The organism is Pseudomonadota bacterium (genome assembly GCA_027620075.1).
Lineage (GTDB): Bacteria > Pseudomonadota > Alphaproteobacteria > Rickettsiales > UBA6187 > 1-14-0-20-39-49.
The window spans coordinates 1-57,671 of record JAQCEY010000009.1 but is presented as its reverse complement, the minus strand read 5'-3'; the positions used below and the strand labels follow the sequence as shown (position 1 = coordinate 57,671).

57 protein-coding genes and 2 pseudogenes (1 of these 59 running past the window's edge) are annotated in these 57,671 nt (G+C 39.8%); 41 read left to right on the top strand and 18 right to left on the bottom strand.

Translation table 11 applies throughout. The annotated features are described in order from the left end of the window. From tgt to O2942_10445, 11 genes are all read left to right on the top strand, one after another. A protein-coding gene (gene tgt / locus O2942_10495) for a tRNA guanosine(34) transglycosylase Tgt (protein MDA0782678.1) crosses the window boundary here: on the top strand, positions 1-380 show its end. 730 nt of this gene lie to the left of the window's left edge; the window shows 380 of its 1,110 coding nt (coding positions 731-1,110); the start codon falls outside the window, past its left edge; its stop codon occupies positions 378-380. Positions 381-625: 245 nt separating this feature from the next. Continuing rightward, positions 626-1,102 (top strand): Na+/H+ antiporter subunit E, encoded by a 477-nt coding sequence (locus O2942_10490; GenBank protein MDA0782677.1) that lies wholly within the window; start codon positions 626-628, stop codon positions 1,100-1,102. A gap of 4 nt (positions 1,103-1,106) precedes the next feature. Further along, positions 1,107-1,364, top strand: a complete 258-nt coding sequence (locus tag O2942_10485; GenBank protein MDA0782676.1) for a monovalent cation/H+ antiporter complex subunit F — start codon at positions 1,107-1,109, stop codon at positions 1,362-1,364. A gap of 3 nt (positions 1,365-1,367) precedes the next feature. Continuing rightward, complete coding sequence (mnhG, locus tag O2942_10480) at positions 1,368-1,685, top strand: monovalent cation/H(+) antiporter subunit G (protein MDA0782675.1); 318 nt, start codon at positions 1,368-1,370, stop codon at positions 1,683-1,685. Then, positions 1,682-2,236, top strand: coding sequence for a DUF4040 domain-containing protein (locus tag O2942_10475; protein MDA0782674.1), 555 nt, complete (start codon positions 1,682-1,684; stop codon positions 2,234-2,236). The genes mnhG and O2942_10475 overlap by 4 nt, the downstream gene beginning before the upstream one ends. Before the next feature lies 1 nt (position 2,237). Continuing rightward, the gene (locus O2942_10470; protein MDA0782673.1) at positions 2,238-2,867 is read left to right on the top strand and encodes a Na(+)/H(+) antiporter subunit B; all 630 of its coding nucleotides are present in this window, start codon (positions 2,238-2,240) and stop codon (positions 2,865-2,867) included. 4 nt (positions 2,868-2,871) lie between these two features. Beyond that, the gene (locus O2942_10465) at positions 2,872-3,279 is read left to right on the top strand and encodes a cation:proton antiporter subunit C (protein ID MDA0782672.1); all 408 of its coding nucleotides are present in this window, start codon (positions 2,872-2,874) and stop codon (positions 3,277-3,279) included. Continuing rightward, positions 3,276-4,760, top strand: coding sequence for a monovalent cation/H+ antiporter subunit D family protein (locus O2942_10460; protein MDA0782671.1), 1,485 nt, complete (start codon positions 3,276-3,278; stop codon positions 4,758-4,760). The genes O2942_10465 and O2942_10460 overlap by 4 nt, the downstream gene beginning before the upstream one ends. 2 nt (positions 4,761-4,762) lie before the next feature. Further along, positions 4,763-6,253, top strand: a complete 1,491-nt coding sequence (locus O2942_10455) for a monovalent cation/H+ antiporter subunit D family protein (protein ID MDA0782670.1) — start codon at positions 4,763-4,765, stop codon at positions 6,251-6,253. After that, a complete protein-coding gene (locus O2942_10450) occupies positions 6,254-6,478 on the top strand; it encodes a hypothetical protein (GenBank protein ID MDA0782669.1) in 225 nt (74 codons plus the stop codon). Then, positions 6,471-8,222: a Na(+)/H(+) antiporter subunit D gene (locus O2942_10445; GenBank protein ID MDA0782668.1), complete on the top strand. Its 1,752-nt coding sequence runs from the start codon at positions 6,471-6,473 to the stop codon at positions 8,220-8,222. Before O2942_10450 ends, O2942_10445 begins: the two co-directional genes overlap by 8 nt. A 604-nt stretch (positions 8,223-8,826) precedes the next feature. Here the strand turns inward: O2942_10445 and O2942_10440 are convergent. Next, complete coding sequence (locus O2942_10440) at positions 8,827-9,525, bottom strand: type II secretion system protein (protein MDA0782667.1); 699 nt, start codon at positions 9,523-9,525, stop codon at positions 8,827-8,829. A gap of 123 nt (positions 9,526-9,648) precedes the next feature. On the opposite strand from O2942_10440, the gene ffh reads away from it, so the two are divergent. The 4 genes from ffh to O2942_10420 all read left to right on the top strand — a co-directional run bounded on the left by ffh (position 9,649) and on the right by O2942_10420 (position 13,282). Then, positions 9,649-11,016, top strand: coding sequence for a signal recognition particle protein (gene ffh / locus O2942_10435; protein ID MDA0782666.1), 1,368 nt, complete (start codon positions 9,649-9,651; stop codon positions 11,014-11,016). A gap of 29 nt (positions 11,017-11,045) precedes the next feature. Next, positions 11,046-12,644: a hypothetical protein gene (locus O2942_10430; GenBank protein MDA0782665.1), complete on the top strand. Its 1,599-nt coding sequence runs from the start codon at positions 11,046-11,048 to the stop codon at positions 12,642-12,644. Next, complete coding sequence (locus O2942_10425; GenBank protein MDA0782664.1) at positions 12,644-13,018, top strand: DCC1-like thiol-disulfide oxidoreductase family protein; 375 nt, start codon at positions 12,644-12,646, stop codon at positions 13,016-13,018. Before O2942_10430 ends, O2942_10425 begins: the two co-directional genes overlap by 1 nt. 78 nt (positions 13,019-13,096) lie before the next feature. After that, positions 13,097-13,282 (top strand): hypothetical protein, encoded by a 186-nt coding sequence (locus O2942_10420; GenBank protein MDA0782663.1) that lies wholly within the window; start codon positions 13,097-13,099, stop codon positions 13,280-13,282. A gap of 6 nt (positions 13,283-13,288) precedes the next feature. Here O2942_10420 and O2942_10415 read toward each other — a convergent pair whose 3' ends face one another. Further along, the gene (locus tag O2942_10415; GenBank protein MDA0782662.1) at positions 13,289-14,893 is read right to left on the bottom strand and encodes an electron transfer flavoprotein-ubiquinone oxidoreductase; all 1,605 of its coding nucleotides are present in this window, start codon (positions 14,891-14,893) and stop codon (positions 13,289-13,291) included. A gap of 405 nt (positions 14,894-15,298) precedes the next feature. Between O2942_10415 and O2942_10410 the strand changes: the two genes are divergently transcribed. Further along, complete coding sequence (locus O2942_10410) at positions 15,299-19,543, top strand: class I tRNA ligase family protein (GenBank protein ID MDA0782661.1); 4,245 nt, start codon at positions 15,299-15,301, stop codon at positions 19,541-19,543. Positions 19,544-19,558: 15 nt separating this feature from the next. Here O2942_10410 and O2942_10405 read toward each other — a convergent pair whose 3' ends face one another. Next, the gene (locus O2942_10405; GenBank protein ID MDA0782660.1) at positions 19,559-20,032 is read right to left on the bottom strand and encodes an SH3 domain-containing protein; all 474 of its coding nucleotides are present in this window, start codon (positions 20,030-20,032) and stop codon (positions 19,559-19,561) included. Positions 20,033-20,142: 110 nt separating this feature from the next. On the opposite strand from O2942_10405, the gene hemB reads away from it, so the two are divergent. From hemB to tatA, 4 genes are read left to right on the top strand one after another with little or no spacing between them, the layout of a single operon-like run. Then, the gene (hemB, locus tag O2942_10400) at positions 20,143-21,156 is read left to right on the top strand and encodes a porphobilinogen synthase (GenBank protein MDA0782659.1); all 1,014 of its coding nucleotides are present in this window, start codon (positions 20,143-20,145) and stop codon (positions 21,154-21,156) included. Between the two features lie 2 nt (positions 21,157-21,158). Then, positions 21,159-21,773 carry an SCO family protein gene (locus tag O2942_10395; GenBank protein ID MDA0782658.1) on the top strand — a complete coding sequence of 205 codons (615 nt, stop codon included), beginning with the start codon at positions 21,159-21,161 and terminating at the stop codon, positions 21,771-21,773. Positions 21,774-21,782: 9 nt separating this feature from the next. Continuing rightward, positions 21,783-23,045 (top strand): tyrosine--tRNA ligase, encoded by a 1,263-nt coding sequence (gene tyrS, locus O2942_10390; GenBank protein ID MDA0782657.1) that lies wholly within the window; start codon positions 21,783-21,785, stop codon positions 23,043-23,045. Positions 23,046-23,063: 18 nt separating this feature from the next. Beyond that, positions 23,064-23,261, top strand: a complete 198-nt coding sequence (gene tatA, locus O2942_10385) for a twin-arginine translocase TatA/TatE family subunit (protein MDA0782656.1) — start codon at positions 23,064-23,066, stop codon at positions 23,259-23,261. Positions 23,262-23,294: 33 nt separating this feature from the next. Here the strand turns inward: tatA and O2942_10380 are convergent, their stop codons facing one another. Then, complete coding sequence (locus O2942_10380; protein MDA0782655.1) at positions 23,295-23,930, bottom strand: RDD family protein; 636 nt, start codon at positions 23,928-23,930, stop codon at positions 23,295-23,297. A 223-nt stretch (positions 23,931-24,153) separates the two neighbouring features. Here O2942_10380 and O2942_10375 point away from each other — a divergent pair, with 223 nt between their 5' ends. Next, positions 24,154-24,399, top strand: coding sequence for a hypothetical protein (locus O2942_10375; protein MDA0782654.1), 246 nt, complete (start codon positions 24,154-24,156; stop codon positions 24,397-24,399). On the opposite strand, the gene O2942_10370 is transcribed toward O2942_10375, so the two are convergent. From O2942_10370 to rpmG, 7 genes are all read right to left on the bottom strand, one after another. Continuing rightward, positions 24,400-26,034: an NAD+ synthase gene (locus tag O2942_10370; protein MDA0782653.1), complete on the bottom strand. Its 1,635-nt coding sequence runs from the start codon at positions 26,032-26,034 to the stop codon at positions 24,400-24,402. It abuts the gene before it with no gap. Beyond that, on the bottom strand, positions 26,027-26,290 hold the full coding sequence (locus O2942_10365) for an RNA-binding protein (protein MDA0782652.1): 264 nt from the start codon (positions 26,288-26,290) through the stop codon (positions 26,027-26,029). The genes O2942_10370 and O2942_10365 overlap by 8 nt, the downstream gene beginning before the upstream one ends. 18 nt (positions 26,291-26,308) lie before the next feature. Continuing rightward, the gene (locus tag O2942_10360) at positions 26,309-26,641 is read right to left on the bottom strand and encodes a helix-turn-helix transcriptional regulator (protein ID MDA0782651.1); all 333 of its coding nucleotides are present in this window, start codon (positions 26,639-26,641) and stop codon (positions 26,309-26,311) included. Position 26,642: 1 nt separating this feature from the next. After that, the gene (locus tag O2942_10355; GenBank protein MDA0782650.1) at positions 26,643-27,569 is read right to left on the bottom strand and encodes an FAD-binding protein; all 927 of its coding nucleotides are present in this window, start codon (positions 27,567-27,569) and stop codon (positions 26,643-26,645) included. After that, positions 27,569-28,315: an electron transfer flavoprotein subunit beta/FixA family protein gene (locus O2942_10350; protein ID MDA0782649.1), complete on the bottom strand. Its 747-nt coding sequence runs from the start codon at positions 28,313-28,315 to the stop codon at positions 27,569-27,571. Before O2942_10350 ends, O2942_10355 begins: the two co-directional genes overlap by 1 nt. Before the next feature lie 70 nt (positions 28,316-28,385). Beyond that, positions 28,386-28,577, bottom strand: a complete 192-nt coding sequence (locus O2942_10345; GenBank protein MDA0782648.1) for an HIG1 domain-containing protein — start codon at positions 28,575-28,577, stop codon at positions 28,386-28,388. Between the two features lie 92 nt (positions 28,578-28,669). Then, on the bottom strand, positions 28,670-28,912 hold the full coding sequence (rpmG, locus tag O2942_10340) for a 50S ribosomal protein L33 (GenBank protein MDA0782647.1): 243 nt from the start codon (positions 28,910-28,912) through the stop codon (positions 28,670-28,672). 143 nt (positions 28,913-29,055) lie between these two features. Between rpmG and galU the strand changes: the two genes are divergently transcribed. Continuing rightward, positions 29,056-29,934, top strand: coding sequence for a UTP--glucose-1-phosphate uridylyltransferase GalU (galU, locus tag O2942_10335; GenBank protein ID MDA0782646.1), 879 nt, complete (start codon positions 29,056-29,058; stop codon positions 29,932-29,934). Positions 29,935-29,942: 8 nt separating this feature from the next. After that, positions 29,943-31,250: a UDP-glucose/GDP-mannose dehydrogenase family protein gene (locus O2942_10330; GenBank protein MDA0782645.1), complete on the top strand. Its 1,308-nt coding sequence runs from the start codon at positions 29,943-29,945 to the stop codon at positions 31,248-31,250. Between the two features lie 252 nt (positions 31,251-31,502). Here O2942_10330 and O2942_10325 read toward each other — a convergent pair whose 3' ends face one another. Next, positions 31,503-31,979, bottom strand: a complete 477-nt coding sequence (locus O2942_10325) for a hypothetical protein (protein ID MDA0782644.1) — start codon at positions 31,977-31,979, stop codon at positions 31,503-31,505. 194 nt (positions 31,980-32,173) lie between these two features. Between O2942_10325 and O2942_10320 the strand changes: the two genes are divergently transcribed. Then, entirely contained in the window at positions 32,174-32,788 is a 615-nt protein-coding gene (locus O2942_10320) for a ribonuclease H-like domain-containing protein (protein ID MDA0782643.1), read from the top strand. A 2-nt stretch (positions 32,789-32,790) separates the two neighbouring features. On the opposite strand, the gene lptC is transcribed toward O2942_10320, so the two are convergent. After that, on the bottom strand, positions 32,791-33,468 hold the full coding sequence (gene lptC / locus O2942_10315; protein MDA0782642.1) for an LPS export ABC transporter periplasmic protein LptC: 678 nt from the start codon (positions 33,466-33,468) through the stop codon (positions 32,791-32,793). A gap of 181 nt (positions 33,469-33,649) precedes the next feature. On the opposite strand from lptC, the gene raiA reads away from it, so the two are divergent. Both raiA and glmS read left to right on the top strand, forming a co-directional pair. Continuing rightward, complete coding sequence (gene raiA, locus O2942_10310) at positions 33,650-34,258, top strand: ribosome-associated translation inhibitor RaiA (protein MDA0782641.1); 609 nt, start codon at positions 33,650-33,652, stop codon at positions 34,256-34,258. Between the two features lie 139 nt (positions 34,259-34,397). Further along, complete coding sequence (glmS, locus tag O2942_10305) at positions 34,398-36,230, top strand: glutamine--fructose-6-phosphate transaminase (isomerizing) (GenBank protein MDA0782640.1); 1,833 nt, start codon at positions 34,398-34,400, stop codon at positions 36,228-36,230. A 23-nt stretch (positions 36,231-36,253) separates the two neighbouring features. On the opposite strand, the gene O2942_10300 is transcribed toward glmS, so the two are convergent. From O2942_10300 to O2942_10290, 3 genes are all read right to left on the bottom strand, one after another. After that, positions 36,254-37,804: a hypothetical protein gene (locus O2942_10300; protein MDA0782639.1), complete on the bottom strand. Its 1,551-nt coding sequence runs from the start codon at positions 37,802-37,804 to the stop codon at positions 36,254-36,256. 100 nt (positions 37,805-37,904) lie between these two features. Beyond that, positions 37,905-38,336 carry a hypothetical protein gene (locus O2942_10295; protein MDA0782638.1) on the bottom strand — a complete coding sequence of 144 codons (432 nt, stop codon included), beginning with the start codon at positions 38,334-38,336 and terminating at the stop codon, positions 37,905-37,907. A 163-nt stretch (positions 38,337-38,499) separates the two neighbouring features. Continuing rightward, positions 38,500-38,850: a hypothetical protein gene (locus O2942_10290; GenBank protein ID MDA0782637.1), complete on the bottom strand. Its 351-nt coding sequence runs from the start codon at positions 38,848-38,850 to the stop codon at positions 38,500-38,502. 207 nt (positions 38,851-39,057) lie between these two features. On the opposite strand from O2942_10290, the gene O2942_10285 reads away from it, so the two are divergent. Beyond that, on the top strand, positions 39,058-39,783 hold the full coding sequence (locus O2942_10285) for a response regulator transcription factor (protein MDA0782636.1): 726 nt from the start codon (positions 39,058-39,060) through the stop codon (positions 39,781-39,783). A gap of 5 nt (positions 39,784-39,788) precedes the next feature. Here the strand turns inward: O2942_10285 and O2942_10280 are convergent, their stop codons facing one another. Beyond that, positions 39,789-41,786 (bottom strand): ATP-binding protein, encoded by a 1,998-nt coding sequence (locus O2942_10280; protein MDA0782635.1) that lies wholly within the window; start codon positions 41,784-41,786, stop codon positions 39,789-39,791. A 217-nt stretch (positions 41,787-42,003) separates the two neighbouring features. Between O2942_10280 and O2942_10275 the strand changes: the two genes are divergently transcribed. The 13 genes and pseudogenes from O2942_10275 to recQ all read left to right on the top strand — a co-directional run bounded on the left by O2942_10275 (position 42,004) and on the right by recQ (position 56,155). Next, complete coding sequence (locus O2942_10275; protein MDA0782634.1) at positions 42,004-42,219, top strand: hypothetical protein; 216 nt, start codon at positions 42,004-42,006, stop codon at positions 42,217-42,219. 247 nt (positions 42,220-42,466) lie between these two features. After that, the gene (locus O2942_10270) at positions 42,467-43,372 is read left to right on the top strand and encodes a hypothetical protein (GenBank protein MDA0782633.1); all 906 of its coding nucleotides are present in this window, start codon (positions 42,467-42,469) and stop codon (positions 43,370-43,372) included. A 301-nt stretch (positions 43,373-43,673) separates the two neighbouring features. Next, positions 43,674-44,789: a hypothetical protein gene (locus O2942_10265; GenBank protein MDA0782632.1), complete on the top strand. Its 1,116-nt coding sequence runs from the start codon at positions 43,674-43,676 to the stop codon at positions 44,787-44,789. Between the two features lie 520 nt (positions 44,790-45,309). Beyond that, positions 45,310-47,406 (top strand): hypothetical protein, encoded by a 2,097-nt coding sequence (locus O2942_10260; protein MDA0782631.1) that lies wholly within the window; start codon positions 45,310-45,312, stop codon positions 47,404-47,406. Between the two features lie 307 nt (positions 47,407-47,713). Further along, positions 47,714-48,028, top strand: a complete 315-nt coding sequence (locus tag O2942_10255; GenBank protein MDA0782630.1) for a DUF1360 domain-containing protein — start codon at positions 47,714-47,716, stop codon at positions 48,026-48,028. After that, a complete protein-coding gene (locus O2942_10250) occupies positions 48,028-48,276 on the top strand; it encodes a hypothetical protein (GenBank protein ID MDA0782629.1) in 249 nt (82 codons plus the stop codon). Before O2942_10255 ends, O2942_10250 begins: the two co-directional genes overlap by 1 nt. A 243-nt stretch (positions 48,277-48,519) precedes the next feature. Next, positions 48,520-48,852 (top strand): metalloregulator ArsR/SmtB family transcription factor, encoded by a 333-nt coding sequence (locus O2942_10245; GenBank protein MDA0782628.1) that lies wholly within the window; start codon positions 48,520-48,522, stop codon positions 48,850-48,852. Continuing rightward, positions 48,852-49,247 (top strand): annotated as a pseudogene (locus O2942_10240) (arsenate reductase ArsC). The gene O2942_10245 and the pseudogene O2942_10240 overlap by 1 nt, the downstream one beginning before the upstream one ends. A gap of 177 nt (positions 49,248-49,424) precedes the next feature. After that, positions 49,425-50,003 (top strand): DUF5677 domain-containing protein, encoded by a 579-nt coding sequence (locus tag O2942_10235; GenBank protein ID MDA0782627.1) that lies wholly within the window; start codon positions 49,425-49,427, stop codon positions 50,001-50,003. Then, positions 49,996-51,033 carry an ACR3 family arsenite efflux transporter gene (gene arsB, locus O2942_10230; protein MDA0782626.1) on the top strand — a complete coding sequence of 346 codons (1,038 nt, stop codon included), beginning with the start codon at positions 49,996-49,998 and terminating at the stop codon, positions 51,031-51,033. The genes O2942_10235 and arsB overlap by 8 nt, the downstream gene beginning before the upstream one ends. Before the next feature lie 139 nt (positions 51,034-51,172). Further along, positions 51,173-53,308: pseudogene (gene lpdA, locus O2942_10225) on the top strand (dihydrolipoyl dehydrogenase). Then, complete coding sequence (gene arsS, locus O2942_10220) at positions 53,309-54,262, top strand: arsenosugar biosynthesis radical SAM protein ArsS (protein ID MDA0782625.1); 954 nt, start codon at positions 53,309-53,311, stop codon at positions 54,260-54,262. Between the two features lie 75 nt (positions 54,263-54,337). Continuing rightward, the gene (gene recQ, locus O2942_10215; protein ID MDA0782624.1) at positions 54,338-56,155 is read left to right on the top strand and encodes a DNA helicase RecQ; all 1,818 of its coding nucleotides are present in this window, start codon (positions 54,338-54,340) and stop codon (positions 56,153-56,155) included. 65 nt (positions 56,156-56,220) lie between these two features. Here the strand turns inward: recQ and O2942_10210 are convergent, their stop codons facing one another. Continuing rightward, entirely contained in the window at positions 56,221-56,826 is a 606-nt protein-coding gene (locus tag O2942_10210; GenBank protein MDA0782623.1) for a hypothetical protein, read from the bottom strand. Positions 56,827-56,942: 116 nt separating this feature from the next. On the opposite strand from O2942_10210, the gene O2942_10205 reads away from it, so the two are divergent. Then, positions 56,943-57,179 carry a hypothetical protein gene (locus O2942_10205; protein ID MDA0782622.1) on the top strand — a complete coding sequence of 79 codons (237 nt, stop codon included), beginning with the start codon at positions 56,943-56,945 and terminating at the stop codon, positions 57,177-57,179. Positions 57,180-57,671 lie beyond the last annotated feature (492 nt).

Genomic DNA, 57,671 nt, shown 5'->3' with positions numbered 1-57,671 from the left:
ACCTTATGGGAGTCGGCAAGCCTGATGATCTGGTCGGAGCTGTAAAACGAGGTGTTGATATGTTTGATTGTGTGTTGCCGACAAGGTCGGGCAGAAACGGTCAGGCATTTACATCAAAGGGGGCGATAAATATATTAAACGCAAAATATAAGGACGATACCGCAGCATTGGACGAAAATTGTTACTGTCCGGCATGTAAAAATTATAGCAGGGCATATATACATCATCTGGTAAAATCAAAGGAAATACTGGGTGCAATGCTGATGACGTGGCATAATTTACAATATTATCAAAATCTTATGGCGGCTATGCGAGATGCCGTTGATAAGGGACGTTTTGAAGAGTTTGAGAACTCCTTTAAAGAAGCGTATGAGAATTAGTCTTTTTTCTTTGCATCGAAACTAGATTTGTGCATAATGCTTATGCCAATTTTTGGCATTGCTAACTAATATAGTTAACACTTCTTAAGTTGCGTCATTCCCCGAATTTACGTAAGTAAATTATAGGGGAATCTCTAGCAATTTGACAGATTACCCTATAATTTTGTTACACAAAATTCGGGTAATGACGTAAAACTATATTAGTTAGCAATGTCTGATTTTTTAACAATAAAAGGTTTGTAATCTTGCTTAATAAAATAGTACTTTTTCTTATTTTGTTTGCAACTTGGCTTGTTATGTCAGGCATGTTCAAGCCTTTCTTTATAATCCTCGGAGCTTTAAGCTGTCTGCTTGCCGTGATTTTCTATAGTTTGTTGGATAAGAACAAAACCGAGGGGTTTTCAGCGATAGGTTTGTTGTTTAGGGGAACGCTCTACTCCGTGTGGCTTATTAAAGAAATAATACTGGCGGCATGGGACGTTACGGCGAAGATATGGCAGCTTGAGCCTGATATTTCTCCTGAAATGGCGTGGGTTAATACTTCTTTGAAAAATGATATTTCAATGACTATTCTGGGCAATTCGATAACTTTAACTCCCGGTACGGTAACGGTTGATATTAATGAAGAAGGAATGTTTCAGGTGCATGCCCTGACGAAGGCGGGTCTTGATGATGTGCGTTCGGGGCGTATGTTAGAAAAAGTCATAAAGGTTATGAAGTAAGGCTATGATAGAAGGAGTTATTATTGCAGTCTTAGTAAGTATGGTAATGGTCGTAATACGAGGAATATTAGGATCTACGGTTTTTGACCGCATATTAGCCGCTAACCTTTTCGGTACGAAGATAGTGGTATTTATTGTGCTGATAGGTCATTTTATGGAAACAGAGTTTTTCTTAGATGTGGCGTTAACATATGCATTAATAAATTTTATAACGACAATAGCATTGCTTCGCTATTTTAAATTTGAAGATAGTAGGGAATAGTTTGTGGAAGATCTGCCGAATATTATAGGTATGTTTTTTGTTATCAGCGGAGCATTTTTTATGTTTTCCGCTGCCGTGGGCGTTTTGCGTATGCCTGATTTTTACACAAGGCTGCATCCGGCAGGCGTTGCCGACTCATTAGGCGCACCGTTTGTTTTGGTAGGTATTGCTATACTAAACGGAGCTACATTGTTCTCAGGTAAGATAATATTTTTAATATTGTTTATGCTGATTACAAGCCCTACCGCATGTCATGCACTTGCAAAAGCGGCGGTGTATAGCGGACTAAAGCCTTATAAAAGTAAAAGGAGGAAAAAATGAGCCTTTTACAGGATATGCCGATGGTAATGGATACCGTGTTGCTGTTTTTACTGCTGTTGAACGCAATAGCCGTTATCTATGCCAAAGACTTGATGACCGCTACTATATTGCTGGGTATTTTCAGCCTATTGATGGCTGCTCTTTATCTTGTTATGGGAGCCCCTGACGTGGCTATAACGGAAGCTGCGGTCGGAGCCGGTATAAGTACCATACTTATATTACTGGTACTTTCTTTGGTGGGGCATAAAGAGAAAAAGGTGGAAGGCAGCCTTTTAGTGCCTGCGGCTGTAATAGTTTTTGTTTCACTCGGGCTTTTATATGCAACATATGATATGCCTGAATACGGCAGTAGATATACCCCTGCACAGATACATGTTTCCCCTTATTATCTGGAGAACGGTCCTGTTGAAACCGGCATACCCAATGTTGTTACGTCCGTGTTGGCAAGTTACAGGGGCTTCGATACGCTCGGTGAAGTGGTGGTTGTGTTGACGGCGGTATTGGCGATTACCCTTCTTTTAGGGCGTTTTACCGGCAAGGAGGATAAGTAATATGGAAGACGATATATTACTTAGAACCGTTGTAAAAGTTCTTACTCCGTTTATTTTTATGTTCGGTCTGTACGTACAGTTCCATGGTGAATATAGTCCGGGCGGAGGGTTTCAGGCAGGAGTTATATGTGCTGCCGCGTTCATATCTCATGCACTTATTAACGGACTTGGTGAACTAAACAGGATAATTTCTGAAAAAACTGCTTTGGCATTGGCGTGTCTGGGAGTTCTTATTTATGGCGGAACAGGCGTTGTTGCAATGACTAAATGCGGTAATTTTCTGGATTATTCCGTTCTGACAGAGGGGAAGTGCGTAGTGTCCCCGATAAAAGGAGACAACGTTTACGATCTTGTTGAAATTGAGGGTGAATATCAAGGTGTAAAGGAAGATTACGGTAGCGGTTCTAATAATGAAAAATGTCAGGGTGTGTCGAAAAGTGATAAAGTCGCCTATGATGCTTTTGAAAGTGATGTTGTAGGTGCTGAAAAATGTGTAAAGAATAAGGTGCGTATAGATAGTGCGATAAAAGGTCAGCATTTGGGAATCATTGCAATTGAAGCGGGGGTCGGGTTGACCGTATTTTCCGTAATGATGCTTATATTTTTCATTTTTGCAAAAAGGGACTCATAAAATAATGTTTGAAAGCTATAATTATTGGATAAGCATATTTATTATGATGGTCGGATTGTTCGGGGTGATTACTCGTGGGAATCTGGTCAAAAAAATGATGTCCCTTGCCATATTTCAGGTGTCGGTTCTGCTTTTCTATATTTCTGTAGGCAGTATAGAAGGTGGATTGCCTCCGATAAGGGTTGATATGGTAATGGGAGAAAAAAATATTTATCTATTAGATGGTGAGCATTTTTATACCAACCCCCTTCCGCATGTACTTATGCTTACCGCTATTGTGGTAGGTGTGGCGGTGATAGCCGTAGGTTTGGCTATCATTGTGCGTATAAAAGAAGAATACGGAACTATTGAGGAGGACGAGATATTAAAGTTAGATAACGAGTTTAGCAAAAATGAAAGGGAGAATTCATGATAATTGCTAACTTACCTGCTTTACAAGTTGTTATTCCGTTGCTGGCAGCACCTATATGTGCATTTATGCCGACAAAGCGTGTTGCGTGGATTCTTACCGTCGTAGTTTCCTTTTTATGCCTGATAATATCACTTAACCTTGCCTATATGGTGTTTAACGGTTCTCCTATATCCTATTATATGGGCGGGTGGAAGCCTCCTTTTGGAATAGAGTACAGGGTTGACATGCTGAACTCGTTTATTGCGGTTATAGTATCCGGCGTTGCGTCGGTAACGTCTATATACGCTTATAACAGCATTGATGATGAGGTGGAAAGGTCTAAGCAGCCTATATTCTTTGCCACGTTCATGTTGTGTCTTGCAGGGCTTTTGGGAATGTGCTTTACCAATGACGCATTCAACATATATGTGTTTTTGGAAATATCGTCACTTGCTACATACGCATTAATCGCTATGGGTAAGGACAGGAGGGCGTTAATAGCGTCATTTGAATATCTGGTGTTGGGAACTATCGGTGCTACGTTCTTCCTGATAGGGATAGGGTTGTTATATATGATGACAGGAACATTGAATATTTCAGACTTGTCTTTGAGAATATCGCAATCACCTTTGATGCTGGATAAGACCCCGATAAAGGCTGCGTTAGCGTTCCTGACCGTGGGACTGGCTTTGAAAATAGCTATATTTCCCCTGCATTTATGGCTTGCTAATGCTTATACGAACGCCCCTTCGTTTATTTCTGCGTTCTTATCGGCAACGGCTACCAAGGTAAGTATATATATTTTAATAAGGATAATATTTTCAATATTCGGTTATGAGTTTGCCTTCACCGATATGGATTTGAGCAAAATATTCATGACATTGTCCGTTGTTGCTATATTTGTAGGGTCGTTAGTGGCTATATATCAGAGGAATATTAAGCGTATGCTTGCATATTCTTCAGTAGCACAGATAGGTTATATTATTTTGGGCATAAGTTTAAAAAATGAGCTTGGGAACTCGGCGGCAATAATTCACCTGTTTAATCATGCGCTTGCAAAGGCAACTTTATTCATGGCGGTAGGTTGTGTGGTTTATAGGCTTGGTAACGCACGTCTTGAAAATTTTAGCGGTATTGCTAAAAAAATGCCTATAACCGTAGGGGCTTTTGTAGTGGCGGGCTTGAGTCTGGTCGGAGTGCCTTTTACAGGAGGCTTTATAAGCAAGTGGTTCTTGCTGAATGCGTTGCTTGATGCCAATCTATGGCCGATATTTATTGCGGTTTTGGTCAGTTCGCTGTTGGCACTTATATATATATGGCGTGTAGTTGAGATAGCATGTTTTAAAAAATGCCACCCAAGAAATAAGAAAGTTCAGGAAGCACCTATGCTTATGGTGCTGCCTATGGTTTTAATGGCATTTGCTACGGTGTTTTTCGGTATTTACACCGAGCCTGTAATTGATTTTGCATTAAGGATTTCGGAATATTTGTTTAGTTTATAATTATGAATTTTGAAAACAACGAAACATATCTATTAGTTTGCTTTTTACTACCGCTCTTAGCGGTGGTGACTAATGCCGTTATACGCTTCCCTAATCTCAGGGACATAGTTACCGTTGTTATATCGCTGTTCCTTTTTGCCAATATACTGGACGTTTTGAAGATATTCAGGTCGGGTGAAACTATAAAATATAATCTTATAGAGATAATGCCGGGGCTTTCGATATCTTTTTCTATCGAGCCTCTGGGCATGATATTTGCTCTTATAGTATCTTTCTTGTGGATAGTCAGTACCGTATATTCGATAGGCTATATGCGCGGTAATAATGAAAATAACCAAAGCCGTTTTTTCTGTTTCTTTGCGGTAGCTATATTTGCAGCGATAGGTGTGGCATTCGCCTCAAACCTGCTTACGCTATTTGTGTTTTACGAGCTAATGACAATTTGCACTTTCCCTCTGGTTACTCATTCGGGGACTTTAGAGGCTAAAAAATCAGGTCGAGTATATCTTGGGATATTAATGGGAACTTCAATTTGTTTCTTACTGCCTGCTATAATTTTAACGTATGTGACTACCGGTACGCTTGAGTTTACACAAGGGGGTATTTTAGCCGCCAATGCGGGTGTCGGCTTATCATCGCTGTTGTTGTTCCTTTATATATACGGAATCGGCAAGGCAGCACTTATGCCGATTCATAAATGGCTTCCGGCGGCAATGGTTGCTCCGACTCCCGTTAGTGCCTTATTGCACGCTGTGGCAGTTGTAAAGGCGGGAGTGTTTTCCATCGTAAAAATTATTGTGTATATTTTCGGTGTCGATAATTTGCAGCAGCTTGCAGATGCAAACTGGTGGAGCGGTCAGTGGCTTGCGTGGGTGGCATCTTTTACTATTATCGTGGCATCTTTGGTTGCTTTAAAACAGGATAACTTAAAAAAGATGCTTGCCTATTCTACCGTAAGCCAGCTTTCATATGTTGTATTGGCTGCGGCAATCTTAGCACCTAAATCAATTACTGCGGCAGCATTTCACATTGTAGCTCATGCATTTGGAAAGATAACTTTATTCTTTGCGGCAGGTTCTATTTACACAACGGCTCGTAAAAGCAAGATAAGCCAGATGTCGGGTATCGGTAAACAAATGCCTATTACTATGATTGCTTTTTCAATAGGGGCGTTATCTATGATAGGTATTCCTCCTGCTGTGGGTTTTATTTCAAAGTGGTATATGATAAACGGTGCTTTTGACAGGGAGCTTTATTGGGTTATTATTGTTGTAATTATAAGCACTTTATTGAATGCGGCTTATTTTCTGCCTGTTATTTACAAAGCGTTTTTTGAAAATGAACGGCAAGATCCCGGTGTGGTAATAGGACGCAGGCATGGTGAGTCGTCTTTCCCTATAGTCCTTGCGTTGATGATTACTGCTGCCGCTACGCTGCTTCTGTTTATCTATCCGGGTGTGTTCATGGAACTTGCAAAAGAATTGGTAAATTAGATGGTTAAAAAACTTTGGATATTATTTATTCTTGTACTGATAGCTGCTTTGGCAGGTGATTTTTACATGCATCCGCATAATAAATTTGAAATTGCCAATTATAGATTTTTCAATGCTATGTTCGGCTTTGCCTCTTGTGTGGCTATCGGTATAGTTTCCAAAGTGCTTGGGGTCTTTTTAAAGAGAAAAGAAGATTATTATAAGGAGGTAAGAGAAGATGAGTAGTATTCTTAGTCTTATGCCGCCTTCGTTCTTCATGCTTATCGGTGCGTTGTTGATACCGTTCATGCCCAAACATATCAGGGTTCCGTTTGTCCTGATGATACCGGTTCTGGCTCTTTTTAGAGTTTGGCAGATGCCTGTAGGAGATGACCTTATAAGCCTTAACATAGCAGGTTTTAATATCAGACCGGCATTTGCACACGCTTATTCCCATATTTTCGGTACGATATTTTGCATAGCGTCTTTTGGCGGTGCTTTATTCGGACTTATGCAAAGCAGAAGAATAGAAACCTCGGCAGCCTTTTTATATGGAGGCAGTGCATTGGGGGTCACTTTCTCAGGAGATTTTATAAGCCTGTTCATATATTGGGAGCTAATGGCGATAGGTTCTACTTTAATAATTTTTGTATCCGATCAGAAAAACTCAATGCAGGCAGGAATGCGATATGCTTTGATACACTTCCTTGGCGGTGTTATTTTAATGACCGGAATCATAGGGCAGATAATGCTGACGGGAACGGCTACCCTTGTTCCGTTTGAGGCTCACACATCGTTGTTGTTCCCTGAATACGGTCTGGATATGAACGGAATAATAATGTGGCTTATTTTAATAGGTATCCTTATTAATGCCGCAGCCCCTCCGATGTCTGCATGGATTGCCGACTCATATCCGAAAAGCTCACCTTTTGGGGCGGTATTTTTATCGGCTTTCACTACTAAAACGGCGGTTTTCGTGTTGCTTACATTATTTGCCGGAACGCAGCTATTGATTTATTTAGGTCTGTTCATGGTATTTTACGGCATTATATACGCAATGCTGGAAAATGATATGCGTAAGATATTGTCATACAGTATCGTTAATCAGGTCGGGTTTATGATAATCGGTATCGGTATCGGCACTACGATGGCACTAAACGGTACTGCCATTCACGCATTTGCACATATTGTTTATAAGGCTTTATTGTTCATGTCGGCAGGTTCGGTTCTGTATATGACGGGAAAAAGTAAATTCACCGAGCTTGGCGGTCTTTGCCGCACAATGAAACTGACTATGGTCTGTGGAATTATAGGGGCGTTTTCAATATCGGCATTTCCGCTTACATCAGGCTTTATTACTAAATCAATGATAGTTTCTGCCGTAATGAAAGAAGAGCTGGAAATGGTATGGTATTTACTGATGGCGGCATCGGCAGGAGCATTTTTGTATGTGGGGCTAAAATTTCCGTGGTTTGTATTTTTCGGTAAGGATTCCGGTATGCGTCCAGATGAGCCTCCGTTTAATATGAAGCTGGCAATGATATTCTTTTCGTTATTGTGCATTATTCTTGGAATCCCCGGAGTTGCAGAGAAAACCATATATCAGATGCTGCCTGTTGTGCCTGATTATGTTGTATATAATAAAGAACATGTTATAGGGCAATTGCAGTTATTATTGTTCGCAGCTCTGGCATTCTTTTTGATGTTGCCTATGTTAAAGCGTAAAGATACCATAAGCTTAGATTTTGACTGGTTTTATAGGGGGCTTGGTCATTACGTTGTTTCCGCCCTTTATTATATAGGTCGTTTCCCTGCAAGGATAGGTCTGATAGTAGCTAAAAAGATAATGAAAAAATGGTTAAAACTATTTACTGAAATATATAGCCCTGAGGGATTACTGGCAAGAAGCTGGTCATTGGGTACAACCGTCATGTGGGCGGGAACTTTCCTTGGTATTTATCTTGTTATTTATTATATTACGCCAAATTAGATTCTTGAGCTAAATAAGCAGATTGTTATGCTGAACTTGTTTGGGGTATCTATAGTATTTTCTAATCGGAACAGAACTATGAATTTGTCACCCCGTTTTTATAACGGGGTCAGGTGCGGTGTTGCAAGTACTGCCGGACCCCGTCATACGACGGGGTGACAAGTGACATAATAAAAATTGCATAGTTTTCTTTTAACCGGAAAATACTATATAGTCATTTAAATTATATTATTTACACTTTTTTACACTTATGATTGTCATCCCCGCTTTATGCGGGGATCTACCGTCAATTTATAGTGTTTCTAATTTTAAATGATAATGTCATCCCCCGAATTTGCGAAGCAAATTATAGGGGGATCTGTTTTAACTGACAGAAGATCCCCGCACGGAGGCGGGGATGACAACTATCAATAAATTTTGGAAATACTAAAATTAGATCCCCCTATAATTGCCTACGGCAATTCGGGGGATGACAGCAGTATCCGAAAGTGTAAATACTATAATTTAAAGGACTATATACTGTGTCATTTTAGTCATGCTGAAACAAGTTCAGCATGACTAAATATATCTTTAGTGAACACTCCCAAATAGTAGTGTTTAACTATTATTCAACAAGGAATATCAAAACACAAGGTGCTTCACCTGTGTTGCTTAATTTATAAGAAGCCGGAGTTGTTGTTGTATTGACACAATCTTGAGCGGTTTCACCATCGCCGTCCTGTGCCTGTATAACTCCCGTAGTCGGAATGCCGTCATCAAATTTTGTGTCTATCTCCCATGACTGTTTTGTTGTTAATATTCCCCTTGGCAGTCCTGTTACGATTGTTCTGGCTCTTTCTAACAATATCAACAGACCTCCGGTTGAGGTTTTGCTAACTGTGTATATGCCTTTTGATATAGGGGCTTTCATAAATTCCGTAGCACCGTCATAGCTTCCCTCTATAAGACCTGATATAGCCAGATGTTGCCAGAATAAAGTCTGTTCGTTAACTGCTCCTGCCGTTCCGTCTATCGTACCTGTGGCACTTGCCTCAATTGCGTTGTTACCGTTGCCGGAGTTTGTTTCTGTAGAGCCTAGCTTGTCCTCGGCATCAAACATGTCACCCGGATAGCCGTTATATATGTCCTTGAATTCTGTAACTGCCGAGTTAATGTTACCTATGTCTTCCATTGCCTGATTCAATTCGAATTTCTCTTTTAGATTAGCACCGGCAACAACAGCAGCGATAACCATAGCTATTATTGAGAGGGACATTCCTAACTCAACAAGTGAAAAGCCTTTTTGTTTATTAAAGTCATTCATAAAATACCTATGGTTTTTTGTTTAATTTACTTTATAGTATCTGTCATTTATTATTGTACTTTGTCAATCATTTGCTTTGTAAACAATAAAGAATTCTTAACCTAATTATTATTATACTACAATATGTTTGAAAGTTTAAGCGATAACCTTAGTAAAGTATTTTCCAAGCTAAAAAGTAAAGGTGTCCTGTCGGAAGCCGACGTTTCGGCTGCTATGCGTGAAGTCAGGATAGCACTGCTTGAAGCCGATGTTTCATTAGCTATAGCAAAGGATTTTATAGCTAAAGTAAAAGAAAAGGCAATAGGTCGGCAGGTGATAAAAAGCGTATCACCGGGGCAAATGGTGATAAAGATTGTTCAAGATGAACTTGAAGCCATGCTTGGCTCCGATGAGTCTGAAATAAACCTGAACGCAAGCCCTCCGGTAGTTATTATGATGGTGGGGTTGCAAGGGTCGGGTAAGACTACGTCTTCGGGTAAGTTGGCTAACTTCTTGAATTTAAAAAGAAATAAAAAAGTGCTTATGGCATCGCTGGACGTATATCGTCCTGCTGCACAAGAGCAGTTGGAGGTGCTGGGCAAGCAGATATCGGTAGATACGGTAGAGATAATTGCGGGTCAAAAACCCGTTGAAATCACTAAGCGAGCCATACAAAAGGGGAAAACCGAGGGATATGATATAGTTATCCTCGATACGGCAGGACGTTTACACATCGATGAGCAGCTAATGACGGAGTTGCAGGACGTTAGGAAAGTGTCGAATCCTACCGAAATATTGCTCGTAGCAGATTCCCTGACGGGTCAGGACGCAGTAAATATCGCAAGCAAGTTTAATGAAAAAATAGGTGTAACAGGTATAATCCTTACTCGTATTGACGGTGATGGACGAGGAGGGGCAGCACTTTCAATGCGTGGCGTTACCGGCTGCCCTATAAAATTCATGGGTGTTGGTGAAAAAGTGTCCGAGTTTGAACCGTTCCACCCTAATAGGATAGCATCTTTGATACTTGGTATGGGTGACGTTGTTTCATTAGTGGAAAAAGCCGCTGAAAATATTGATACGCAGGAAGCCAAGAAGTTAGAGAAGAAACTTAAAAAAGGTCAGTTTGACCTTAACGACCTTGCCAAACAATTTAAGATGATGCGTAAAATGGGAGGCGTAGGCGGGCTTATGGGTATGCTGCCGGGGCTTGGCAAAATGAAGAAAGAAATAGATGAGGCGGGTGTTGATGATAAGATGATAATCCGTCAGGAAGCTATTATCTCATCAATGACTAAGCAGGAAAGGCGATACCCGAAGGTAATAAACGCTTCTCGTAAAAAACGCATAGCAGCAGGCTGCGGGCTGACCGTACAGGAAGTTAACAGACTTCTAAAACAGCATAAGCAAATGGCTGTAATGATGAAAAAAGTCAGTAAAATGGACAAAAAGACCCTGATGAGAGGCGGTTTAGGTAAGTTCATGCCGAAGGAATTGCCTGAAATTAAATAATTTTTATGATTGTTTATTAAGTGTTAAGTATGGTAAAAGATAAAAAAAGCATTGGGGATTTAATATATAATTTCGGTTTTATAGCAGTAGCATTGCTTGCGTTTTTTGTTTATAAAGCCTCGTTCTTTTTGGCTTTTTTTTATTATGAAGGCTTAAACTCATACATTTTACTGATGTTGACAGGCTTTGTGTTTGTACTGTTGGGTGCAAAGATAAAAGATACCGACATTACCTGTACGATATTGCGAAGGCTCGGTAAAATGGTGGCTATAGGGCTGGCATTTTATCTTGTGGTTGAGCCGACAACATATGTTTCAGCCCAAAAAGAAACAGATATGCTTGCCGATATATTGCGTTACGGGGATTTTCCGTCAATCATATTTGCATTAATAGCGATACGCCGACCCGTCTTTTTTATGCTTCCTGCCTTACATATTATAGCTGCCCGTGAGATGGTGGAGGCTATTTCAGGGGTTACAATGGCATTCCATGACATTTATTACCTGTCTGATGCCGGTTTTCTGTTTGCTTTTTGCATTGTTTTGCTGGAATATTTTAAAAGGAAAAATAAATATACGTCCGAACAAATAAATATAGCATATCAGTCTATCGCCTATGTTGCTATAGGCGTGCATATTGCGAATTATTTCTGGTCGGGTATAGCTAAGATGAGATTGGACGGCAGACCGTTTGAGTGGCTACTGGAAAATGATATATCACAGCTATATATAGTTGCCGTTTATAAAGGTGTAGCTCCGCTTGGCACTCCCCCGCAGCTTGCACAATTTGTATATGACTCCTTAAGCAGCGGACATGTTTTGTTTAATGCCGTCACTTTGGCTGTACAGCTTTTGAGCATATTATTTATATTGAAAATATCATGGCTTAGGATATCGGCAGTTATTTTTGATATATTCCATATCGGTGTTTATGTTATCGGAGGTATATTGTTCTGGCCTTGGATATGGATGAATATTTCAATACTTGTTGCTACTCATAAGGTGAGGGATTCTGAAATTTATGATGTGTCAAAAATTGCGGCCGTTGTGACTATATTGCTGGGAGGCATGAGTCTTTTTCACACGGCTTTTCTGGGCTGGTATGATGTAAGGGATACACGTTTTGTGATGTTACAGGCTAAAACCGTAGGATCGGACAAGTGGATAGATGTTCCTATAGCTTATGCGGGGGCACATGCATATTCATTCTCGCACGGAAAGCTTGATAAGGGAGTGCGTTCGGGTCATTTTTCTCCTAATGTAGCCGGTCTTTCATATAGTGCCGATGAACGCAGGTTAAACGGCGAGTGTAAAGTGCCTCCTGTCGATGAAAGTAAGTTGGAAACACCTGAAGATGAGAAAATAAGGCTTGATAATGTTGAAAAATTCGTAAAAGCTATACATCAAGATGTTCTTGAAGATATGAAGATGTACGGTAAATATTCATATTATATGAGGTTGCATCACCATCAGAGCAATCCTTTATTGTATGAGGAATTCCATAATATCGACCCTAATGATATAGAGTATCTGAAGGTTATAACACGTTCGGCGTGTACGGATATGGTAGAAGGCAAGATAAAGGACAAGATTGTAAAGCAAGATGAGCAGATTATTAAGGTACGCTGATGTATATAGTTTATGACGGAGAATGCCCGTTTTGTTCACGCTATGTAAGATTACTCCGCTTGAAAGAAACGGGCGGGGTGGTAAAAATTATTGATGCCCGTACCTTAAGTAATGATTCGGATATAATAAAAAAAATCCATGAAAAGGGATATACGCTAGATGAGGGCATGGCTCTTATAATTGATGACGATGTTTATCATGGTGACGAATGTATTCACAAGCTGGCTTTGATGTCTACTAGTGCTAACTGGTTTAACAGGTTTAACAGATTCGTGTTCAAATCAAGAAGGATTTCTAAAGTACTATATCCCGTATTAAGGTCAGGGCGTAACTTTGCACTACTACTTCTTGGTAAAAAGAAAATTGATATGTGATTTTTTTAATATACTTGACAAAGTATGTTAAAAGCTTTAAAAGCTACTACTCAAATTTTTTAATTGGTGGTAATTGTTATGTCTAAGAATAACCCTGCAAAGCGTGTGAAAGCTGAAGTTAAAACTTACAACGGAAAGCCTGTTAAGCCGGTTCTTTACGTCGGTACGCATGTCGGACACGGAAAATATATCGCCGTACAGTTTGATGACGGCAAAATGGCAGAAGATAAGTCCGGTAAGCCGTTAATGTGGGACGCTGTTTAATTCAGCTTACATATTCGGATATCGTGGGCCTCCGCTTCCCTCCGGGCAGATCCATTTTATGTTTTGAGTCGGGTCTTTAATATCGCATGTTTTACAATGCACACAATTTTGTGCATTTATCTGTAGTTTTTTGCCCACACCATCTTGAATATACTCATACACTCCGGCAGGGCAGTATCTTTGTTCCGGACCGTCATATTCAGGTAAGTTTAAATTAGTCGGAACATCTTTATCTTTCAAAGTTAAATGCACAGGCTGGTCTTCTGTGTGGTTGGTGTTAGATAGCTGAACGGATGTCAGGCGGTCAAACGTAACTTTACCGTCAGGTTTCGGATATTCAATTTTCTTGCAGTCTGAAGCCTTTTTTAAGGAGTCATGGTCGGCATGATTCTTTAATGTCCATGGCTCAAGACCTACTAACGCCGTGCTAAGTGCCGAATGTGCCAACCCTTTCCATAAGCCCCATTTGAATGCAGGGCGTATATTGCGTACTTTTTTCAGTTCTGAATATACCCATGATTTTTTCAGGCTATCTGCGTATGATGAAAGGTCGTCAGCTTCTCCTTTTAAGGCTTTTGCGACAGCTTCAGCCGCCAGCATTCCCGATTTCATTGCCGTGTGAGTACCCTTTATTTTAGGAACATTCATAAAGCCTGCCCCACAGCCTATGATAGCTCCTCCTGCGAATACCAAATCAGGAATAGATTGTAATCCCCCCTCGTTTAATGCCCTTGCACCATATGAGATACGTTTGCCGTTTTCTAATATAGGGCGTATCTTCGGGTGGGTTTTAAAACGCTGAAATTCTTCATAAGGACTAAGGTAAGGGTTTTGGTAGTCAAGCCCGACCACAAAACCGATAGCCACCTGATTATCTTCAAGGTGATACATGAATGAGCCGCCATAAGTGTTTTTATCAAGCGGCCACCCTATGGTGTGGGTTATTAATCCTTGTTTATGGACTTCTGTCGGTACTTCCCATAATTCTTTAATGCCCATTCCGTATGTTTGCGGGTCACAATTTTCACGAAGTTTGAATTTATCAAAAAGGTCTTGCGTTAAAGAGCCTCGGCAACCTTCTGCAAATAATGTATATTTTCCTCTCAGCTCCACTCCTTGTTGATAAGAGTCTTTCTTTTCTCCCGATTTTGAAACTCCCATATCTCCTGTTGCTATGCCTACTACTTTATCATTTTCGTATAGTATTTCAGATGCAGCAAAACCGGGATAAATTTCAACTCCCATATCCATCGCCTGCTGTGCCAGCCAACGGCAGAAATTGCCAAGTGATATAATGTAATTGCCATGATTATTCGCCTGTGGTGGAACGGGCAGTCGGAGGCTGCCTTTTTCAGTAAGGAAAAAGAAGTTATCTTCTTTTGCTTTGGTGGTCAGTGGGGCTTGTTTTTCTTTCCAGTTAGGTATCAATTCGTTAAGGGAGCGTGGTTCAATAACCGCTCCCGATAATATATGCGAACCTACTTCCGCACCTTTTTCCACTATAACAATAGTGGAATCAGGGGATTCTTGTTTTAACTTTATTGCAGCCGATAGCCCAGAAGGGCCTGCACCTACAATTACAACATCAAAATCCATTTTTTCACGTGACATACTTTGCCTGCTTTGTTTGAGTGTGTCACTCTGAACTTGTTTCAGAGTCTATGTTTTTTATAGAAGATGCTGAAAAAATTCAGCATGACAATATTTATTATAAGATAAAAATACAAAAATTCCAAATATTTCGGTTGCATAGAAAATTTTTCAAACTACACTAGGTTGTGTGATTTTTCTATGTATGCAACTATGTGGTGTTCTCGTGGGGTATATTTTAAGCATATTCTGTATTTTATTAAGCCCGTTTATACTGCTTTTCGTTGCGATAAAGGTGTTGTTATTTGAGTGTTTGAGCGGCATAAAATCAAGAGGCGACAAGGCTGAATAACATTCTTTATAGCCTTGCATATTCTTAATTTTTTTGTATTATACGTCTTCTTTTATCATATTAAAATTGGCGTTATGAAAAAATATTATCCTGAAGTTAATTCCAACCCTGATTTTCCGAAATTGGAAGAGAACATAATTAAATTATGGAACGAAAATAAGTGTTTTGAGGACTCTGTTGATAACAGAGATGCTAAAAAAGACGGCAAGGATAATGAGTTTATTTTCTATGACGGCCCTCCGTTTGCCAACGGGTTGCCTCACTACGGGCATTTGCTGACAGGGTTTGTAAAAGATATCTTTGCCCGTTATCAGACCGTCAAAGGCAAAAAAGTAGAACGTCGTTTCGGTTGGGATTGCCACGGGTTGCCGGCTGAAATGGGTGCTGAAAAGGAGCTGGGTATTTCAGGTCGTCATAAAATCGTTGAATATGGAATAGATAAATTTAACGAAAAGTGCCGCACATCGGTGATGAAATTCTCAGGCGAGTGGGAGAAATATGTAAATCGTCAGGCTCGTTGGGTTGATTTTGAAAATGACTATAAAACGATGGATACAGGCTATATGGAGTCTGTTTTATGGGCGTTCAAACAGCTTTATGATAAAGGCTTAGTTTATGAATCTATGCGTGTTATGCCGTATTCATGGGCATGCGAAACTCCACTTTCTAACTTTGAAACCAGAATGGATAATTCTTATCGTGAGAGGACGGATAAGGCGATTACGGTTGCGTTCACCTTGAATGAAAAGCCGCAAAATGCCCCGGAAGCTGATGAATATAAAGTGCTGGCATGGACAACTACGCCTTGGACTTTGCCAAGTAATTTAGCTTTAGCAGTAGGCGAGGGGATTGAGTATGCTTGTGTGGTTGTGGAAGAAAATTACTCCCCCCCTGAGGGGGAGTCGGGCAGGGGCGAAGCCGCTGACCGTGGGGGGTATAATCAGGAAGCACTTGATCGGGCGAGAGAGCTTAGAAAAGAATCTACAAAAGAAGAATCTAAACTTTGGAAATATTTAAGCGGAAAACAGCTAGATGGTTTTAGATTCCGCAGGCAACAGCCTATAGATAAATATATTGTCGATTTTTTCTGCCCTGCTGCAAATTTGGTTATTGAGCTAGATGGAAGTCAGCATGCTGAGCAAAAAGAATATGATGAAAAAAGGACTGATTTTTTAAAGTCCAAAGGCTATAGAGTTCTGCGTTTTTGGAATAATGAGGTTAACGAAAATGTTGAAGGGGTTGTTGAGAAAATATTGGATTTCTTGAAAAATGACTCCTCAAAAACCCCCCACGATAAATTACCTTGTAATTTATCAACTCCCCCTCTAGGGGGGAGTAAGAAGGTTTGTTATATATTGGCAAAGAGTTCTGTTGCTAAATATGCAAAAGATTTGTCGACAGATGATGAGCAAGAATTTAAAAGACTTAAAGGCTCCAATCTAGTCGGTCTATCATACAAACCATTATTTCCTTATTTTGATTTGGTAGGAATTGAAAACGCCTTCAAAATAATATCTGCCGATTTTGTAGCAGAAGGTGACGGAACAGGAATAGTTCACCTTGCCCCCGGATTTGGTGAAGATGACTTTGACGCATGTAAAAAAGAAAATATTGCAGGGCTTTCTGACTCTAAAACGCAAGTTATATGCCCTGTTGACCATGCAGGAAGATATACTGAAGAGCTATTTGGAATAATAGATAGAAAAAATATAAATCTTCCGATTTATGATGAAACCGAAGGGGTTATAGTATATTCGCTTGATAATAAACCGGAAGACGCACCCGATGCCGATAAATATTACATACTAACAAGCAAGCATGGTGATGATTGCGTTAATATTGAAGATAAATTTATATGCCTAACAAAAAACTACTCCCCCCCTGAGGGGGAGTTGGGCAGGGGCGAAGCCACTGACCGTGGGGGGTATAGTCAAGATGTGAAAAACTCCCCCCACGAGATTGCTGTGCAATCTCAACTCCCCCTCAAGGGGGGAGTAGCTTCGGCTGAGCTGCAAGGTGAAAAGGTTTGTTATATAATTCCAGAGAACCGGAATGTATTGATCGACTGTAAAGAATATTTAAAAGTAACAGATAACATTTCCTATACCAGAGATGGCAATATAACTTCCGAATACAAAGTCGGAGAATCAACATTAATCGAAATAAACTCGGATTTCCTTGGAAATGATATTTTGAAAAATGCCCTATACCTAAAAGGCTTGAATGTTATTGCCCAAACCGAAGGCAAAGCAGAAGATGAGCCATATAAAGAAAAGCAGTTACAAGATAATGGGCTAGTGAACCTGCGTATTATAAATTACCTGAAACAAAAGGGGCAGTTAATAAAATCTGAGGATTACAAACACAACTATCCGCATTGCTGGAGAACAGATACTCCGCTTATATATAAGGCTGTGCCTAGCTGGTATGTGGAAGTTACTAAGTTTAAAGACCGTATGGTTGAACTTAATCAGCAAATTAATTGGATACCTAATCATATTAAAGACGGGCAGTTCGGTAAGTGGCTGGAAAATGCCCGTGACTGGTCGATTTCACGTAACCGTTTTTGGGGTTCGCCGATACCTATCTGGCGTTCGGATAATCCTAAGAATAAAAAGCTATATGTATTCGGAAGTATCAAAGAGTTGGAGGATTTTTTTGGCAAGCCGGTTGATGATTTGCACAGACCTTTTATTGATACTCTGACCAAGCCTGACCCTGAAGATTCCAATTATACACTTCGCAGAGTCGAAGATGTTTTTGACTGCTGGTTTGAATCAGGTTCAATGCCATATGCACAAGCACATTATCCATTTGAGAATAAAGAATGGTTTGAAAGTCATTTCCCTGCGGATTTTATTGTGGAATATGTGGCACAAACTCGTGGCTGGTTTTATACCCTTATGGTGTTATCTACAGCGTTGTTTGACCGTCCGCCGTTTAAGAATGTAATTTGTCATGGCGTAGTATTGGACGATAAGGGGCAAAAGCTTTCCAAGCGTTTGAATAACTATGCAGACCCTATGGACGTGTTTGATAAGTTTGGCTCTGATGCTATGCGTTGGGTGATGATATCCGCGCCTATTATGCATGGCGGTGAGTTGCTAATCGACAAAGAAGGCAATATGGTTCGTGATGCTGTACGCCTTGTGATGAAACCGATATGGAATAGCTATAGCTTCTTTACATTATACGCCAATGCCGACGGGGTTAAAGCGAGGTTCAAACCGTCGTCTGATAACCTTATGGACAGGTATATATTGGCTAAGTGTAAGAGTGCTGTTACCGATATTGAGGCACAAATGGACGCTTACGATACGCCCAATGCGTGCAAGGCGGTTGAGGATTTCTTTGAGGTGCTGAATAACTGGTATATCAGGCGTAATAAAGAGCGTTTCTGGCGTTCGGAACAAGATAGCGATAAGTTTGAAGCTTATAATACGCTTTATACGGTGCTTAATATAATGTGTCGTGCGATAAGCCCTCTATTGCCTTTGTTGTCTGAAGAGATATGGCAGGGGATAGAAGGCGAGGGAGCAACGTCGGTGCATCTGGCGGATTTCCCCGATATGTCCGATGTTTTAGACGAAGCTCACCTGATGCATGATATGGATAGGGTGCGTGATGCTTGTAATGCCGCTTTGTCTATCCGTGGTGCGGAAAATATTCGTGTAAGGCAGCCTCTTGCAAGCTTAACTATAATAGACCCTGAGCCGCAAAGGCTTGAGGATTACGCCGACCTGATAAAAGATGAGGTTAATGTTAAAGAGGTTAAATTCAGTAGCAATGTTGAAGAATTTGCCGATTTAAGGTTGAAGGTTAATTTCCCTGTGCTGGGAAAAAGGCTTCCTGCCAAAATGAAAGATATAATAGCAGCTACCAAAAAAGGTGAGTGGAAACAGCTTCCTGACGGTAAAATCGAAGCTGTGGGAGAAGTGCTGACAGGTGAGGAGTGTTCACTTGCACTGGAGCCGAGGTCAAAAGGTGGGGCGCAGGCACTTTCTACTAATGATGCATTGGTGCTTTTGGATTTAAATGTTACCAACGAACTGAAAATAGAAGGTGTTGCCAGAGATTTAGTTCGCCTTGTTCAGCAGTCACGTAAAGATGCCGATTTGAATATAACCGACCGTATAAATCTGAATGTTGAAACCGATAATAATAATGTTGTTGAGGCACTAAACGGCTTTAACGGCTATATAGCGGAGCAGACATTGGCTGACTCGGTATCTGCTGCAAAAGCTGATAATTGTAACCACCGTTTTGAACAAAAGATAGATGGTGCTGATGTGGTGATTGGTTTGAGTAGGGTGGCTTAGGTGGCAAAAAAGAACTTAATCAAAAACCTCGTCAGATTTAACGCCCCACAGGTATTTTGATTCTATCCAGCCTTCTTTTTTTTCAACGGCAACCTTGCACCATTGTTTTTTACATTCTTCAAGCTCTGCTACAACTCCGCTTTCGGCAATCGCAACAACTTTGGTATTGTTCATAGGTAGGCGGTAAATCTCCTGTACGCCATGCGTACTGATAACGGCGTTTCGCTTGCCTGTTAAAAGGCTTTCGTGAATCCAGCCGGCTTCCCCTTTTATGTCACGTATTTTCCTCCAGCCCTCAAAGGTAGCGGTAACTTCAACAGGCCAGCTTTCTCTTTGGTAAACCCATTGAATGGGATAACGCACGCTGGGACCTGTACGCACATTTGCTTCTCCTGCTTTGATAGAAGCAAAATAAGGCACTTTTGCGTTAGAATCGGCATGTGCAAATATAGGTGAGAACAAAATTATAAATATAGTTATAAGTCGCATTTTTTATCATTTATTTTATTATTAAAACAACAAGTTATTAAGTGACAAAAGGTCAAAAATTCTATATAAAACAGCATTTGTGCTTACTTAATTAATCAAAAGCAATTTTAATGAATATTTTGAATAATACAATAAGTAGTTTTCCCGATACAAGACTGAGAAGAAATAGAAGCTCTGACTGGTCAAGGAGAATCGTTGCCGAAAATAAAGTTTCGCCGGACGATTTGATATTGCCGTTATTCGTTCAGGAAGGGGATAACAAGAAGACGCAAATTGCGTCTATGCCTTCTGTGGAAAGGCTTTCTATCGACCTGCTGCTTGAAAAGGTAAGTGTTGCATATGAACAAGGGATACCGGCAGTTGCCCTGTTTCCCGTTGTGTCGTTAGAGAAAAAATCAGAAGACGCTAAAGAGGCGTATAATGCAAATAATCTGGTATCTAAGGCGGTATCTGCAATAAAGGATAATTTTTCCGATATAGGTGTTATATGCGATGTGGCACTTGATCCATACACAAGCCACGGTCAGGACGGGCTTGTAACTGGTGGAAAAATATTAAATGATGAAACGGTAGATATTCTTTGCAGGCAAGCTATATCGCTAGCCGAGGCGGGAGCCGATATCGTAGCACCGTCCGACATGATGGACGGAAGGGTAGGGGCTATAAGGCAAGCCCTTGATAACAAAAAATTCAATGATGTTAAGATACTTTCATATGCTGCTAAGTACGCTTCATGTTTTTATGGTCCTTTCAGGGACGCTGTAGGCTCTGCCGCTAATTTAGGCAAGGCTGACAAGAAAACTTATCAGATGGATCCGGCAAACTCAGATGAGGCGTTGCGTGAGGTGCAGCTTGATATTGCAGAAGGGGCTGATATGATAATGGTGAAACCGGGAATGCCGTATCTTGATATAATACGCCGTGTCCGTGATAATTTTAATATACCGGTTCTGGCATATCAGGTAAGCGGTGAATATGCTATGTTAAAAGCCGCATCGCAAAATGGCTGGCTAGATGAAAAGGCGGCTATGTACGAGTCTATTGTGGCATTTAAAAGAGCGGGTGCGTCTTGCGTATTTACATATGCTGCTATAGAAATTGCTGAAAATTTAAGTAAGGGGTAACAATGTTTAATACTTTTAAATATATATTCATACCTGCCATAGCGTTGGTTATAACAATGAAAATATATACTACATGGGTAAAACCTGCGGTAAGTCCTGATATACCCGTTGGCGAAGAAGGTAAAGGCGAGGTTCTTATAGGCGGGTCTTTCTCGCTTACGAATCAGGACGGGGAAACAGTAACCGACAAGGATTTCTTAGGCAAATATATGTTGGTATATTTTGGTTTTACAAACTGCCCTATGATTTGCCCTACGGATATGAACAATATTTCTTTGTCAATTGCCGGAGTAGGTGAGGAAATGGCAGAAAAAATACAGCCGATCTTCATAACGATTGACCCTAAAAGGGATACCGTGGAAAATATAAAGCCGTTTATAGCTAATTTTCACCCTAAATTTCAGGCTTTAACCGGAACTCCTGAACAAATAGCTTCAGTTGCGAATGCTTACAGGGTATATTATAAGGAAGCACAGGCGGAAGATTTGCAGGAATATTTAATGGACCATACCGCCTATATATATTTAATGGGTAAAGACGGTAAATATATAGGTCATTTTAATCATGGTCAGGATATTTCGGAAATAATAAGTGGTTTAAAGAAGTTTATTCAATAAGATAAAATAATGGCAAAATCGGAATTTTTTAAAATTTTTAATGAGCGTGGTTTTTTTCATCAATGTACCGATGAAGATGGGCTGGATAAATTATTATCGACAAAGGGTCAGCGTGTTTATATCGGTTTTGACTGTACGGCAACCAGTTTGCATGTGGGAAGCCTTATCCAGATAATGATATTAAGATGGCTGCAAAAATGCGGTCATAAGCCGATAGTCCTTTTAGGCGGAGGGACTACGAAAGTAGGCGATCCTTCGGGTAAAGATGAAACAAGAAAGTTGCAGACTTCCGATAGTATCCGAAAAAATATGGACGGTATAAAAAGCCTTTTGGGTAAGTTCATAAAATTCGGAGGTGGCGATACAGATGCCATTTTAGTTAATAATGACGATTGGCTTGGCAGTTTAAAATATATAGATTTCCTGCGTGATATCGGCTCGCATTTCTCAGTTAACCGTATGCTTAGTTTTGAAAGCGTGAAAATGCGTCTGGATAGAGAGCAGAATTTAAGCTTCCTTGAATTTAACTACATGATATTGCAGGCATATGACTTTGTTGAGTTATATAATAAACATGGTTGTAGGGTACAAATCGGCGGTTCCGACCAATGGGGTAATATTATAAACGGGATTGACCTGCAAAAGAGGCTGCACCCTAGTGAGGGCGAAGAAAGGAATGTTTACGGGCTTACAACGCCACTTATAACAACTGCGTCAGGTGCAAAGATGGGGAAGACGGCACAAGGTGCGGTGTGGCTGACTGAAGATATGGTATCGCCGTATGATTATTGGCAGTTCTGGCGTAATACCGAAGATAAAGATGTCGGAAGGTTTTTGAGGTTATTTACCGAACTTGATATTGCCGAAATTGAAAAATTAGAGGCTTTAGAAGGTGCTGATATTAATAGTGCAAAAATAGTTCTGGCAAATGAGGCAACAAAGATATGTCATGGCGAGCAGGCTGCTAAAGATTCTGAGGAAACTGCCAGAAAAACCTTCGAGCAAGGCGGCATAGGGGATTCTTTGCCGGTGGTGGAGATAGCTAAAGCAGAGCTGGAAATCGGTATCCCCGCCTTTAAAATATTAATGCAGGCAGGTTTAGCAGACTCGGGAAAAGCCGCAAAAAGATTGATACAAGGCGGCGGTGCAAAAATTAATGATAATAAGATTGAAGACGAGATGATTAATATCGGTCTTGGTTTTATCAATAGTGACGGTGTTATAAAATTATCGTCAGGAAAGAAAAAGCATGCTTTAGTAAAAGCGGTTTAGTTTTACAGGAGAAAGAAAATGAGTCCGAGTATTTGGCAGTTATTATTGGTTGTTATTGTGGTTTTCGTGATATTCGGTGCAGGGAAGTTACCTAAAGTTATGGGTGATCTGGGTAAAGGTGTGCGGAACCTTAAAGACGGTCTTAAAGGGGACGATGAGGAAACGAAAGAATTAGCATCTGAGAAAATCGAAGAAAAAAAAGGGGAGAAAAAGTAATTCTCCCGCTTTTCTCATTCAGTGTGTTTTTTATTACATTGATTTAGCGTAAACTACTCTGGTATCTGCCACCATGTCATGTAACGCTTTCTTTTGATTTGTAAATCCTGCCATGATGTAGCCTATACATAAAGTTAAGGCTGACAGTACGGTTGCCCAAAAACGACCGAATGCCCTTAAGTAAGTAATTTTTGAGCCGTCTGCTCTCATTACTCTTAGACCTAGTATTTTCTTGCCTAAGGTTGCCTGAAGCGATGAGCCTGTGGTTACAGTCATATATAAAATTTGTATAACCGTTCCCAGCCATGATGTGTTAGCAGATGCTTGCCCTGCTTCCATTGAATAATCTGTTACAATTAACTGTATTCCGGTTACAGCTTGGACAGCGTACATAGCAACTCCCAGAATCAGTCCATCAATAATTACAGCTAAGAATCTAATCCAAAAGCCTGCATATTTAACGTTTTCCATGCTAGGCTGACCACTTACCGAACCGCCGTTAGACATGTTTTGTCCCTGCATAGGAGGGTTACCTTGCGGTGCAACTCGTTGCGGTTGTGGAGCTGCTTGTTGTAGCTGTGGAGCGGTTTGTTGAGGTTGTGGCTGTGGCTGTGGCTGAATAGGTTGTTCAGGCGTAGAATGAGGTTTGTTCATGTTGTCTTCTGACATATTCTGTCTCCATACAGGTTATGTGGTTATTCAAAGTAAAGAATATATAGTATAATCAAAATATTAAATAATTCTTAATGTGCAAGCTTATGGATAAGGGAGGTTTTATATAGCTTGGATACTATGGTCAAGCCATAGTATGACAAAAACACTATACTTTAATATATTTTTTATGTAGTAATGGTAAATATATTAATAATTTTGATTTTCAGGGGATAAAGTTATGGAAAATAACGGTACACGTAAAAGGGCATTTACCGATGAGGAGGAAAGAATAATTGATAGCGGTGTAAAAGAGTTATTTAACAGTCCTAAAGTGGATAATAAGGAGTTGTACGAATCATTATCAGGCAAAAAGAAATCAGAAGATATTAAAGTAGAAGGTTCTGCCACACAGGCACTTAAAACACAAAGACAAAATGAAGAGGCAATGGCTAAGTGCGGTTCTGTCGGTTGTGTAATTTCATAATCAGAAATTATATTTGTTGGTGATGGGGTAACGCCTATCCTTACCGAAAGCAAGCATGCTTATTTTAGGACCCGGAGGGGCTTGCCGTCTTTTATATTCGGCAAGTTTTACCAAACCGGCAACTTTTTTTACTACATTTTCAGGGTGACCGTGTTCAATAATCTGCTTTATACTATGGCGTTCTTCAATAAGGCGAACAAGGATATCGTCCAGCACTTTATATGGCGGTAATGAGTCCTCGTCTTTTTGATTAGGTCGAAGTTCTGCCGTAGGCGGCTTGGTGATAATATTTTCAGGAATTACGGTTCCATGCTTATTAAGCCATTTAGCCAAAGCAAAAACATCTGTTTTATATATATCTTTTAGGACATTATAACCGCCGCACATATCGCCGTACAAGGTGGCATAGCCCACTGCCATCTCGGACTTATTACCCGTGGTCAATACCATGTGTCCGAACTTATTGCTAAGTGCCATTAGGATATTGCCCCGAATACGTGATTGCATGTTTTCTTCGGTAACATCGGGGGAGAGTCCCTCAAATGAATCCGCCAGCATTTCATCAAATGCCTTAACCGCTTTTTCGATATCTATGCTTTCGAGTTTTACGCCAAGCAATTTTGAGCATTCTGCTGCATCGGCAAGACTTTCATCTGATGTATATTTGGATGGCATCATAACGAGTCTGACTTTGTTTTTTCCCAAAGCATCGACAGCTACGGCGGCTGAAAGAGCGGAGTCAATTCCACCGGACATTCCGATTATAACCCCAAAGAAGCCGTTTTTTTCAACATAGTCCTTCAATCCCAGCTTTATTGCCTCATATATATTTTGCAAACGGTCAGATTCTATAACTTCATCAGCGTTGCTTTTGCACTGCCATAAGCCGTCACTATTTTTAAACCATTGGGTAATTTCAAGGGATTCTTTCCATCTTGGCTGGCGAAAAGATACTTTTGCTTCTTTGTCTAATATGAACGAGCCGCCTTCGAATACCAGTTCGTCCTGACCGCCATATTGGTTGACATAAATTAAAGGCAGTGAGGTTTGGCGAACGTTTTTTTTAGCGGTTTCCATTCTTGTATTGTGTTTCTTGGCTTCAAAAGGCGATGCGTTTATTGAAACTAAAATCTCCGCCCCTTGCTTTTCCAGATGCTTGCTGACTTTAAACCCCCATAAATCCTCACATATCAAAATACCGAGATTAACCCCTCTAAAATGTAGCGGTTCAGGAAGTGGGGCTGCCCTGAACACCCTTTTTTCGTCAAATACTCCATAATTCGGCAAGTCATACTTAGAGGTAATATGTTCTATTTTGCCGTTATCAAGTAGTGCCGCCGCATTGAAAATATGGTCGTCGCATTCTCGCCATAAACACCCGACTAGCATTGCCGTACCGTTTTTGGTGTATGGAGCAAGTTCTCGCACTATGTCGGTGGACTTATCCTGAAAGCCCTTACGTAAAACTAAATCCTCAGGCGGATAGCCGGTTATAGCCATCTCTGAGAATATTATGATATCAGCACCTTTTGAGTGTGCTTTTTTATGGGCGGCAATTATCTTTTGCTTATTGCCTTCTAAATCTCCGACAATAAAATTTAATTGGGCGGTAGCTATATTTAGTTTCTTAGACATTAGTTATTTCTTCGTCCTTGTTGTCTGATATTTTTACTCTTATTTTGCTACCGCTTACTTGAGTTCCATGCAAGGCTGTTATGGCTGCCGTTGCTTCGGACTCATCTGGCATTTGAACAAATCCGAATCCTTTTGAGCGTCCGGTTTCTTTGTCTGTTACGATATTGCAAGAGTCAACCTTGCCATATTTTACAAACAGCTTTTCCAGTTTTTTTTGTTCAAGGTTTCTGTTGAGGTTTAATACTATTATTTTCATTTTGTCTCCTATGTATTATTAATCTTCATCATAAATATCGCCGAATGCAAGATTATATAATTCCGATAGTTCGTTATCCAGTTTTGCGTTTTGTTCGGTTTCAAGCTTTCGTATAAAAGATATTTTACGGATAATTTTTTTAGGAACAGGTTCATCTAATGCTTTTCCGATATCTTCTATTACAGGAAGCGGAATAAATTCGCCGGCTTCATATTTGGCTATTTGTTGTTCGTTTTTATTTATCATGCGTCCTAACTGATTACGACTCATATCTTTTGCGATACGCAATCGGGCTATGTTCTTGCCTAGTAATGCAGAGGAAGGTCGGATATTTTTTGCACGTTTAGCCATTTTATAATAGCTGCTCCATTTGAGGCAACACATCAAAAAGATCTGCTACCAGACCGTAATCCGCCACTTCAAAAATAGGTGCGTTCTCATCTTTGTTTATAGCTACAATTATTTTGCTGTCCTTCATTCCTGCAAGGTGTTGGATAGCTCCCGATATACCTACTGCAATATATAATTCGGGGGCAACTATCTTGCCTGTTTGTCCTACCTGATAATCATTTGAGATATAACCTGCGTCCACCGCCGCACGTGATGCACCTATTGCACAATCATTTATTTTAGCTGCAACTTTTTCTATCAATATAAAATTATCCTTTGATGCCATGCCGCGTCCGCCTGATATAACAGCCCTTGAGCTTGATAAATCGGGTCCTGTCGAGCCTGAGCCTTCCAGTTTTACAAAGGAAGATAAACCGCTATCACCTTTGGAAGATATTTCCTCAATAGAAGCACTGCCGCCTTGGGAGGCTTTTTCAAATGCGGTTGTCCTAACCGTCAGTATTTTAATGCTGTCGGAGGTTTGTACGGTAGCAATAGCATTGCCTGCATATATAGGACGTTTGAAGGTATCTTCCGATACTACCTCTAAAACATCTGTTATCTGGCATACATCAAGCAATGCCGCAACACGGGGCATAAAGTTCTTACCGAAAGTGTTAGAAGGTGCTAATATATGGCTGTAATTAGGTGCAATTTCTTTTATAAGTGCTGCCAGATTTTCAGCAAGTGCATTTTCGTAAGCCGCATCATCGGCTTTCAGGACTTTTGATACGCCGTTTATTTTAGAAGCTTCTTCAGCCACAGATGAGCAACCGGAACCTGCAACTAAAACTTCCACCGAGCCAAGCTTTGCACCTGCCGTAATCGTATTTAGCGTAGATGCCTTTAAGTTATTATTATCATGTTCTGCTATTACCAGTACGGTCATTATATCACTCCTGCTGCTTTTAATTTTTCGACTAGTTCCTCCGTCGATTCCACCTTGACACCTGCCGTGCGTTTAGCAGGCTCTTCAACTTTTATGGTTTTTATACGTGGGGTAATATCAACACCGTAATCCTCAGGGGTTTTCGTATCCATCGGCTTGCTGCGTGCCTTCATGATATTGGGCAGGGCAGGGTAGCGAGGCTCGTTAAGTCGAAGGTCGGCAGTAATAACCGCAGGTAAATTCACTTTTATAGTCTCGCTTCCGGCATCTACTTCACGGGATACTTCGGCAGAATCGCCGTTAATTGTAATTTTAGAAGCAAAAGTTGCTTGTGGGCAGTTAAGCAGGGCTGCCAGCATTTGACCTGTTTGGTTGTAGTCATCGTCAATAGCCTGTTTACCCATAATAACAAGACCGATTCCTTCCTGTTCAACTATAGCTTTTAGGGTTTTTGCTACGCCAAGGGGCTGGGTTTCAACGTCTGTTTTTACCAATATTCCTCTGTCTGCCCCCATTGCCATAGCCGTCCTTATGACCTCTTCGCATTTTGCGTTGCCTATTGATACGACTATAACCTCGTCAGCTTTGCCGGTTTCTTTTAGCCTTATCGCCTCCTCGGCTGCAATTTCGTCAAAGGGGTTCATCGACATTTTTACGTTTGCCGTCTCTACCGCAGAATTGTCCGATTTAACTCTGACTTTTACGTTGTAATCAACTACACGTTTTACGGGTACTAGTATTTTCATTGTTACTCCTGTTAGCGTTTAGCAGCTAATTATACTACTACAATGCCGGATAATTTATAGTATTTTTTGATTATTTTGCGAATAAATATAGACCGCCTAACAGAAGAACGGCAAATAGCTGTAACGCAACACGGGCGACCATTAGTTTATTGCCGTGTTTTTTGTTGAATTCCCCGCCTTTTGCCATAACCAAAACTCCTGCTACTAAAACCAGCAGGGTCATGCATGTTAGAACGGTAAATAATATTAAAGATGATTCCATGACCACAAAATATAACAATTTTATTGAAATAGCAATAAAAAACCCCCAAGCGTAGCAAGGGGGCAAAAGGAGAAATTATATATAAAAGCAAATTAGTTAGCTTTAGGGTTAGGCATTTTTTTCTCAACAAAAAGAACGTGCATTCCCGGTTTGTTATCATTAGCAGAATTGCCCTTATCGTCTTTTACGGCTTTAGGGTCGTACTTTTTGAAAGATAATTTTTCAGGTTGCTTCTTAGGGTTTCTTTTTTTAACGAAGAATGTGCCTGTAGGCTTGCCGTTCTTATTAATACCCGTGCTAGTTAATTTTACTAATATCGTATTTTTCTTAGCCATTTTCTTATATCCATTTGGTAATAATCCGAGCAAGGCAAAATAAAGACTTTTACATAAATGTCAATAGTAATATTAACGCTTGCAATTTTTAACCTAAAACTTTAGTTTTTAGCCCTATTTTCGTCGTCGGTCGAGGAGTTTTTATGATTAAACCATTAAGAAAAGCGGTTTTTCCTGTCGGGGGGCTGGGGACGAGATTCCTGCCTGCAACAAAAGCTATCCCTAAGGAAATGCTGCCTGTTGCGGCAAAGCCGCTTATACAATATGCTTTCGAAGAAGCAGTAGAGGCGGGTATTGAAGAATTCATATTCATCACAGGACGCAATAAAAGTGCTATAAACAACCACTTTGACCACGCTTTTGAACTGCAATCTATTTTAAATAGAGATGAAAAGAAAAAAACTCTGTCTGTCGTTAAAGACTGGATACCCAAATCGGGTCAGATAGCTTTCATTCCGCAAAAAGAGGCAAAAGGGCTTGGTCATGCCGTATGGTGTGCCAGAAATTTTATAGGAGATGAGCCGTTTGCCGTATTACTTGCCGATGAGATGGTGTTAAATAAACAAAAGGGGCTGCTTGCCCAAATGGTGGAAGTCTATAACGAAGTCGGCGGTAACATTATAGCGGTTGGCGAAGTACCTAATGAAGATACAAGGAAATACGGTATTTTAGACCCCGTAAATCCTGATGAAAAAGGAAATGTCATAAAAGTAAAAGGCATGGTGGAAAAACCTGAGCCTGAAGACGCTCCGTCTAATTTATCAATATCGGGCAGATATATACTTGAGCCTAAAATATTTGAGTATCTGGCAAAGGGCAGGGAAGCTAAAGACGGCGAGATACAGCTTACCGATTCTATGCAGGAAATGCTCAGTGATGCAGATTTTTACGGCTATAAGTTTGAAGGAAAGCGTTTTGACTGCGGTAACAGGCTGGGATTTTTAGAGGCTAACATAGCTTATGCAATGGAAGATGAAAGTATGAAAGACCGTGTTGAATCAATGTTGAAAAAATTCGCTTAGAGGAAAGAATGAAAGTAGTTGTTATCGGAACGGGATATGTAGGGCTTGTGTCGGGTGCTTGCTTTGCCGATATGGGGCATAATGTAGTTTGTGTTGATAAAGATGAGAATAAAATACAAAAGCTGCTAAGGGGCGAGATTCCTATATATGAACCGGGATTAGATGAAATAGTAAAAAGAAACTCACAAAACGGCAGACTTAATTTCTCCAAAGTGCTATCTGACGTTATACATGATGCACAGGTTGTGTTGTTGGCAGTTGGAACTCCGACAGATGCAAGTACGGGGCGTGCCGATCTGCAATATGTATTTGCCGCAGCACAGGAAGTTGCCGATAATCTAAGCAGTCAGGCGGTTATCGTTACTAAATCGACTGTTCCTGTGGGTACGGGAGCAAAAGTTTTGCAGATATTGAAAAGTAAATGCGAAGGTTTGTTGTGTGATGTCGCCTCTAACCCTGAATTTTTGAGGGAAGGGGCTGCAATCGAGGATTTTATGAAGCCCGATAGGATAGTTGTCGGGTGTGAAACTGAGTTTAGTCAAAATGTAATGAGTGAGCTTTATAAGCCGCTGATTGATAAAGGTACTCCGATTTTATTTACTAATATTCCGACTGCCGAGCTTATAAAATATGCATCAAACGCATTTTTGGCTACAAAAATTGCTTTTGCCAATGAAATATCGGATATATGCGAAGGAGTGGGAGCTAATGTCGACCTTGTAATAAAGGGTATGGGAATGGATAACCGTATCGGCGGTAAGTATATGCAGCCCGGTCCCGGATATGGCGGCTCATGCTTTCCCAAAGACACTATGGCATTGACGCATATAGCAACCGACGCAGGCTTTCCGACCAAAATAGTAGAATCGGTAATTAATTCAAATGACGACCGCAGAAAACGCATGGTAAGTAAAATAGTCTCTGCCGCAGGTGGTAGTGTTGCAGGTTTGGATATCGGTATATTAGGGCTTACCTTTAAAGCCAATACCGATGATATGCGTTATAGCCCGAGTACGGTTATAATATCACAGCTACTTGCCAAAGGTGCTAATATTTCGGTTTATGACCCCGAAGGCATGAATGAAGCCAAAAAGGAACTGACACAGGAAAGTATAATCTGGTGTAAAACAGCCCGAAAAGCGATAATGGATTCTGATATTGTTGTTATAATTACCGAATGGGACGAGTTCAAGAACCTTGATATAAGTGAAGTTAAAAAATTGATGAAAGGTAATATTGTTGTTGATTTGAGGAATATACTTGATGCTAAGGCTGTTGAGCAGGAGGGCTTGAGGTACATCTGCCTTGGGAAGTAAGCTAAGTGTTACAAAGTCTATCTGTAATAAACACTGCCGGAATTACGATTTTTTTATTTTCTTATGTTTTTTTAACTAAATGTTAACTTTTTGAGGTAATAATACAATTATTGGTTAGAACTCTGAACGCAAGGGGTAAAAAAGCCAAAAAGCAAAGTCAGGTAGACTATTAAGCTATAAAAATAAAAAGTCCCACCCCAAGTAGAGGTGGGTTTGTTGTTTTAAACGTTTATATTTTTAACGTTTATATATCTAACGACTGAGACCTTCTTTTTTTTCTAATAAATTTTCTTCGTTTAACATTCTATTGAATTTACGCCTAAGATCTTTTTCTTCGTGTATTATTGGGTAAAAACCACTGACGTCTTTTAATCCTTCTGTTTTAAAGAGTATTTCTGCAACCGGAATTACATTCTTCTTCTTTTCTTCGTCGGTTGAGTTTGAGTTTGGGTTGATGTTTTTTCTGGCGTTTTCAAAAATTTTCATTATATGATCATCATACGTATCACTTAAGCCTTCCGGATTTTTATTTTCAACTGCTAAGTTGTAGAAGATTTTTGGATCTTTATATACAGACTCAATAGCATTTTTGAAAGATTTATTATAATTTGTAATGTCTTCTTCTAATATTGTAGTGCCTTCAGACCATGGTTTATTAGAGCGTGCATTGAGTAAGCGTGAAAGATTAGATGTTCCTGCTTTTTTTAATAACTGTGATGTTCTATACATAAATAATAATCTCCTTTTAAAAATTGTAATATTTAAATTTTATCACTTAATTTGGTTGAATTGTCAATGTGGCAAAGGTTAATATTTTTTACTTTTTTTTACTTTAAAGTAAGCCTCTGAAAGTTTAAATCACATATTTATTTGACTGAAAAGCATAAGAAGTTATAGTCCTTATAAAAAAATGGATTTTATAAATGACTAATTATGTTCACAAAGGCGATTTGCCGGATGGTATTGTTTTTAATCAATCGGTTGCGGTTGATACTGAAACTTTGGGATTAAATAATCTGCGGGATAAGCTTTGTGTTGTTCAGCTATCGGCAGGTGATGGCAACGCACATCTGGTGCAGATGGATAGGGAAGGTTATCAAGCACCTAACCTGAAAAAACTATTTGAAGACGACTCGGTCACTAAAATATTCCACTTCGCAAGATTTGATGTAGCGGTTATAAAGCATTATTTGGGCGTTGATACAAATAATATATACTGCACTAAAATAGCCTCCAAGTTATGCAGGACTTATACCGATAGTCACGGGCTAAAGGATTTATGTCAGGAATTGCTGGATAAGAAGATATCAAAACAACAACAATCCTCGGATTGGGCAGCCGAAGAGCTTTCTAAAGAACAGATACAATATGCAGCATCTGACGTGCTTTTCTTGCATGATTTGATGGAAAAGCTTGATTTTATGCTTAAAAGAGATGGTCGCATGGAATTGGCTCAAAAATGTTTTGATTTTATTCAGACTAGAGCCGAGCTTGACCTTGTCGGTTGGGCTGAGCAAGATATTTTTGCACATAAATAATTTTATTTATTCTGAGCCGAGGCTTTTTTGATATTTTCCGGATAAAGAACTAACTTAACATTTCCGTCCAAAACGACTCTTTGTCCTTTGTCGTATAGTCTTACACTATTTGCTTCTACCGTGCCGGCGGGACCTTTTCCGGTAACCTTACTTTCACTATATGCCATATGCTTATCCATATCGATAAATATGTTACTCAAGTAAAACTCGTAACCGTCATTGGTAAATAGGTACACCGAGTCGCTTAGTTCCAGAAGTTCTTCCTTGTGCTTTAATACGCCCTTATTTGCGTTAAGCAAGACCCATCTGCCGTCACGTAGTTCAACAGAGGCATTTATCGTATCTAGTATAAGTACTTCGTCCTTGATTTTTGTAGCTGTTTTTGCGGAGACGTTATAAGTTTGGTTGTCCTTGTCCACCCCTTGAAAACGCGGATTTATCATTTTGGGCGGTTTACCTTCACTTCCTGCTTCTATGTTTGAAAAAGTGATTCTGTAATTATCATGCGCGGGGTTCAATAACGGCTGCAAAATAAGTGTAAACATCAATATTAAAGCTATTGCAGATAAAATAAACTTTGTAGCAAATACAACCCTTGTATAACCGATAACAGGCTCAAGAAGCATATTTATAAGCTTTTTTAGGGCTTTTATCAGATTGTTTATTTTACTTTTGAGCATCTGGTCAATTTGAATTAATTTGTACCGATTCTATGCAAAATACTATTATTTGCAAGGAAAATAGCCACGTCCTAGTTTGCTTTACATTAAGATTTTAATGGAGTATAATAAAATTATGAATATTCTTCAGAATATAATATCATTTTTAAAACCAATTATATAAGAAAAGGGAGGTCTTGTTATGCAGATAACCGTATCTGGTAAACACCTAGAAATTGGTACTGCTTTGCAGGAATATGTAATAGCAGAGCTTGAGGCAGTAGTAACTAAATATTTTGAACACGCAATTAGTGCAGATGTTGTATTTACAAAGGAAAGACACCTGTTTAAAGCGGATATTCTCGTAAACGAAGGTACGGGAAATAGTACGCTTATGAAAGGCAGTGCGGAAGATGATGAAGTATACACGGCATTTGACCTGTGTTCTGCAAAAGTTGAAAAGCAACTAAGGAGATATAAAGGCAGAATTAAGAATCATCACAAAACCAGAATTGACAAGGATAATGTCGAATTTATCACAGGGACTAAATATATATTGTCATCTGAGGTTGACGCAAAAGATAGTGAGTTGGAGGACTATAACGATGCTCCTTTGATAATCGCTGAAAAGCCGACTGAAATAGAGACTTTAACCGTAAGTGATGCGGTTATGAGAATGGATTTGGGGCAGTTACCTGCCTTGATGTTCATAAACAAAAAGACAGGCTCTGTTAATGTGGTTTATCGCCGTGAAGACGGTAATATCTCATGGATAGACTCCGCAAGGGTGGCAAAAGAAGCTGCCGCATAAACTATAAATTACTTAAAAACTAAAAAGCCCTCTTATTGAGGGTTTTTTTATCAATTTTGGCTATTTACAATACTAATTATTGTACGATTGTCCTATTTCAGCTATTATCCTAAATCTAACAAATAAATAATGATATAGTATGTGTGGAATAATAGGTATCATCAGTGATTCGGATGTCGTAAGCAGACTGATAGAAGGTCTTAAACGGCTGGAATACAGGGGGTATGATTCTGCGGGAATCGCTGTTAAGTCCAATTTAGGTGATATGTCGATATCAAGGTCACGGGCTAAAGGAAAGATAATAAATCTTGAAAGAGCCGTGGAAGAAGAAAAACCGCAAGGGTGTATAGGTATCGGACACACAAGGTGGGCTACGCACGGTTCACCCACATTAATAAATGCTCACCCGCATATATCGGAGAATATTGCGGTAGTCCATAACGGCATTATTGAGAATTTCCTTGAAATCCGTAGCGAGCTTGAAAAAGAAGGTGTAAAATTCGTAACCCAAACCGACACGGAAGTTATTCCTAACCTATTGCAGAAATTTATAAAGCAAGGTAAATCCCCCAAAAATGCCATGCTTGAGGCTGTAAAGATACTAAAAGGTGCGTTTGCGATAGGTGCTATATTCTCAGGTGAAGATGATGTTCTTTTGATAGCCAAACAGGGTTCGCCATTAGCTATAGGCTATGGAAAAGAGGAAATGTATATAGCATCGGACGCACTTGCCCTGTCACATATGACAAAAAACATATCATATCTGGAAGACGGTGATATCGGCGTTTTAACAAAAAATGATGCAAAGCTCTATGATTTTTCAGGAAAAGAAATTGAGCGTGCGATAATTGAGGTGAAAGCCGAAGATGTAATGGTTGCAAAAGAAAATTATGCTCATTATATGCTAAAGGAAATTTATGAGCAACCTACCGTAATAGCCAATAACCTGAAAAGCTGCTATCACCCTGTAACGGGTAAGGTTGAGTTGCCGCAATTGCCTTTTAAGCTAAAAAATATTACCGCTATAAATATTGTTGCCTGCGGCACATCTTTTTATGCCGGAATGACTGCAAAATACTGGATTGAACAAATAGCACAAGTGCCGGTAAATGTAGATATAGCTTCAGAGTTCAGATACCGCAAGCCGATATTGCAGAAAAACGGGCTGACGATTGTTATATCGCAGTCAGGAGAAACGGCAGATACGTTGGCGGCAATGAGATATGCAAAGCAAAAAGGTCAGCATACACTTGCTATAGTTAACGTAAGAACCAGTACTATGGCAAGAGAGGCTGACGCTATTTTAGAAACCCATGCCGGACCTGAAATAGGGGTTGCATCTACAAAAGCCTTTACAGCCCAGCTTATGACTCTGGCTTGTTTTACCCTTGCATTGGCAGTAAGCAAAAAAAGCATATCCAATATAGAAGAAGCCGAGCTATCACACTCTCTTTCGGAAATGTCATCACGTATGGTGGATATCTTCCATCATGATGAAATGATAGAAAAATTATCAAGGGATTTGGTTAATGCTTCTCATATTATTTATATAGGTCGAGGGCTTACTTATCCTCTCGCCTTAGAGGGTGCGTTAAAATTAAAGGAGATAACCTATATACCTGCCGAGGCAAATGCCGCAGGAGAGTTAAAACATGGTCCTATAGCCCTGATTGACGATAATATCCCTATTATTGCGATTGCTCCGTCAGATGAGCTATTTGAAAAAACGGCAGGAAATATAAATGAGGTTGTAGCAAGGGGAGGGAAGGTAATATTACTTTCCGATAAAAAAGGTATATCGCAACTAGAAGATATCGTCCACACCGTGATAGAACTGCCGGAAGCCGACCCGTTTGCCGCTCCCATACTATATGCAATCCCTATACAGCTTATAGCGTATTATGTAGCTATCGCCAAAGGGACTAATGTTGACCAGCCCAGAAACCTTGCAAAATCCGTAACGGTTGAATAGACTTGTTGATTGGAGTTGTTATTCTAGGAGCTGTTTCTCTTTCTTGTATCGGGCTTGTTGTTCGCCATATTTATAAGATGATCTGCCATCTTTTTAACTGCCTGCTTGCGTTTTTCAAGGTCGGCATATTTTTCAAACCACATATCCTCAGGTGATATATCGATAGAAAGCTTCATTATTGACGCAATAAACAATTGAAGCCTTTTTTCGCTCACAGGTTCCGTCTTTAATGCTTCTTTAATAGCATCGCCCATTTTGGAAAGATCCTGACAGTGAACAAGACCTTCGCCTAATTTTAAATAATATACGTTACCTATTACCAGCGGTGCTTTTCCAAAGATGAAAGACTCCCAGCCTGCTGTTCCTGTAATAGTACAGACAAGTTTTGCATTATTCATTATCTCAAAATTGTTCATAAACGGGTTGACTAAACGTACGTCAGGCATGTCGGCTATCCTTTTGTAGAAGCCTTTTGGGCGGTGACCTAAGCAAGGGATATGTTCTTTTACTATCAGACGCATTCCGGCAGGCATTGTTTTTGCAATTGATTCAATAACAGCCATCTGGTCGGTAAACATATCAGCCAGAACCATTGTGGATGCTTCCGGGTCAACATGAAGGGGGAAATATATATATTCCCTATCACCTACGTCATTATGAAAGTGCCTGATATTATTGTTCAATGCATTTCTCATATAACGGAAGTAGCGTAAGTTTTTTATAAGGATGTCGTAGCCGTTGCGTTGCCTTATAACACCCTTTGTACCTTTCAGACCTAGTTCTATTGCTCCCCAGCGAATTATATCTGTAGCTATTGTTTTTAATATGCCGGTGTATGAGTTGTTTTTCTTCAACTCTTTTATCCAAGAAACCGTGTCTTGAGGCGCTATCGGTTTTTCCCTGAAGTCTTTTATAAATTCTTTTGCCTCGTCCATCTTGTCTGCTACAAGGGACGGGTCATTAAGTGCATTGTCAAACAGGTCGGTAGCAGGACGCAAAGACCAGTAGTTGTTATCGTCCATTATACAACAATGTTTTACTCTGGCTATAACAGGTTGTGTAAACGGAATTTTGAAATAATGTGCTACCTCTCCCATTGCAAAGGCGACTGCACCTGCAACGCAATATGCAAAAACCGCATCAGGTCTGTGATTCTCATATTCATTGAATAGATAGTCTAAAAGACCTACAACATACCTCCAATGGGCATCATCATTTTTTTTAATACATTTAATGAGATCGGTACGCTCAACTATTCCGCCACTTACAAATCCGACCCCTAACTCCCTATCAGCGGTAATTATACGCCTTAAAATTTTAGTACCCAATTTTTGTTCATAGTCTTTTAGCTTTTTTATATCAAGCGGGGTTTCAAGCCATTTTTTTTCAAGACCGCTTAACCAGTCATAATTGGTAAATTTAGGGTTATCAATTTTATCAAGTTCTTCTATAAGATTTGAACGTGCCGCTACTATCGCTCTGAATTCGGTTCCCTGATACTTTGATTCTATCTCTTTGGCTATACTAACGGTTTGTTCAAAAAACGTCTGCCCAAGAAAGAAAAATATTCTCATTATATGGAAATCCTATATCAATGACTGAAAAACAAGTTTCGGAAACTAAATGATTATCGTATTAAATTCAATCTGTTTTTGATTTTGCGGCTAGTAGTAATTATTGACCGACTTGTTCATTTGAACCGTTATTTAAAATGTGATTGTTAATCCAACTCTGCATTCCGTGCATGTCTGCCGAATATATAAAGGCAATAAACGCAGCAGCTAATATAACGGCGACTATTTTTGATACGATAAAGAAAGCTATCGAACGTAACAGGGTTATACCGTATAATGAGCGGTAAATAGTAGATATCTCAACTATCGTATAAAACCCCAACAATATCAATTCGCCGGTTAGTTCGTCATCTACGGTTTTTAATAATATAACAGATAGTGTCTTTACCAAAACCAACGGTATAACAAATATAAAAACGCATTGCATTATTGTTACTTGGCTTATGCCTGCGATGCGTCCGGAAATTTTTAATATTATGCAATAAACTACAAAAAAAACGCAGAAAGCTACCGTAAGTGCTACATATAACATAGTTTACTACTTAAATTAAATTATCATACTGATAAATTATACACTTTTTTTGCCAATAATTCAAAAGTTTATTGTTTTTGATGCAAAAAAAAGCCCCACTTAAAACAAGCAGGGCTTTTTTAGCAATTTTGAAAAGTTTACATATCTTAAATTATGATATTTTTTAATTTACTTTTGTAGCATCTTCTGATTGAGCATTGTTGTTTATTTTTACTTTAAAGGCCGTTATGCCTTTTTGCTCACCCATTGCATCTTTTCCGACATGTCCGTGTACTTCAACATTATCCCCTTCGTTGAAAGTGATTTCACTTGGTGTTTGTACGCTTATAGTATCGCCCGATTCGTCACGGAGGGTAAAGTCTTTTTTACTTTCGACGCTTTCAACCTTACCGTTAATGGCTATCTGCCCTTCATCAGGTAAATTGCCTATACGTTGTTTTATATCTGCCATAGCGATTGAAGACGCTAATATTAGACCGGTTGATGCAAGTAATATATTCTTTTTTAGAAACATAAAATTATCCTCTTATTTTATTGGTTATTATGAAAAGCTTTGTTAGCATTTATGCGTTAAAAATATTAAATCCGTAGTCAATAGTCGATATGACAGATGATTTAAAAAGATAAATTTATTATAAATTTGTTATTAAATAATCATAATGGTAAATTTATATTTCAAAAATTACTATATTATTAAATGAAATAATTTAGGGTAAGTATCATGATAAGGAAGAAAAATACAATATTAATAGTAGATGATGAATCGCAGATTAGGAAATTGCTTAAAATAACACTGGAAAGCGAAGGATATAAAACTGAAGAATGTGATAACGGTACTCAGGCGGTAAGGATTGCCGCCTCTTTGAAACCTAATCTTATTTTACTTGATTTAGGATTGCCGGATATTGACGGTAAAGAGGTTATTGACATGGTGCGTCAATGGTCGCAAACTCCTATAATAGTCTGTTCGGTGCGTAATGATGACAGGGAGATTGTCGATGCGTTAAACCGTGGTGCTGATGATTATGTTACAAAGCCGTTCAATCCCGATATATTGCTTGCCAGAATAGCAACGAATTTACGTAAGTTTGCAGCGGAAGAGGCGGGAGTACCTGTTTTGACGAACGGTCATATAACCATGGATCTGGTGCGTCATGAGGTTTTATTAAGAGGTGTAAAATCCTTCTTTACCCCTAAGGAATATGATTTGCTGCGTTACCTGACGGTAAACAGGGGAAAGATGGTAACTCACAAACAACTTCTCAATGACGTGTGGGGTGCGGCTCACGGAGATGACATACAATATTTGCGTGTATATATAAGTCAGATACGTGAAAAAATAGAAGATAATCCTAAGGATCCGGTTTGTATTATAACAGAACCCGGCATAGGTTACAGAATGGAAGTTATCGCAGAGGAAAGTATCCCTCAAAGGGCGTTTGCATAAAAACTTTACGCCGCAATTAAGGGTCTGCTCTTTCTCTTCCTTTTTTTGGGGAAGCTTATAACGAATTCCACCCCTGAATCGGGGTGGTTGCGTGCGTATATCGTGCCGTTTTGTTTTTCCATGATGGCTTTGCAGATAGCAAGACCCAGACCCGTACCGGCAACTACCGTGTCGGTATGTTTTAGCCTTTCATATTTATCAAATATCGCCAAAAGCTTTTCTTTAGGGATACCTAAGCCATAATCCCTTATAACATAGGAAAAGCTTTTAGGTGTAACTTCCGTATATATCTTTATTTCTTTTCCTTGAGTCGAATATTTTACGGCATTGTCTAAAACATTTTGTAAAACCTGCTCCGTCATCATCAAATCCATTTTGATTTCTTCGTCGTCCTCAATATCAATTATCAGATTATGATTTACAAGGCGGTGTTTCATTCTCTTTATTACCGATTGCACCGGTGTTATGCAGTGTTCCCATTGTCGTTTAAATTCTATGTCGCCACTTTCAATGCGGGTTATATCCAGTATATTTGTAATAAAACTGTCAAGGCGTTGTGCTTCGTTCAAAGCGGTTTCAATTAACTCCTCGGCAATTTCGGGAGATAATTTATCGGATTTTTTCATTCTCTCATGGACGCTCAAAGCACCTATGATAGATGCAAGAGGGGTTTTAAGGTCGTGAGATACGCTGGAAAGGAGCATTGAGCGTAACTGCTCTTTTTCAGCGGTTATCTGAGCCTGATTTATCTTGTGTGTCAGGTCTATACGTTCTGTTATTGAGGCAACCTGATCGGATATGGCATAGCAAAGCCTGCCGAATGAAGAGTCCAGCTTTACATGTGACGGTATCTCGATGCCCATAACACCTACCCCCCCATGGGCGGTTATCATCGGTTCAAAACGCCATTTGGTTTTGAACTCCCTGTCAGCTCCGAATCCTGTAGTTTTGATTTTCTCCCAGCATTTATATAGTAATTTCCGGTCGCTCTCTATCAGCTTTGTGTCTTTGGGGAATACACTGTTTATGATAGGCTGGTTAAAACTGCCCGGAATAAAAAATGCTACTTTCATATCCAATACTTTTTCAAGCTCGTCATGAATCAAAAACAGTGCTTGCTTCTTGCTATGAGCTTCACCGGCTATACGGTTTATCTGATATAATAGCTGAGATCTTTTTTCCTTGTTAACCAGTGCCTCGTTACTTGCCCTGCTATAACTGCCCATTATTGACAAAAGGACTGCTGAAAATAAAAAAATTGAAATACTTATACCGTCGCCAAAATGCTCAAAACCGAACTGGTGCAGCGGCGGTACGTAGCTGTAATTCATTATGGTAAGGCTCAAGATAGCTGAAATAAGACCCGGTAACAAGCCGTGTCGAAGTGAAGTTATTACGCATGCAATAAGGAAGAACGCAGTTACGTTATACGAATTTATACGCCACTCAACAACAGGTATGCTTGCCTGTAGTGATTGGGACAAAACATAAGCACAAAACACGCTTGCACAAGCAAAGGCAACTCCCTTTATCGAGATATCATTTAGTGAAAGTCTTTCATACCATGGACGGATATGGTTTCGCATGGATATAGGGACTTTCTGTATTTTAACTCCCTGCACCGATACGTTTTTTTCTATCTTTCTTACAATAGACGGTCGTAACTTAGCAAAGATACCGTCTTTGCGGCGTTTTCCTATAACTATGTATTTTACCGGTGTACATGATTTTTGTGACTCGGTAACGAATGAAATGATTGAGTCCGTTACACTCTTTCCTTCAATATGGAAGGTTTTTGCTCCCATTTCCTCGGCGAGCTTAAGATATTGAAGAATCTGCTCCCGCCCTTCTGTGTTTAATTTATAATGTGCGGCTGTTTCGATATATATAACCGCCCAGCTACATTTTTTTTCCGCAGCTTTGTTTGCGGCTATCCTAAGTAAAATTTTAGATTTCGGATAGCTGTCTATACAGGCTAGTACTATGCCGTCCCTATCGTTCATTACCTTACTCCGTTTGAGCGAGAGCATACACAATACATATAAAATATCCATTAGTAATGATAAATGCCTGTTCGGGCAGTGTTACGTTTTTGTAGTCCGACTTACGCTCTGCTGACGATGTGCGGTTATTTGGGGAATTTAAAATTTATACCGATTGCAGCATAATAACAAAATACACGGTAACTTTTAGAACAATAAAATAAAAGGAGTAAATGCGATGAATGATAAATACATAATTCAAGGTAGTAGGGCACAGTTGAAAGCAAACATGGAAAAGGAATATGGAAAAATGGCAAGTAAACAAGCGGTCAATCAGAATATAAAAAATGATGATAGGGTAAACGCTATAGATTTGGCTGCCATATTAAGAGCCGTATATCTAAAGAATAAAAAAAAATTCGGGCGGGCAATCAAGAGCCGGAGAGGTAAATAAGCTGCTTAATTAGGTCTTGCAACCGTATATTTTATCTTGCACCCTTACATTTTAAAAGTGTAAGGGTGTTTTTTTATGGGTTGTTTGTAAAAATAAATTCTTTGTTTATTGTCCTTTTATATTTAGGTGTTATATATTCTCAGTTGAGTGAAATCATTTTGTTTTAGTGGTAGAGCTTTCCTCGGTATGGTATCGGTGGTAAATTAAACTACGACTTTTTTAGGTTGTTTATGATTCAGGAAAATTTATGAACTGTAAAAAAAGTTTATTATGTGCATTTAGCTTGTTATGTATAATATTTTTGTCCGGTTGTGAAAGCCTACGACAAAATTTTGAAAAACAAGAACCTCCTAAGATAAGTGTTGTAAAAAAACCTGATATACATGAAGTTGTAATTGATAAAAAAAATGAGAATCCTGAAAAAGAAAATATTTTTCAGTCTCTGTTCTTAGAACATTTACATCTGGCAAGGCTTAATCTGGCGGCGTTTAATAGGGAGAAGGCTTTGAAGTTCCTGAATAACGCCTTCGAAGAAGTAAAAGATAAGGAAGCCGTAAATCCCGATGAGTCTGTCTTGGTAAAAGTTGAGTTTGCCAAAAAGGGATTTGCCAGTACTCCCTCTTATTTAATATTAGCTGAAAAACAAAATGAACAAATACAAAAAATAATAGCCAACCTGCAGGAAGGCAAACAGGAGTTATCGTCAATTTCTTTAATGCAGCCAACTAGCCATATTGTTTCTTCAAAGATTATCGGAAGGTTAGAAGATGGTGTTAAGGCATTAAGAGATGCAGATGCCGAAGCCCCGGATTATGATTTTGCCGTTGCAGATAGGGCTATAAGAGATGTTTACGCAGATTGGAAAATCGTACCGTATCAGAGCGATAGCGTATTTGAAACCAAGTATTATTTAAATACCGCAAAACTTTTATTAGAAAGCGGATATATCGATATAGCCGAAGACCTGCTCGATAGTGCGGATAAAAGTTATTCAAGGTCATACGGGCGTAATGTATTTAATTCTGATAATTATGAATTCGTATCATATTACAAACAAACCTCTAATAATCTAAAACAAATCATAAATCGGGATAAAAACATTCAAAACAGAGTGAGTAGAAAAGTAAAGGGAGTTATGGATTATTTGTTTTAATAGGGGAGTGTTCGATATATAGTAAATTTGAATTTACTATAGAAGCCTCTGCAAAAGGTTGTAAAGTTTAAATTTGAGTTCTTTTTATCCCCTCTCACGTGTACGGGGGAGGGTTAGTTGTTAGGGAGGGAGCAGCACGTGCAGGTATAAAAAATACTTGCAAGTTTTTACCCCTCACAAAAACACTTTCGTGTTTTTAACTCTCCCTCAAGGGGAGAGTAGTTTTTTGGCTTTTGCAGAGGCTTCTTTAGTGACAGGTTAAAAATTCCACTAAATTTAAGACACATATCTCGTATAAGTAATGGATAATCAAATACCCCTACAAACACCACCTTGTCCTCATTATGGTTCTTGCGGCGGCTGTAATATGCAGCACATACAAGATGAGTATTATACCCGCATGAAGCAGGGAAGGCTGTTAGATATCTTAAATAGTTTGAATGTTGATGAAAGCGTTGCAAAGCCTTTAGTGCATGTCGGGGATTATAGCCGACGACGTGTCGATATCAAAGTCTCTGTTTGTAAAGGTGAGGTTAGTATAGGGTTCTACGCTCCTAAAAGTCATGAGGTAGTGGATATTAAAACATGCCTGATAATGGATAAGAGGCTGTTTGCTTTACTGTCGCCCTTAAAGGAAATGATATCCTGTTTAAAGAAACCTTCGGTTATAAAATCTGTCAACCTTACAGCCCTTGAACATGGTATTGATATTTTTATAAATTCTCGGCAAGCCCTTCATGCAAACGATTCAAAAGTAATAGATAAATTTATTTGTCAAAATAATATAGTGCGTGTTGCCGTCAAAAGGGAAGACGGTAATGATGATTTCGATATTATCCACGATACGGGCAAAGCCGATATTAACCTTGCCGGAGTTAGGGTTTCGCTGCCTGTAGGTGCGTTCTTACAGGCTACGGAAAAAGGGCAGGCGGCTATTACCGAATATGTAGTAGATTCGCTGAAATCCTGTAAGGCGGTTGCCGATATTTATTCGGGCTGCGGAACTTATAGCTTCCCGTTATTGCAGTATGTTGCCAGGGTTGCAGCCTATGAGGGGGCGGAGGATATGGTACTTGCCATGCATAACGCCGCTATTGATGCGGGATTGGGCAGCAGGGTAAACGCTGTTAAACAGGATCTATATAAAACTCCTGTCGATGCTCAAATGTTAAACCGTATGGACGCAGTTGTAATTAATCCTCCGAGGAACGGGGCATTACCGCAAGTAAAGCAGGTGTTAAAAAGCGATATACAAAAAATAGTAATGGTTTCATGTAACCCCGATACCTTCAAAAGGGACGCAAAATATCTGATAGAAGGCGGATATAAAATTATATCCGCTGTGGCAATCGACCAGTTCTACCGGACAAAGCATCTTGAATTGGTTGCCGTATTTGAGAAGTGTGGAACGTTATAATTTGTATATAAACGTCATTACCCGAAAATACGAAATAAAAATAATAAGTTTACTTAATTATTTTTATGAAGTATTTCGCCAATTGCCAAAGGCAATTATAGGGTAATCTCATGAGATCGCCCTATATAGTATTTCCAAAATTTATTGAAAATTGTCATCCCCGCCTCCGTGCGGGGATCTTCTGTCAATTAAAACAGATCCCCCTATAATTTTCTACGAAAATTCGGGGGATGACATTATCATTAAAAATTAGAAACGCTATAGTTTTCTAAAGAAAACACAGGGTATGACGTAAGTGAATTTAGAATTTACTAGAAATATTTGTCATTTCTTTATAATTATCCCATTTGCCCATAATGGATAATTTATACCGAAGGTAAGTACAATGCTCCTTATGTTAATTTATTAATTATCAAAAGGCTGATTTTTAAACAATTTTCCTATCTGTAAATGTATTTGATTAGTTTTTTTAAGATTAACTAAAGAGTTTTTTAAACCTATTATCCGGGAGGGATATCGTATGAAATCTAAAGGACGTAAGTCAAAACAAGACCAATTTATTAATCCTGAGGAACAAAAAGTTTCTCGCTTGCAGGCTCAAAGGCTTTCTCAGTTATCGGGCGTTGATGTTAAGTACATTAAGGGAACTATAGCACAAGTGGCTGACTCCCTTAAATGGAGGATAGAGCCGGAATTATTTCTGTTTCGTAAAGTTTGCGGAAAGGTAGTTAAGAAAGATCCTAACACAGGTATAGAATATCCGGTTCCTTTTGCTACTGTTCATGTTGAAGATACCGATTGTGATTTAATCACTTACTTTCCGGTTGGTTGGCAGTGGAGCTGGCATTATCCCATTAACTGTAAGCGTGAAGTTATAGCTACGGTTCAGACCGATGAATGCGGAAATTTCTGTGTATGGATACCTAGATTCGATATTGACTGGGTGCTAAAATGGCGTAAGGAAAGAATATGTTTTCCTACTATTTTCCGTCGTCCGTCACTAGGGGATTTGCTGCCTAAAATACCTGACGATATTGTAGATGGTCCATGGCCTCCGATTCCGTTGCCTGATCCGGGTCCTTTGAAAGAAATACAGCGTTTTAATCCTTCGGTTATTGAGGCTGTAGCGGGTAACGCAGCAGGCAGGCTTGCTACAAAAATAAATGATTTGCAGGAGTCAAAGGCACTTGGGGCTAATAATTCTTTAGCTTCAAACCGTGCTATACAGACCCGTGCTTTTGAGCATGAGATGCAGCCGCCACTGCCTCGTGAATTCCACGATGTTCTGTCGGGGCAGAATTTAGTGGCATCTAAGAAAGCTAGTCCTGTTGAGGCGATACGTTCATCTATCGCACGAGAACTTGATATTGACGTAAAAGAAATAATAGGATTTGACCCTAGCCGTTTTATCGGGCCTTTCTATCGTTGTTTCGATATATATCTTCCTACATGGCAAAAAATAAATGATGTGCCTGATATTACATTCCGTGTTACTCAAGATGTAGATGGTGACGGCGATGAAGAATTGATATATTCGGAAGGATATTTTGACGTAAGATGGGACGAAAATCCTATATCCGACGTTACTTTATATGCAAGCTCAATAGCCAAAGAGTCAAATATCTGCGGCGTTCCGGTTGTTCCTTGCGGAAATGTTCCGGCAATTTTATTTGCAGGATTCATGCCGCTAACACTTCCTGCATATTATGACAATACGAACGGTTATACTATAAGACCTAACAGACCTAAGACAGGTTCGCCGGTGCGTCCTGCCGCTCAATCACCTCTTTGTAATAATGTGCAGTTATATGGCTGCGTTGATATACAAAATGCTAAATATTACCGTATTTTAAGAAGTGTTGATAACGGAAGTACATTCTCTGCGATAACCGGTATTTCGTGGAATAACTATAAAGATACGGGTGGTACGCCTATAGTGATACATGCCGATTCTAACGGTTGGTATCCTGTTCACCCTGTAGATAGCGGAGGTAATACCGTTAACCGTGAAGACCTTGCGTTTGAAAACCTGCTTATGGACTGGCCGACCCCGACTCTTGGCAAGAGTATCCTGCGTCTTGAGATAGGGAATGCTTCCAAAAGCAATATTGCGTTCTCTGCCGATGTTGCGATACAAACCGATAACACCGCTCCTGAGGTTACATTTACAAAACTTGCATGGAAATTTGTAGGTGAATCAGATAGTGCTTTAAGGAACTTGCTAGGTATCCCTTGCCCTACGATACATCGAGGTTCTGTGCCAAAGAGTATTGAACTGGTATTTCAGGTGAGTGTTGCCGCAAACCATTTGCGTGATGCTTATTTAAGTACAAGCGGTTGCGGTGGTGGTGCATTCACACCTATTGCCGATGTTGCCAATAACCCTGAACACTGGCATATGTCGGTATTGGATAATACCGAAATGCTTTATCAGCGTTACAGGCTTGACGCATCCGCTTTAGAAGGTGCTTATAGCTTTATATGCAGGGCAAATAGCCGTGCGATGAATCCTTCCGGTGATGATGGTGGAAATAATATTCCGCCTGATTGGTTCTATGATCCGATCGAAAAATACCGCAAGCCTTCTATCGGCGTTGCAGTTGTTGATGTCGATTAACAATTATTATAAAAATAGGTGGGGTATATTGCCCCACCTTAACTTATTCCTATTATAGTAAATTTGAATTTAATTTAGCTATTATTGTCATTCCACGAATTTGTTTAGTAAAACAAATTATAGTGGAATCCAGATTTAAAAAAGTTAGGAAACTTTTTTAATATCGAAAAGTTTTCCTAAACTTTTCGAATTGGATCCCATGATAAAAAATTTTACTAAATTTTTTTCATAGGATGACAGCATAAGGAAAGTAAATTCAAAGTTACTATAATTAGGCGTTCCGTATTATATTAATATGTTGGTTATCATGCATGAAAATAACTTATCTGTAGAGTTTCTTTTTATTATTTGTGTCCTTGCCGTCTGGCGGGTGGCACACTTCTTTGTTGCCGAGGACGGCCCTTGGGATATTGTCGTAAAATTACGAATAAAAGCAGGGGAGGGGATAATAGGGCAGTTAATGGATTGTTTTTATTGTATGAGCGTTTGGGTGTCCGTACCTTTTGCTTTCATAATGACTAATCAATTAAGATACTGGTTTATATATTTATTAGCACTCTCCGGTGCGGCTGCGTTGTTGGAACAGTTGGCGGCTAAAAATCAAATACAGGACGATAAATAATGGGCTGTTGCGGAAATAAGAGGGCAAATTGGAGAAATTACAGCACAAGACCTGCACCTTCTGCCGTACCTGAAAAATTACAAAATCCCCAAAAAATATATTATAACGCAGATGAGCCATACATAATCAAAGGAGCCGTAACAGGCTTTACGTACCTTTTTTCCGATAATGGAGACGCTCTGGAAGTTGATGAACGTGATGTGGTTGATTTAATGAAAGCCGGATATTTTACTCAAGAACCTTTGTAATGGATATGTGTTATTTAAGCGTGACAAAGTCTATAGTGATTTAAAGTATCTTCTAGGCTGTCATCCCCCGAATTTTCGTAGAAAATTATAGGGGGGTCTCGTGCCATTTACAGAAGATCCCCCTATAATTTTCTACGAAAATTCGGGGGATGACATTATCATTAAAAATTAGAAACGCTATATTCTCACTTTTTATATGTCGATAACTCTTGACTAGCTTTTTATGTCCACTATTATCGACCTATGAAAATTGATAATGCACTATCATCTTTTCTTGCACTTTCGCAAGATACAAGGCTTAAAGTCTTCAAAATACTGGTAGAGTATGAGGCAACCGGTACGGCTGCCGGAACCATAAGTGACCGTTTGGGTATTCCTCATAATACGCTATCCTTTCATTTATCTCATCTGACGGAATCGGGGCTTATATCTTCACGCAAGCAGGGACGTTCTATGATTTACTCTGCGAATTGTTCGGCTATTGAAGAACTGATTAGTTACTTAAAAGAAAACTGCTGCATAAAAGAAGAGGGCGAGCCGTCTTCGTGCAAAACAACAAAAAGCGAGTGTTGCTGATGAAACGAGTCCTTGTACTTTGCACCGGAAATAGCTGCCGTTCTATCATGGCAGAGGGGCTTATCAATAAAATTGGTGAGGGGCGTTATAAAGCAGTCAGTGCAGGAAGTAATCCGGTCGGATATGTACACCCCAAATCCATCGAAACCCTGCAAAGGCACGGCATTGATATCATTGAGCCACGCAGCAAATCATGGGACGAGTTCGCAAACGAGCATTTCGATTTAGTCATTACCGTATGCGATGCGGCAGCCGCTGAGAGCTGCCCCGTATTCCTCGGCAAACATGAAAAACTGCATTGGAGTACACCTGACCCTGCTAAGGCAACGGGTACGGATGAGGAAGTTGATGCTGCGTTTGATGAGGCGTTTGAGATGTTGAAAGAGAGGGTTGAGAATATGGTGCGAGCAGAGATAGCAAAAAAGCATTTATCTAATTTGATTGAAGCAACAAAACTCATGCTACAAAAGCATACATCTTTCCCAAAAGATGACCTTGCCGGGCGGATGATAACCTATTTCATTTTTAAGCAACTCGATCATGCTATGTCAGTAATAAAACTAGATCCGTCTATGGATGCAGGGTTAGTTTCTAGAACCATGATTGAAGGCGTCATAAATCTTTCATGGGCATTAGAGAAGTCATCTGAGCGGGTTAGAAACTGGTTTGATTATTCGGCTGTCTATGACTTCAAACTACTAGAGCAACAAAACAGTAGCGGCTCATTCGTTTCAGAAAAAGATAAAACAGAAGTGAATGAAAACTACGAACAAAACGCACATACCTTTCTGACTAAGAACGGTAATAAACACCACGATAATTTCCGAAAAGGCAAAAGTCTTCGAGATATTATACAAGGCAATGTTTCTTTGGAAGGTTTCTATTCAAATTATCAGTATTTCTCAGACTGGGCACATTGGGGGTCGCAATCTCTAAGGCATGCCATAATCGAAAGTGTAGAAGATATTTCGTATTATGAATCCGAGCATGTTTATAGAGTTCCAGCCTTGGTAATAGCCTTTGTCTCTTTGCTGGATATTGCCGTTAAAACAAATGAGCATTTTAAATTGAAGCACGTTGAAGCATTGGAAGAAATATCAAATAAAATGTTTGAAGATTTAAAGAAGACAGGAATGCAATTTAATGACTAACCAAACCTCACCCCTAGGTTTCTTTGAACGCTATCTGTCCCTTTGGGTTGCACTGTGCATTGCCGCAGGTGTGGGCTTGGGTGTTGCCGCACCGTCTATTTTTCAGACCATAGCCGGTCTTGAATACGCCAAGGTAAACCTTGTAGTGGCAGTTTTCATCTGGGTGATGATTTATCCTATGATGGTCAATGTCGATTTTGCCTCTATCCGTGACGTAGGACGAAAACCCAAAGGTTTATGCATAACACTTGTTATCAACTGGCTGATAAAACCCTTCACCATGGCGGCACTGGGCATATTATTCTTCGAGCATATATTTGCCGGACTGGTCGCTCCTGAAACTGCAAAAGAATATATCGCAGGTATGATTTTGCTTGGCGTTGCACCCTGCACCGCAATGGTGTTTGTCTGGAGTCAGATGGTAAGAGGCGATGCCAATTATACACTGGTACAGGTTTCCATCAACGATATCATCATGATTTTTGCCTTTGCACCGCTAGCAGCCCTCCTGCTTGGTGTTACCGATATCGTAGTACCTTGGGAAACCTTGCTCCTTTCTGTTATTCTTTATGTTGTGATACCGCTTGTTGCAGGATATATCACCCGTAAGAAGCTCGATAAAAACCATACAAACGAAGGCATATCCCGATTTACCGAGAAGGTAAAACCATTTTCCGTTATGGGTTTATTGGCTACGGTAGTGTTATTATTCGGCTTTCAGGCACAAACCATAATAGATAAACCTATGGTTATAGCACTTATAGCCGTGCCGCTGCTGATTCAGGGCTATGGTATTTTCGTTATCGCCTATGGCTGGGCATATCTGTGGCGTGTGCCGTTTACCACCGCTGCACCTGCGGCACTTATCGGCACGTCCAACTTTTTTGAATTAGCCGTTGCCGTTGCTATAAGCCTGTTCGGTCTGCATTCGGGGGCGGCACTGGCTACTGTAGTCGGTGTGCTGGTAGAAGTGCCTGTGATGCTGTCGCTAGTGGCTTTTGCCAATAGAACCCGCACAGCTTTTCCTTAAAGCCTTTCTTGCCATTTCAATTGACCGCACTATAAATAAAGATACGGTATTTTCCATGCTGTTTGAGTCGGTCGTTAATTTACCGCTATCGGATTTATAGTAAATTTGCAGAAATCATTTATTTTATGGCAGGGACATTATGAATAAAAAAATAATAAAAATCGGACTGCTTATCCTGCTAGTACTAATAATATCAGCATTTTTTGCATTGGATTTAGGGCGGTATGCTACGTTAGATTATGTCAAAGAGCAACAGCATACCTTGCAGGAATATTACGAGCAGAATACATTTTTGGTGTTGTCTGTTTTCGGGCTTGTTTATGTTCTGGTAACGGCATTATCGTTACCTGCTGCCGCTGCACTTACCTTGCTGGGCGGTGCGTTATTCGGGCTTCCTGTCGGGCTTGTTATAGTTTCCTTCGCTAGCACAATCGGTGCAACGCTTGCCTTCCTTATGGCAAGGTTTCTGGCAAGGGATTATGTACAGAAAAACTATAGCAAGCAGCTATCTAAAATTAACGCAGGATTTGAGCGTGAAGGTGCATTTTACTTGTTTGCTCTTCGTCTGGTTCCGGCATTTCCGTTCTTCATGATTAATGTTGTTATGGCACTTATGCCGATTAAAACTTGGACATTCTATTGGGTTAGCCAGCTTGGTATGCTTCTCGGCACGGCGGTATATGTGTATGCAGGCACGCAATTAGCACAGATAGAGTCTTTTTCCGATATTGCGTCCCCCTCATTATTAATTGCTTTTGCATTGTTGGGGCTGTTTCCGCTGATTGCCAAAAGGGGACTTAAATTTATTCGCAAGGAGAAAATCCATGAGTAAATATGATTACAACATTATCGTCATTGGCGGCGGTTCTGCCGGACTGGTATCAAGCTACATCGCAGCGGCGGTGAAAGCCAAAGTTACCCTCATTGAAAAACATAAAATGGGTGGTGATTGCCTCAATACCGGCTGTGTGCCGAGCAAGGCGTTGCTACGCTCTGCAAAAATGCTTTCATACGCAAAGCGTGCCGAAGAATTCGGATTTAAGCAAACCACTGTTGAGTTTGATTTTAAAGATGTAATGCAGCGTGTACAAAATGTTGTAAAAGCGATTGAGCCGCATGATTCACGGGAGCGTTATAGCAAACTTGGCGTTGATTGCATTGAAGGTGTAGCAAAAATTACCTCACCGCATAGTGTTCTGGTCAATGGCAAAGCATTAACGGCACGTTCCATTATCGTAGCAACAGGTGCAAGACCGATGGTTCCGCCGATTCTCGGACTTGATAAAATTGATTACCTCACCAGCGATAATGTATGGGAATTAAAAGAGCTTCCTAAAAAACTGTTAGTGCTTGGCGGGGGGCAATCGGTTCGGAAATGGCACAGGCTTTTTCAAGGCTTGGGGCTGAAGTGACATTAGTAGAAATGGCTTCACAAATTCTTACCCGTGAAGATGAGGAAGTTATCAAAACGGTAACAGAAAAATTCACCAAAGAAGGAATTAAGGTTCTGGTAAACCACAAGGCTAAGGAATTTATCCCTCACCCTAAGCCTCTCCAAAAAGGAGAGGGAACTTTAGTGTGTGAGCATGGCGGCAAAGATGTAGAAATTGCATTCGATAAGGTGATTGTGGCACTTGGACGGACTGCCAATACCGAGGGTTTTGGTCTGGAAGAGCTTGGTGTAGAGTTGCGTGACAATAAAACGATAGATGCCGACCCTTTCTTGCAAACCAACATTCCAAGCATTTATGTCTGCGGTGATGTCACGGGTCCTTACCAATTTACCCATACGGCAGCACATCAGGCATGGTATGCATCAATCAACGCATTATTCTCACCTTTCAAGAAGTTCAAAGCTGATTATTCTGTTATTCCATGGGCAACCTTTACCGATCCGGAAGTAGCACGTGTGGGACTTAATGAAAAAGATGCCAAGGCGGCAAATATTCCTTATGAAGTTACTACTTACGGCATTGATGATTTAGACCGTGCTATTGCCGATTCTGAGGCACACGGGTTTGTCAAAGTGCTGACCGCACCTGATAAGGACAAAATCCTTGGCGTTACCATTGTCGGTACTCATGCAGGAGATTTGATTGCCGAATATATTCTGGCAATGAAGCATGGTATCGGACTAAATAAGATTCTTGGCACAATCCATATCTACCCGACGCTGGCAGAGGCTAACAAATATGCGGCAGGTGAATGGAAAAAAGCACATGTACCGGCATTTGCCATGAAAATATTAGAAAAATTCCACGAGTGGAGAAGGTAAATGAAGAGTTTTGAAAATGTGCTGCGTGAGCATGATATTGAGCTAAAGCGCAATTCCATAAAAATTTTACAGGTCAATATCGGCAAGCGATGTAATCAGGCATGCCATCATTGCCATGTAGAATCCGGCCCGAATCGCACCGAGAATATGGAACGAGAAACGGTAGAACGCCTGCTTGAACTCCTTAATAAAGAACCGCAAATCCATACGGTGGACATTACCGGCGGTGCGCCGGAGTTAAACCCGCATTTCCGTTATTTTGTGACCGAGATACGAAAAATGGGAAAAGAGGTCATTGACCGCTGCAATTTAACAGTGTTCTTTGAAGACGGGCAAGAAGATACACCGGAATTTCTGGCGGAAAATAAGATACAAGTGGTAGCCTCCTTGCCTTGCTACAAGGAAGATAATGTAGATAGCCAACGGGGCAAAGGCGTATTTGGCAAAAGCATTTCCGCTTTAGAAAAATTGAATAGCCTTGGTTACGGTAAAGAAGGGTCGGGGCTTATTTTGAACCTTGTTTATAACCCGGTCGGCGAGCATTTGCCACCGGCTCAAGATAAGCTGGAAGAAGATTATCACGCACATTTAAAAGACGAATTTGGCATTGTGTTTAATAATTTATTCACCATCACCAATATGCCTATTAAGCGTTATGCTCATATGCTGGAGCGTGACGGTAAAATGAAGGATTACATGCAGCTCTTGATTGAGAATTTTAATCCGCAAGCCGCAAAGGGCGTGATGTGTACCGAATTGGTCTCTATCGGCTGGGACGGGCAGATTTATGACTGCGACTTTAATCAAATGCTGGAAATTCCGCTTAATTGGCAGCCACTTAATATATGGGATATTGAGCGTTTTAGTAATATTAAACCGGGCATTGCCGTTGCCGGACATTGTTTTGGCTGTACGGCAGGCTCGGGTAGTTCATGCGGAGGTGCGTTGTTGTAAGAAAATTTGTATTTTTAAATGGGTTTTTCAGATATTTCCGGTAAATTACCTCAAACTTAAAAATAAATCTGATAAATGCAAGATAAATCGCCACTTCAAATTTTACAAGAAACCTATGGCTATCCCGAATTCAGAGGTTTACAGGAAGAAATCATAGAGCATGTTATATCGGGAAGAAATGCTTTTGTTCTGATGCCTACAGGGAGCGGGAAATCGTTGTGCTATCAGATTCCTGCATTATGCCGTGACGGGGTCGGGATTATAGTATCACCCCTTATTGCACTTATGCACGATCAGGTCAGTGCGTTGCAGCAGTTGGGAATTAAGGCGGATGCAATTAATTCCGGCATGTCTGCATCTGAGATTTCTCAGGTAAAAAGCCTTATTCGTGAAGGTGCAACGGATATGGTTTATGTAGCTCCCGAACGTCTTCTTATGGATGATTTTCTTGCATTGTTATCGGAATCAAAAATAGCCCTTTTTGCAATTGATGAGGCACATTGCGTTTCGCAGTGGGGGCATGATTTCAGACCGCATTATACGCAATTATCACGCCTTGCCGAACTATTCCCTGATATTCCCCGTATAGCCCTTACCGCCACGGCTGACACGCCTACCCGTAAAGACATAGTAGAACGCCTGCATTTAACCGATGGAAAAACTTTTATTTCAGGTTTCGACCGCCCCAATATTAACTATAGCATTATCGAGAAAAAAAGTGCCAAACAGCAGGTTTTAAGTTTCATAAAAGAAAATCATAACGGTAATAGCGGTATAGTTTATTGCCTGTCACGCAAAGTGACCGAAGAAACTGCAAGTTGGCTATGCGAACAGGGGTTCAACGCATTTCCGTATCACGCCGGAATGAATGCGGCGGACAGAGCTAAAAATCAGGATAAATTCCTGCGTGAGGAAAATATAATTATGGTTGCCACTATTGCCTTCGGTATGGGAATAGATAAGCCTGATGTGCGTTTTGTTATTCATATGAACATACCGAAAAATATTGAAGCATATTATCAGGAAACAGGGCGTGCCGGTCGTGACGGGCTGCCGTCTGATGCACTGATGATATACGGTATGAGTGATGCCGCATTGCTGCGTAATTTTATTGAAAGTTCCAATGCACCCGATAGCCAAAAACGCATTGAGCATCATAAATTAAACGCCCTGCTTGGCTTATGCGAGGCGGCATGTTGCCGCAGGCAGGTGTTGCTGGAGTATTTTAGCGATTCATGTCAGCCATGCAATAATTGCGATACCTGTCTTTCTCCGCCTGAAACTTTTGACGGAACAATTGCGGCTCAAAAAGCCATATCCTGCGTATATCGCACCGAGCAACGCTTTGGCGTTATGTATCTGATAGATGTTCTACTCGGTAAAACCAACGACAGAATGATAAATTTCGGTCATGATAAAATCAGCACTTTTGCCATCGGCGGTGAATATAATAAGAACGAATGGCAAAGTATTTTTAGGCAGTTAGTCGCCCAAAACCTGCTGACGGTTGATGTTACGGGTCACGGAGGTTTAAAAATCACTCCGGCAGGAATTAGGTTTCTTAAGGAAAAACAAACGCTGAATTTACGTAAATATACAGGCAGGGTGAAAGGCGAGAAGCGTATTAGAACCAAAGCAAATATAGCAATTTATAGTGATGCGGATCAAAATTTATTTGCGGCGTTAAAAGCTAAAAGAATGGAATTGGCAAAAGCCCAAAACGTACCGCCATACGTAATTTTCCACGACAAAACTTTAATAGAATTAGCAACACAAAAACCTACCGATGCAGATGCTATGGGGCGGATAAGCGGTGTCGGGCAAAATAAAATAGAACGTTACGGCAACGAGTTCATAAGTGTAATAGAAAAATATATTGCTATCTATACTTAGTTAGGAATGCCGCCATTATTTGTCCAAAAAACTTTATAGACTCCGGTATGGAAAGTCATTTAATCTTAACCGGTTGTCGGGCAATCTATGAACTCGAACTCTTTTGTCGGATATATATGTTTGCTGATATCATGCAGAATTGCGAGCCAAGTAATATGAAATAAAATAAAGCTAGTAAAAATCGATATAATAAATATATCGATTAAAATGCGTTTTGAACGAATAATATTCTCAAAAGTTATACGGTTTTTATATATTAAGTAAAAAACAGTAATAGCTGTGGTAATAAGGGCTGTTAAATAATAATTATTATTAAAAAATACAGAAGCTACTAAATTGGTTGAGATAACGACTATTAATGTTATTAGAACAATAAGCAGATTTATCGAATACCTTAAAAAACTAGGTTTGTTATAAACAATGCTTTTTATAACTCCTTTAAAGCAATGGTTAAAAACAAAGAAATTACATATAAATATAAATGTAATGAAGTAAACAACTACTCGAACCTGCCCTTCTGATTCGTCTATTATACCCAAAACCGCATCATGAGGAATGCAGTCACCGAAACTTTCTACCAATCCGTCATACTCCATTATTCTGTTAGTAATAGCCTCCCATATTACAACAGTACTAAAAATCGCTAAGGTTATATATATACGAGTTATCATTTATTCACCTACATTATAATCATCCGGTAAATTAAGATATTATAAAATAAATTATGAGTAAAGTTTTGATTTTGTGCGTAAATATTTTAGTGCAAAATCAATGTAAAGCGACTTTTTTGCAAATCTATACGACTTTCCCCTCACAGGACGGGGTTGTAACCACGTTCTTACTAGACCTTATTCAGAACGCCGGCTTATTATTTAGAAGTTCTAACCTTGAGCAAAAGCGCAAGCTTATAAACCTAGTGTTCCAGAACTTATCTTTGAAGGACGGAAAGGCGCAGTATACCGTGAAAAAACCGTATGAATTGTTCCTTGATGAAGCTAAATGCTCTAAATGGCCGGGGTGCTGAAGCCAATCTAAAAAACCCTATATATAGCGATTTTTACAGTATTTTTCAGCAATTACCAAAACTCTCTGCTATCCAGATAACATAGCCTAACAGACTGACTTCTAGCGTTTTATTTAAAGACCTCCGGTTCGCACTGCTTCGTGATACCCGTAGCAGGATTCGAACCAGAAAAACATCAATTCTGTAAAAATACTAGTTTTTAGTCTCTCTGTTTCAATCTCCGTATGCAGGAATCGAAACGGATACTTAATGCACAAACATGAAATCTGTCTAGTTTAGTTGAATACTCTACAATAACTTACAACCCTTATTTTAAAGTAAATACGGGGCTTTTAGCTGTTTTGTTTTATAGGTACTGAAGATTTGATATGGGGTCAAATTACACTTTAATAATTTTCGAAGTCGCCAGTTCGAATCTCGTAGGGCTGGGTTTCCGTATAGGTTCGCAGTAGGTCGCAGAAGTTCATTGAAGTTCAGTATTTTATCTTGGAA

What these genes read in the sequence shown, in the direction of transcription:
- O2942_10485 (MDA0782676.1), top strand. Translation starts at nt 1,107, where the DNA reads ATGATAGAAGGAGTTATTATTGCAGTCTTAGTAAGTATGGTAATGGTC.
- O2942_10475 (MDA0782674.1), top strand. Translation starts at nt 1,682, where the DNA reads ATGAGCCTTTTACAGGATATGCCGATGGTAATGGATACCGTGTTGCTG.
- O2942_10470 (MDA0782673.1), top strand. Translation starts at nt 2,238, where the DNA reads ATGGAAGACGATATATTACTTAGAACCGTTGTAAAAGTTCTTACTCCG.
- O2942_10465 (MDA0782672.1), top strand. Translation starts at nt 2,872, where the DNA reads ATGTTTGAAAGCTATAATTATTGGATAAGCATATTTATTATGATGGTC.
- O2942_10460 (MDA0782671.1), top strand. Translation starts at nt 3,276, where the DNA reads ATGATAATTGCTAACTTACCTGCTTTACAAGTTGTTATTCCGTTGCTG.
- O2942_10455 (MDA0782670.1), top strand. Translation starts at nt 4,763, where the DNA reads ATGAATTTTGAAAACAACGAAACATATCTATTAGTTTGCTTTTTACTA.
- O2942_10450 (MDA0782669.1), top strand. Translation starts at nt 6,254, where the DNA reads ATGGTTAAAAAACTTTGGATATTATTTATTCTTGTACTGATAGCTGCT.
- O2942_10445 (MDA0782668.1), top strand. Translation starts at nt 6,471, where the DNA reads ATGAGTAGTATTCTTAGTCTTATGCCGCCTTCGTTCTTCATGCTTATC.
- O2942_10440 (MDA0782667.1), bottom strand. Translation starts at nt 9,525, where the DNA reads ATGAATGACTTTAATAAACAAAAAGGCTTTTCACTTGTTGAGTTAGGA.
- ffh (MDA0782666.1), top strand. Translation starts at nt 9,649, where the DNA reads ATGTTTGAAAGTTTAAGCGATAACCTTAGTAAAGTATTTTCCAAGCTA.
- O2942_10430 (MDA0782665.1), top strand. Translation starts at nt 11,046, where the DNA reads ATGGTAAAAGATAAAAAAAGCATTGGGGATTTAATATATAATTTCGGT.
- O2942_10425 (MDA0782664.1), top strand. Translation starts at nt 12,644, where the DNA reads ATGTATATAGTTTATGACGGAGAATGCCCGTTTTGTTCACGCTATGTA.
- O2942_10420 (MDA0782663.1), top strand. Translation starts at nt 13,097, where the DNA reads ATGTCTAAGAATAACCCTGCAAAGCGTGTGAAAGCTGAAGTTAAAACT.
- O2942_10415 (MDA0782662.1), bottom strand. Translation starts at nt 14,893, where the DNA reads ATGTCACGTGAAAAAATGGATTTTGATGTTGTAATTGTAGGTGCAGGC.
- O2942_10410 (MDA0782661.1), top strand. Translation starts at nt 15,299, where the DNA reads ATGAAAAAATATTATCCTGAAGTTAATTCCAACCCTGATTTTCCGAAA.
- O2942_10405 (MDA0782660.1), bottom strand. Translation starts at nt 20,032, where the DNA reads ATGCGACTTATAACTATATTTATAATTTTGTTCTCACCTATATTTGCA.
- hemB (MDA0782659.1), top strand. Translation starts at nt 20,143, where the DNA reads ATGAATATTTTGAATAATACAATAAGTAGTTTTCCCGATACAAGACTG.
- O2942_10395 (MDA0782658.1), top strand. Translation starts at nt 21,159, where the DNA reads ATGTTTAATACTTTTAAATATATATTCATACCTGCCATAGCGTTGGTT.
- tyrS (MDA0782657.1), top strand. Translation starts at nt 21,783, where the DNA reads ATGGCAAAATCGGAATTTTTTAAAATTTTTAATGAGCGTGGTTTTTTT.
- tatA (MDA0782656.1), top strand. Translation starts at nt 23,064, where the DNA reads ATGAGTCCGAGTATTTGGCAGTTATTATTGGTTGTTATTGTGGTTTTC.
- O2942_10380 (MDA0782655.1), bottom strand. Translation starts at nt 23,930, where the DNA reads ATGTCAGAAGACAACATGAACAAACCTCATTCTACGCCTGAACAACCT.
- O2942_10375 (MDA0782654.1), top strand. Translation starts at nt 24,154, where the DNA reads ATGGAAAATAACGGTACACGTAAAAGGGCATTTACCGATGAGGAGGAA.
- O2942_10370 (MDA0782653.1), bottom strand. Translation starts at nt 26,034, where the DNA reads ATGTCTAAGAAACTAAATATAGCTACCGCCCAATTAAATTTTATTGTC.
- O2942_10365 (MDA0782652.1), bottom strand. Translation starts at nt 26,290, where the DNA reads ATGAAAATAATAGTATTAAACCTCAACAGAAACCTTGAACAAAAAAAA.
- O2942_10360 (MDA0782651.1), bottom strand. Translation starts at nt 26,641, where the DNA reads ATGGCTAAACGTGCAAAAAATATCCGACCTTCCTCTGCATTACTAGGC.
- O2942_10355 (MDA0782650.1), bottom strand. Translation starts at nt 27,569, where the DNA reads ATGACCGTACTGGTAATAGCAGAACATGATAATAATAACTTAAAGGCA.
- O2942_10350 (MDA0782649.1), bottom strand. Translation starts at nt 28,315, where the DNA reads ATGAAAATACTAGTACCCGTAAAACGTGTAGTTGATTACAACGTAAAA.
- O2942_10345 (MDA0782648.1), bottom strand. Translation starts at nt 28,577, where the DNA reads ATGGAATCATCTTTAATATTATTTACCGTTCTAACATGCATGACCCTG.
- rpmG (MDA0782647.1), bottom strand. Translation starts at nt 28,912, where the DNA reads ATGGCTAAGAAAAATACGATATTAGTAAAATTAACTAGCACGGGTATT.
- galU (MDA0782646.1), top strand. Translation starts at nt 29,056, where the DNA reads ATGATTAAACCATTAAGAAAAGCGGTTTTTCCTGTCGGGGGGCTGGGG.
- O2942_10330 (MDA0782645.1), top strand. Translation starts at nt 29,943, where the DNA reads ATGAAAGTAGTTGTTATCGGAACGGGATATGTAGGGCTTGTGTCGGGT.
- O2942_10325 (MDA0782644.1), bottom strand. Translation starts at nt 31,979, where the DNA reads ATGTATAGAACATCACAGTTATTAAAAAAAGCAGGAACATCTAATCTT.
- O2942_10320 (MDA0782643.1), top strand. Translation starts at nt 32,174, where the DNA reads ATGACTAATTATGTTCACAAAGGCGATTTGCCGGATGGTATTGTTTTT.
- lptC (MDA0782642.1), bottom strand. Translation starts at nt 33,468, where the DNA reads ATGCTCAAAAGTAAAATAAACAATCTGATAAAAGCCCTAAAAAAGCTT.
- raiA (MDA0782641.1), top strand. Translation starts at nt 33,650, where the DNA reads ATGCAGATAACCGTATCTGGTAAACACCTAGAAATTGGTACTGCTTTG.
- glmS (MDA0782640.1), top strand. Translation starts at nt 34,398, where the DNA reads ATGTGTGGAATAATAGGTATCATCAGTGATTCGGATGTCGTAAGCAGA.
- O2942_10300 (MDA0782639.1), bottom strand. Translation starts at nt 37,804, where the DNA reads ATGAGAATATTTTTCTTTCTTGGGCAGACGTTTTTTGAACAAACCGTT.
- O2942_10295 (MDA0782638.1), bottom strand. Translation starts at nt 38,336, where the DNA reads ATGTTATATGTAGCACTTACGGTAGCTTTCTGCGTTTTTTTTGTAGTT.
- O2942_10290 (MDA0782637.1), bottom strand. Translation starts at nt 38,850, where the DNA reads ATGTTTCTAAAAAAGAATATATTACTTGCATCAACCGGTCTAATATTA.
- O2942_10285 (MDA0782636.1), top strand. Translation starts at nt 39,058, where the DNA reads ATGATAAGGAAGAAAAATACAATATTAATAGTAGATGATGAATCGCAG.
- O2942_10280 (MDA0782635.1), bottom strand. Translation starts at nt 41,786, where the DNA reads ATGAACGATAGGGACGGCATAGTACTAGCCTGTATAGACAGCTATCCG.
- O2942_10275 (MDA0782634.1), top strand. Translation starts at nt 42,004, where the DNA reads ATGAATGATAAATACATAATTCAAGGTAGTAGGGCACAGTTGAAAGCA.
- O2942_10270 (MDA0782633.1), top strand. Translation starts at nt 42,467, where the DNA reads ATGAACTGTAAAAAAAGTTTATTATGTGCATTTAGCTTGTTATGTATA.
- O2942_10265 (MDA0782632.1), top strand. Translation starts at nt 43,674, where the DNA reads ATGGATAATCAAATACCCCTACAAACACCACCTTGTCCTCATTATGGT.
- O2942_10260 (MDA0782631.1), top strand. Translation starts at nt 45,310, where the DNA reads ATGAAATCTAAAGGACGTAAGTCAAAACAAGACCAATTTATTAATCCT.
- O2942_10255 (MDA0782630.1), top strand. Translation starts at nt 47,714, where the DNA reads ATGCATGAAAATAACTTATCTGTAGAGTTTCTTTTTATTATTTGTGTC.
- O2942_10250 (MDA0782629.1), top strand. Translation starts at nt 48,028, where the DNA reads ATGGGCTGTTGCGGAAATAAGAGGGCAAATTGGAGAAATTACAGCACA.
- O2942_10245 (MDA0782628.1), top strand. Translation starts at nt 48,520, where the DNA reads ATGAAAATTGATAATGCACTATCATCTTTTCTTGCACTTTCGCAAGAT.
- O2942_10235 (MDA0782627.1), top strand. Translation starts at nt 49,425, where the DNA reads ATGGATGCAGGGTTAGTTTCTAGAACCATGATTGAAGGCGTCATAAAT.
- arsB (MDA0782626.1), top strand. Translation starts at nt 49,996, where the DNA reads ATGACTAACCAAACCTCACCCCTAGGTTTCTTTGAACGCTATCTGTCC.
- arsS (MDA0782625.1), top strand. Translation starts at nt 53,309, where the DNA reads ATGAAGAGTTTTGAAAATGTGCTGCGTGAGCATGATATTGAGCTAAAG.
- recQ (MDA0782624.1), top strand. Translation starts at nt 54,338, where the DNA reads ATGCAAGATAAATCGCCACTTCAAATTTTACAAGAAACCTATGGCTAT.
- O2942_10210 (MDA0782623.1), bottom strand. Translation starts at nt 56,826, where the DNA reads ATGATAACTCGTATATATATAACCTTAGCGATTTTTAGTACTGTTGTA.